Here is a 55521-nt window from a genome sequence, read left to right on the forward strand (position 1 = left end):
ACCCGGGCCGCTCAGGGTGTCGACCAGGCCCGCGGCCTTCACGGCGGCGACCAGGGTGGTGTGGTCCTTCGAATTGACCGCGTTCTCGACGATGGTCTTGTTGGCGTACATCGGCGCGCCGCCGACCATCGGGTTCTTGGCCTGCGCCGCCCCGGCAGCCGTGAGGGCGAGGGCGAGGGCGACGACCCGGGCCGCCGGGCCGCTGGTGAGTGTCTTGAGCATGCGTGGTTTCCTTCCCATCGGCCCTTCGGAGCTGGGCCTCGCCGCCCTCTACGAGGCCACCGCCCGGGAAGTTTCGCTCAGGTGATCCGCGCGGACGGCGCCCCACCGAGAGGGATGCCGCCCTGCGGTCCAGTCCGGTGCCCCGCGTCCTGAAACCTTGTCCGGATCGGATCCGTAAGGGCCGTTGACGCCCGACCGTGGGTGCATCGCGAAACCTCGGTGTCGCGAAGAGCGGACCTGTCTCAAAGTATTCGAACAGCAGAAAAATACCGAACTTCGGAACTTTGATGGAATGAATTCGCTTTCATGGGTAGTTCGGGCAAAAAGCCCGTCCTCATCGGGAGACATTATATGACGAATACGAAGTCCACCCTCATGGCGGCGATCCTGCTCGGCGGCCTCGCCTTCGCCGGCTCCGCCTCGGCTGCCCCGATGAGCCCGAGCGGGATTCAGACCGGCCAATCCGGCATCACCCAGGTCCGCATGATGCACGGCGACCGGATGATGATGAAGAAGCGGATGATGCATAAGCGGATGATGCGCCGTCACATGATGAAGAAGCGGATGATGAAGCGCATGTGAGGCCATCGCTTCCAGCGTCGAGGGGGGCTCCGTCCGGAGCCCTTCCTCCATCGAACGCTCTGCCTGATCGATGAGGTCGACGTCTTGACCCGGACCTACAGGCTCACGGCGGTGCCGTGCCCTTCGTATGCCGGATGCTTCCGCTGGGTCGTGTCGTCCTCGGACGGTCTTTTCTCCGAGCAGTCGATCTACCCCTATGCGACGAAAGCAGCCGCCATGATCGTGGGGCGGATCCGCATGGCCGATCTGTCCGCAGGCCGAACCCAATCGGAACGGCTTCGCCGGCGGCAGGATTGATCGTCGTCAGGTGCGCACCATCCTCGATGGCCGATGCGCGTCGAGGCACCGGCACCTCAGAACCGGGACGTGGCTCGGTCTCCCTGCCGGGACGGTCCTGGGACAGATATCCGCGGTGCGAGGCGCGCCGACGAGGGCGTTCCGACAATTGGTTAGGCCGGATTGGTTGAGGGCGATACGGTCGCGCGCTAGCTTCCTCTCGTCCGCCCCGAAACGGCGCGGACGCCGCCCGCACGCCATGCGGTCGATGCCCGGAGAGGAGGAGCCATGGACGCCCACGCGACGGCGGACCCCGGCGGAAGCCGATGGGGACCGCACAACACGGTGACGGTGGTCGATCCATCGCCCGTGAACTGGCTATCCATCACCTGGAACACGATGGAGGAAGCCAACCGGGTCGATCACGACGGGATCGGTCAACCGAGCCTCGCCGAGTCCTGGCGCTGGCTCGATGGCGAGACCCTCGAACTGACGATGCGCGAGGCCGTCTACCAGGATGGCGAGCCCTTCGACGCCAGGATGTTCAAGCTCGGCTTCGACAAGGTCCAGGAATGGACCAACCCGCACCCGCCCGGCGCCTTCCTGAACTTCGCCCGTGACGTCACCTGCGAGGCCGTGGACGACAAGACGGTCCGGATGCGCTTCCCGGGCGGCGATTCGGCCGCGGTGATGAAGCTGCGGGGCATGCACCTGCCCTCGACGCGCTTCTGGAACGAGTGGGGCTTCGTCGATCCGAAGACCGGGTCGGCCGAAGGCCATTGGTGAGTCATTGACGCGCCTGGTCCGTGGGGGACTGGCCCGTTCGTGCCTCGGCGTGTGGCGTCCCGCCTGGATCTGAACGCGGCCCCGTGGTCGGTCATGACGCCCTCGACCGCGATGCCGTGGCGTCGGAAGACGCGCGGCGCGTCCAACAGGAACGCGCGGGCGACCTCCGTCTTCATCAGCCGGTCGCGGTTGTGCGTGAACACCCTCGGGTGCCAAACGGCGGCGTCGATCTCCAGGCCGACGCCCTTCGGCAAGCTCCGGGTGAGGCCAGCGGAGCCGCAGGTTGATGGCGACCTGCTCCCTGAGCATGCGCCGGGAGCGCATCGATCTTCCAAACGCACCGATCTTCCAACCGCACGGAGCCGAACAGCTGGGCCGACCCCGCCTCCCGCCCGCGCATCGCTCAAACCCCGCGCCGACGGAGGGGATCGGCTCTCGAACCACGCCGGCATCGCCGTCTTCAGCAGCCTGCTACAGGTATCCCGCCTCGAACTCCGCGAGCTGACACAACCGTCGCGGCGCAAGGATCCGCAGGCGCCGTCTCCGCAGCGAGATCATCCCGTCCCGCCGCAGGGCCTGCAGCACGCGGTTCACATGAACGCTCGACAGACCGAGCGTATCGGCGAGATCCAACTGCGTCAGCGGCAGGTCGTACTGGCCGTCCGTGGCTTGGCCGATTGACCCCAGGCGCTCCAGCAACTCGCACAGGAGATGCGCCGTGCGCTCGAGGCCCGAGCGCATGCCGATACTGACCATCCACTCGCGAGACGTCGCCTCTTCCGCGAGCCTCGCGCGCTGCATGGCGAGCGTGATGACGGGATGCCGGCCGAGCAGGTCGAGGTAGGCTGCGCGCGGGACCTTGGCGACCTGGCAGTGGGTCAGGGCCTCGATCCCGTGGTCGAGCGGGTAGCCGTGGAGGGCGCCCCGGTCGCAGAGATCACCGGGGATCAGGTAGGCCACGATTTGGCGCCGGCCGGACGCGCGACGCTTATAACGGGCAGCAAAGCCGGCGAAGACGATGAGCGCGTGGTCGGCCACGCAGTCCTGCTCCACGAGGATGGTGTGCCGCTCTACCGGCCGGACATAGCCGATCAGGCCCTCAAGCGCCGTTCGATCCTGCTTCGTCAGCGAGGCGAGACTATCAAGCTTCCGTGCCAGAGGGCAGACCGCGCTGGCCTCCTCCTGCACCGGAGGCGGGCGCCGCGGCACGCGTGCGGACCTGGAGTTGATGGAATCCATCACGGTGATTGGGACGAATGTCTCCATCGACTTTCCTCCAGGATGGTCGCCCCATTCTCCCGTCGCCGCGGGGTGAGTACATCCGGCCCGTCCCTTAGGGTACCTCCCATCCGGGCCCTTTCGATCGCCCTTCTCCGGTCGGCCGTCGCTGGGGCAAGCCGCACCATGGACCTGCTTCGGTTGAGGGGAGCGGGCTTTGCTGTGCGGTGCCGCTCTCGAACTCGGCGGGGCTTGGAAAGCCGAGCGCCGAGTGACGGCAACGGGGCCTCTGGAAGCCGTCGCTGTAACGGGCCGGCGCGATGCGAGCCGCTCGACCACCGCGGTGTCAGAGCAATTCCCCTTGCCGGACATCGAGATCACGATGCCGTTTCCTCGTCAATGCGCTTCGTCGGATGATGGTTTTGTTGAACGCTCCAACCGGAAGCACTGCAGACGGGACCGCAACGCCCGTTCCTGCACCACCCCTGGCCCCTCCCCACCAGGAGGAGGGGAAATGCGTTGCGCGTCAGGTCTTTGCCGCTGGGCGGCCCTGGCGTGTAAATACGCGAGCCCGCACGCGAGAGCGGATTCGTCCCTCGTGCGGCACGGTCATCGACCACGGTGCATCCCGATCGGAATCATGCACCTAACGCAGCGCTCGTCCTCTGACACATCCTGTGCTGGATTGGGCGAGCGTCCCTGCAAGGCGACGGAGCGCCCAGGTCAAGGCGGCCCGATCGGGCGCGCCGTTCAGACATATGCGGACCGCGTCGGATCGGTTGCGTATCCCCACCTCGAACATCGAACACGGCGTGACGCCGACACCGGCCGCCTCGGCCGCGCGCGTGAAGGTCTCGGCCGACCAGCCGTTCGTCAATTTCATCCAGACGTTGAATGAATCCGGACGCGTGATCAGGCTGGGCTCCGGCAGGCACGCACCGACGATTCCCTGACGCGCGCCGATCTCGCGCCGCACCGATCCGATGACGCCGTCCATGATCGGCGACGCGACGAGGCGGGCGGCCCATTCGGCGGTCAGGGGCGAGGCCATCAGCGTCGTGGCCCGCAGGGCGACCCCGAGCGCAGGCGCGGCATGGCGCGGCATGCACAGCATCCCGATCCGCAGGCCCGGGCCGACGATCTTCGACAGGCTGGTGACGTAGACGGACCGCTCGGGGTCGAGGGCGGCGAAGGGCAGTTCGGGCGTCTCCGGCATGAAGCCCCAGACGTCGTCCTCGACGATCATCAGGTCGTGCCGCCGGGCGACCTCCAGGATCTCCCGGCGCCGCCCGGCCGGCATCGTCGCGGTCGTCGGGTTGTGCAGCGTCGGCGTGCAGAACAGGACCTTCGCCCCGGTGCGCCTGCAGGCGATGTCGAGGTACTCGGGCATGAGCCCCTGGCGGTCCATGCGCACGCCGAGGAGCGTTCTGCCCATCATGCCGGCGGCCGAACGCAGGCCATAGAAGGTCAGTTCTTCCGTGAGCACGGAGTCGCCGGGCTGGGAGAGGGCGGCCATCGCCAGCGCGAGCCCGTGCTGGCCGCCGCAGGTGATCATCACGTCGACGGCGGGTCGATCGAGCCCGAAGCGGGCGAGCCAGGCGGCCGCGGCTTGCCTGTGCGCCGGGAGCCCGGCATCGATCTGCCGCGCGAGAAGGGGACCGAGATCCATCGCCGCCGCCGCCTCCCGGACGATGTCGGCCACCGCCGGGTGCAGCGGAGCCCGGTCGGGGAAGTTGTGCGAGAGGTCCACGAACGTCTCGGGCGCGGAGTGGTCCCAGAGGGAGCGCGGGCCGTCCGCCCGCTCCGGGCGCGCGATGAACGTGCCCCGCCCGACCTCGCCGGACACGAGGCCGCTCTCCTGCATCGTGGCGTAGGCTTGCCCGACCGTTCCGAGATTGACGCCGAGGCGGCGCGCGAGGTCGCGCTGAGGCGGCAGACGGTCGCCGGGGCGGAGGTATCCGGTCTCCACCGCCGTCTCCACCGCCTGGACGATCGCCCTGTAGCGCGGTCCCGCGATGGCGGCCACCGCCGTCTCCCAGGCGATCGCATCCGTGCCTCTGCTGTCCACCATCCGGAACTCCGCACCGATTGTCTCGGCGATTGTCTGGGTCTGCGCTGCAAACAGGCGGGTGCGGGCGGCATTTGTCATGCCATTGTGCGCCTCGAAACCGCGCCGCCGGTGATCCGGCCGCCGCGTGGCTCATGGATTGTCCTGGCCCGGGCCTTGCTGATCCAGGTGGCGAGCGGCGCTCCAGGCCGCCCGAGCCGGATCGCGATCTTCGATGCCTCAGCCCGACGCCACCCTGTTCCACATGATCGCGGGCGCGCCGCCGCCGGTGGCGCCCTTCAGCCACGCCGTCGAGACCGGCGGCTTCGTGTTCGTCACCGGGCAGATGCCGGACAGCCCGGAGAGTCCCGGCGTGCTGCCCGAGGGCATCGCGGCGCAGACGCGCAACGTCATGAGCAATCTCGTGACCGTGCTGAAGGGTCTCGGCCTCGGACTTCCGGACGTCCTGATGGTGCGGGCCTACCTCACGCATTTCGCGGAGGATTATGCGGCCTTCAACGAGGCCTACCGGGCCCACTTCCCGGCCGATCGCCTGCCCGCGCGCACCTGCGTCGGCGTCACCGGTCTCGCCTACGAGGCCCGGGTCGAGATCGATTTCGTCGCCCGGCGGCCTCCGGGCGCCTGAGGGCCCGAGCTTGGGCATCATCCCCGGAGGCAGCCCCCGGCTCTCGCAAAAAAGATGATGCCAGAACAACGACTTGGAGCATCGGACCGGTTTCGTTTCCCGGGTCGATGCTCCCGACCCTTCATCGGAGGACACGGTGACCATGCCCACGCAGATCGACGTGCATCCGCGGCAGGCCGCAATCGTCCGGCGAGCTCCGGCGCGCCGCGCGCTGCTCGGCGCCGCCCTTTGTCTCGCCCTCGGGATCGGGCCGGCTCGGGACGTCCGCGCGGCCAGCCTCGACGAGATCAAGGCCCGCGGGACCATGAACGTGGCGACCGAGGACAGCTACAAGCCGTTCGAGTACGTCGAGAACGGCACGCCCATGGGCCTCGACCACGCGCTCCTGGCGGTCCTGCGCAAGGATGCCCCGTTCAAGATCGAGCAGCAGATCATCCCGTGGACCGGGCTCCTCGCCGGCGTGGCGGGGGGTAAATACGACGTGGCGCTCACCGCCGCCGTGATCACCCCGGATCGGGTCCAGAACCTGGACTTCACCATGCCGATCGCCGAGGCCACGCAGTACTATGCGGTGCGCACCGACGAGGCGCGGATCAAGGCGGTGCCCGATCTCGCCGGCAAGACGGTGGGCGTGCAGGCCGGCGGCGCCTCCTACGCCGCCCTCGCCGACCTGACCAAGACCCTGGAGGCGGGAGGGCTCAAGCTCGGGACCGTCGTCCAGTATCCGTCGTTCCCGGAGGCCTATCAGGATCTCGCCAACGGGCGCCTCGACTACGTGATCAACGGTGCCGTCAACCTCGCGAGCCTCGTGCGCGAGCAGCCCAAGCGCTTCCGCATGGGCACCGCGGTCGGCGCGCCGACCTACGCGGCCTGGGCGGTCGCCAAGGGCAACACGGCGCTGCTCGACTATCTCGACGGGTTCATGGCCAGGATCCGGGCCGACGGCACGCTCTACGCGCTCCAGGAGAAGTGGCTCGGCACGACCTTCAAGGCGATGCCCGACCAGCCGACCCGGTGACGGACGCGGACCCGTGACGTTCGACGACGTCCTGACGCTGCTCGCGGCCGCCTCGATCACCCTCGGCCTGTCGGTCGCGGGCATCGCCCTCGGCCTGCCGATCGGCCTCGGTCTGGCGCTGCTGCGGTCCGCCCGGCTGCCGGTGCTCGACCAAGCCATCGCCGCGCTGGTCAGCCTCGTCCGGGCCGCGCCGATCGTCACGCTCGCCCTGTTCGTCTTCTTCGTCCTGCCCGAGGCCGGGCTCGAGCTGGCCCCCATCCCGGCCGCCGTCGTCACCCTCACCCTGAACACGGCCGCCTTCGACTGCGAGATCTTCCGCGCCGGGCTGGCCGCGTTTCCCCGCGACCAGCTCGAGGCGGCGAGCGCCTACGGCCTGCGGCCCGCGACCCGGTTCAGACGCATCGTGCTGCCTCAGCTCTGGCGCGCAAGCCTCGGGCCCCTGGTCAGCGAGATGACGATCGTGCTCAAGGGGACGCCCGCGGTGGCGGTGATCGGCGTCGTCGAGATCACCCGGGCGGCCGGACGCATCGGCGCGCAGACCTACGAGCCGCTGCCGCCGTTCCTGGCCGCGACCGTGCTGTACACCGCCCTGATCGCCGTGCTGGTGCGCGGCCAGCGCTTCGCCGAGGCCAGGATCGCCCGGCGCTACGGCTACGCCGTCTCATGAGCGGGATCGCGACCGTCTGGAGCTACCGGGACGCCTTCCTGGCGGGTCTCGGCAACACGGCGGCCCTGGTGGGGCTGGCGCTGGTCCTGAGCCTGCCGCTCGCGGCCCTGGCGGCCGTCCTCCTCGTCGAGGCGTCCGCGCCGGTGCGCCGCCTCGGCCGGGAGGTGGTGGATCTGTTCCGCTGCGTGCCGTTCCTGCTCCTGGCCTACGTGATCTATTACGGGCTGCCGGAGATCGGCCTCCGGCTCGGGGCGTGGTGGGCCGGCCTCGTCGCCCTCGTCCTCTACAACGGCGCCTACTTCACAGAGATCCTCCGCGCCGCCGCCCTGTCGCTGCCCCGCGAGGCGGTCGAGGCGGGGCGCGCCTACGGGTTCTCGCGGGCGCAGCTCTACGGCCGGATCGTGCTGCCCCTCGTCGCCCTCGACGCCGGGCCGGTGATCGGCAACCAGATCGTCGTGATGATCAAGGACACGGCCCTGCTGATGGTCATCACCGTGCAGGAGCTGTCCTTCGTGGCGAACTTCGTCAACGCCCGGGCCTTCGCGCCGTTCGCCCCCTTCGCGACCGCGCTGCTGCTCTACTGGGTGCTGTGCCTCGTGGCGGAGGCGGGGGTGGGCCTCATCGCCCGGGAGCGGAGGCGCCGGTATGGCTGACAGGCCCGACAGGCTTCGCGGCCCGGGGGATCGTCCCGAGGGGCGGTTCCCGGCTTTCGGAGAGGGACGATGCGAATCGACAGTCTAGAGCATCGTCCCGGGTCCGGTTTCCGGGACGACGGGCGACGGGCCGCGCCGGACGCGTCCCCGGACGCTCCCGCGGTGTCGGCACGGCGGATCTGCAAGGCGTATGGCGGCACCGAGGTGCTGCGGGACATCGATCTCGACGTGGCACCGGGCGAGACCGTCTGCATCCTGGGCCCGAGCGGCTCGGGCAAGTCGACCTTCCTGCGCTGCCTCAACTGGCTGGAGGAGCCGAGTTCCGGCACGGTCCTGCTGGACGGCCAGCCGATCGGCCGGCTGCCGGGGCGGGACGGGCGGCCCCGTCCGATGAATGCGCGGGAACTCGCCGCGGCGCGGACCCGCGTCAGCATGGTGTTCCAGCACTTCGCGCTGTGGCCGCACCTCACGGCGCTCGGCAACGTGGTCGAGGCGCCGGTGCACGTGCTCGGCCGGCCCCGGTCGGAGGCGCTGGCCGAAGGCCGCCGCCTCTTGGAGCGCGTCGGCCTGGCCGAGCGCGCCGACGCCTACCCCCACACCCTGTCGGGGGGCCAGAAGCAGCGGGTGGCGATCAGCCGGGCGCTCGCGATGCGCCCGAAGCTGCTGCTGTTCGCCGAGCCGACCTCCGCGCTCGATCCCGAGATGGTGGGCGAGGTGCTCGCCGTGATGCGCGACCTCGCCCGCGGCGGCCAGACGATGATCGTCGTCACCCACGAGATGGCCTTCGCCCGGGAGGTGGCGGACCGCATCGTCTTCCTCGACGGTGGCCGCGTCGTCGAGACCGGTACGCCGGACGCCTTCTTCACCCGTCCGCATACCGAGCGGGCTCAACGCTTCCTGGCCCGCTATGCCCGCTGATCCGAACGCAGACCCCCGCGCCGCGGCGAACGCGCAGGCGCTGGCGCGCATTCTCGCGGCCGAGCCGGTGCTCGCCGGCATCACCACGGCGGGCGACGCGATGGGCCTCGCCGAAGGCGAACTCGGGCATGCCGGCGCGCCGTTTCCGTCGCCCGAGGCGATCCCGCACCTCGTCCTCAACGCCCTCGCGGGGGCCGCCGTCCACGAAGGCTGGGTCGGTACGGTTCCGGAGGCGCGGGCGTGGATCCGCGACGGCCGGATCCGGCTGCGCGCCAATCACGACCTCGGCACCGTCTCGCCGATGGCCGGGGTGGTGCGGCCCTCGCAGCGCGTGATGCGGGTCGAGAACCGCGCCGGGCCGGGGGTGACCTTCGCCACCCTCGCCGAGTCCGGGCGCCGGGCCCTGCGGTTCGGCGTCTACGACGCGGGTGCCGCCGAGGGGCTCGCCCATATCGATGACGTGGTCGCGCCGGCGCTCGACCGGGCGCTCCCGGAAGGCGGCCTGCCCGTCCTGCCGATGGTCGCCGACGGCGTCGCGCAGGGCGACGACGTGCATCAGCGCAACATCGGCGGCATGGCCGCGCTCGTGCGCGCCCTGCCGGACCTCGATCCGGCGGTGCGGTCCTGGCTGTTCGCCAACCCCCAGCACTTCCTCAACTACGCGATGGCGGCGGCCAAGCTCTGCCTCGACCAGGCCGACGGCGTCGCCGGGTCCAGTCTCGTCACGGCGCTGACCCGGAACGGGACGAGCTGCGCCATCCGGGTCGCCGGAACCGGGAAGCGCTGGTTCGAAGCCCCCGCGACCGTGCCGGTCGGCGGCTTCTTCCCGCCCTTCACGCTGGCCGACGCCCAGGCGGATCTCGGCGACAGCGCCATCGTGGAGGCCTACGGGCTCGGGGGCGCCATCGCGCACGCCGCGCCCGAGATCGCGCGGACGATGGGCCGCGCGTGGTCGGAAGCACAGGAGGACGGTCGGGCGATGCGCGCACTCTACCGCGGCCGGCACCCCCTCATCGCCCCGGCGCTCTGCGGCGCGGACGGGGTCGGGGTCGGCCTCGACGTCGCCCTGGTGGCGGCCGCCGGACGGCCGCCCCGGATCCATACCGGCATCGGCCACCAAGACGGTGCGACCGGATGGATCGGGGTCGGCGTCGCGCGCGCGCCGCTCGCCTGTTTCGAATCCGCGCTCGAAGCCCTGGGGACCGTCCGGTGACCGCTCCGGCGCCCCGGCTGCGCATCGCGATCGTCGGCGGGGGGTTCACCGGCGCGGTGCTGGCGATCCACGCGATCCGGGCATCCTCGGAACCGCTCGACATCGTCGTGCTGGAGCCCCGGGCCGAGCTCGGGCGGGGCGTCGCCTACGGGAGCGTGGACCGCAACCACCGCATCAACGTGCCGAGCGACCGCATGGACATCGCCCGGGAGGGCGCCGGCGCGGCGACCGCGTGGTTCCGCGCGCAGGGTGTGCTGCCCGATCCCGACAGCGACGACGGCACCGGCCGCTTCTACGTGCCCCGGGGCACCTACGGCGCCTATATCGGCGCCCAGCTCGCGCGGACCATGGCGGCGGCCGGGGATCGCGTGCGCCTGCGCCACCTGCGCACGATCGCCACGGCGGTCCGGCCGGAGAACGGGGGTTGGACCGTCCTCGCCGGGACGGGCGAGCGGCTCGCCGTCGACCGGGTCGCCCTGTGCTTCGGCCACGCGGTGCCGGCCCTGCCGTGCCCGCTCGGCCCGGGCGTGGCGGCCTGCCGGCGCTTCGTGCCCGATCCGTGGGCGCCCGACGCCCTTGCGGCCATCGGGCCGGAGGAGTCCGTCCTGGTCGTGGGCACGGGGCTGACCATGGCCGACGTGGTGTCGAGCTTGTGCGCCGGCGGTCATCTCGGCCCGATCACCGCGGTGTCGCGACGCGGGCTCCTGCCCAAGGCCCACCGCCGGTTCCTGACCAGCCTCGACGTGATCGGCGAGCACCAGCCCACGACAGCCCTGGGTTTGCTCCGGCTCGTCCGGCGGCAGATCGCTGCGGCGGACCCGGATCTGGGCTGGCATCCGGTCATCGATTCCCTTCGCGCCGTCCTTCACGACGTCTGGAATGGCCTGCCTCCCGCGGAGAGACGGCGCATCGTTCGTCGCCTGCTCCCGTTCTGGGAAGTCCACCGCTTCCGGATCGCGCCCCAGATCGAAGCCGCCCTCGCCGGGGCCCGGTCGGACGGCCGCCTCCTGGTCCGAACCGCCGCCGTGGCGGGCCTGTCGCTGGCCGCGGACGGCCGCCTGGAGGCGGAGCTGCGGAGCGGCCCCGCCTCGGAGCGCCATCGGTTCGACGCGGTCGTGCTCTGCACCGGGCCCGAGCGCGACGTCTCGCGCAATCCGCTCGTCGCCGCGATGCTCACCGACGGGACGATGCATCTCGACGCGGTCGGTCTCGGGATCGCCGTCGATCGCAGCAGCCGCGTGCTCGCCCCGTCGGGCGAACCCCGGCCCGGCCTCTACGCCTTCGGACCCATGACGCGGGGCAGCTTCGGCGAGATGACCGGTGCCCCCGACATCGCCCTGCACGTCGAGGCGGTGATGGCGGGCCTCCTCGAAGGCCGGACTTGAGACCGCAGGACACGCGCCGATGGATCAGACGAAGACCCACCACCACGTCCCCGACGCCGCTCCCCCGCCGCCGTCCTCGCGCTGGTCCCACGCGGTCGAGGCGGCCGGTTGGCTGCACGTGACCGGCCAGCTGCCGACGGATCCCGACGATCCCGGCGCGCCGCTCCGCCCGGGCATCGTCCCGCAAGCGGAGATGTGCTTCGCCAACCTCGGCCGTATCCTGGCGCATGCCGGATACGGTTTCGACGACGCGGTATTCGTGCGCATCTATCTGAAGGACTTCGAGCGGGATTTCGCGGACTTCAATGCCGTCTACGCCCAATACTTTCCCGACGACCGTCCTCTGCCCAGCCGCACGACGATCGGCGTGGCGGCGCTGGGCCGTAGCGCGCTCGTCGAGATCGATCTCGTCTGTTTCCGCGCGTGTCCGGTCCCGGGAAGTGGCGTGACGGATCGAGCCTGAGGCGGCCGGGGGCGCTTTCGTCCAAGCCTGCGGGACGGGCTCCCGGGCCTCCGGGCCGGCGCCTCGGCGCGTTGCCCCGGATGCCCCGCGGTTCGGACGGGCAGGTCCCGCAGGACTGCCCGCCGCCGCGGGCGGCCCGGTCGAGATCGGACCCTTCCGGGGCCGCCCGGCACCCGGCCCGACCCCGCCGTGCCGACGCCGGTCAGCGGACGGCCGTGGCCTTCACGAGCGGACACTCGCTCTCGGCGAGGGGCGGGTAGGCGTCCGCGGGCTTGATGGTGCTCAGCACCCGGTACACGTCCCAGGGCTCCTTCGACTCCGCGGGGCTCTTCACCTCGACGAGGTAGAAGTCGTGGACGAGCCGGCTGTCGGCCCGCAGCGTCGCGCCGTGCGCGTAGACGTCGTCGACCGGGTTCGCGCGCATCCACGCCAGCACCGTATCGGTGTCGTCCGTGCCGGTCGCCGCCACGCCCTTCAGGTAGTGGCTCACCGCCGAGTACATCGAGGCCTGGGCCTCGCTCGGCATGGCGCCGTGCCGCGTGTAGAACCGGCGGGCGAAGGCGCGGGTCTCGTCGTTGAGGTCCCAGTACCACGCCGTCACCGCGCGCAGCCCGGCGGCGACGTTCAAGCCCATGCTGTGCGTGTCGGTCAGGAAGAGCAGCCCGGCCACCGGCTTCTGGGGACCGCCGGTCATGCCGAACTCGGTCCACTGCTTCATCTCGGTGACGAGTTGCGAGCCCGTGCTGGCGAAGCCGATCGTGTCGGCGCCGGACGCCTGCGCCTGCAGCAGGTACGAGGTGTAGTCCGTCTCCGCCGTGGGGTGGAACGCCGCGCCCACGGATTTGCCCCCCGCGGCCGCGAGGAGCGTCTGCGAGACGGACACCATGTTGCGGCCGAAGGCGTAATCCGCCCCGATGAAGTACCAGCTCTTCTGGCCCTTCGGGACGAGGTCGCGGATGGGTCCGGCCACGAGATTGTAGGCGTCGTGGAGCCACGACAGCCCGGTGGGGACGCATTGCCTGCCGGTCACCTCGGTGGTGGCCACAGCCGAGTAGACGGCGATCCGGTTCTTCTCCTTGATGATCGACTGGATCGCCAGCGCCACGGCGGAGTTGCCGACATCGGCGATGAGGTCCACGCCGTCCACGTCGATCCACTTTCGCACGATCGTGGCGCCGATATCGGGCTTGTTCTGGTGGTCGGCCGCGATGACCTCGACCTTGATGCCCGGCGCGTGCCGCTCGAAGTCCTCCACCGCCATCCGGGTTGCGACCACCGATCCCTTGCCGGTCGGATCGGACAGGAAACCGGTCTGATCGTTGACGACGCCGATCCGGACCACACCGTCCGAGATCCCGGCGCCCGCCGCGGCGTGGCACCCGGCGGTCATGATCAGCAATCCGCCGAGCAGCGCCCGCAGATGAAGCTTCGACGTGCCCGGCATGCGTACGCTCTCCACGATGAAGGCCGAGGGGGATCTGCGTCCCGTCGGCCGAACCCGTTCCTGCGCGCGTGATCGCGCGCGGCCCGGCCCAGCGCCGTTGCAAGCGCCAGGCCGCTCACGGGCCGCCCGTGCGCCGCCGCTGCGTGCCGGGGCCGGCGTCCGCGAACCGGTCGGGTCGTGAGCCCGGCCGCGGGGTCGGGCCGTCCTCCGCGCGCCCCGGGGATGCCGGGTCCGACACGCTTGGTCGATGGGTCGCCACGTAGGTGAATCGGCGGCCGTCGGGGGCAGGGGCGGGCAGGCGCCGCAAGCCGTCGACGGCGTCCCGCACGCCCGCCGCCCAGCGGTCGCGGATCGAGGCGGGCGAGAAGTCGAAGCTCTTGGCGGCCAGCTGGTCCGCGCCGGCTTGATGGACGAGGTGCAGCAGCGTCACCGTCGGGCCGGTCGGATCGAGCCGTTGCCGCAGGTCGTAGGTGCGCGCGAGGCCTGCGATCGTCCGGCGCGGCGCGCTGGCGAAGATGAGGTCGTTGGCGCGCTCCAGCACCGCATCGAGGGATTTTGGGCGCGGCGCCCGCGGGCTGAACAGGTCCGACGCGATGCAGAGGAGATCCCGCTCGGGCTCGGTGGCGAAGACCGGGTCCAGGGGCAGGTTGTTGGTGTAGCCCGCGTCGCACAGGACCCGCCCGTCGATCTCCACCGGCGGGAAGGCGGGCGGAAGGGCGGTGCTGGCCAGGATGTGCTCGGGCCGGATCGCCTCGCGGGCGCTGTCGAAGTAGACTTCCTCGCCGCTCTCGATATCCACGCAGGCGACGGTCAGGCGCGTGTCGCCGCGGTTCAGCCGCTCGAAGTCGACGAGCCGGGTCAGGGTTCGGAGCAGCGGCGCGTTGTCGAACAGGGCGACGTCGTCGGGCATCCAGGGCAGGGCCGACCAGAGGCCGGGCAGGCGGTGACGGAAGATGTTCGGACGCCCCCACGCGAGGGCCAGGAGGGCGTGCAGGCCGTTGTAGACCTGGCGCGGCTTCAGGAGCGCGGTGGGGCTCGGTCCGGCGCCCAGCGTCGCCTCCTCCCAGAACTGGCCGAGCTTGGCGACCCGGTCCTCGGGCGCGTTGCCCGCGATGATGGCCGCGGTCACCGCGCCGATGGAGGCGCCGACGACCCAGCCTGGGCGATGGCCCCGGGCGTGCAGGGTCTCGTAGACGCCGGCGTGATAGGACCCGACGGCGTTTCCGCCCGCGAAGACCAGGGCGAGATCGCGTGTGTGTTCCGTCATCCGTGCTTTCGCGTTTGGCTGCTTTCCCGAGGCTCAACACCCGGTGTCACCGCGCGGGTCCGCCGCCCGGCTGCCGGGGGGCCCGGGTTTCTCCGACAGGGCGAGGCTGCCCGCGGCCGGGGCTTCGAAGTCGACGGGGGTCGGCGCGGTTCGGCGCAACCCGTCCGGATCCGACGCGGCGCGCCGCCGAGGCTTCTGGACCGGGATGCGCGGCGAGCGCGCCGGCGGCCGGGCAACCGCGCGCGCGATCCGATCGCGCATGGGAGCATGCCGCCGTCTCGGGACCGTATCCCCCGATCCGTCGAACTTCGCGGCGAACGCCGGAGAAACTAGGCGCTCAAGTTCAATCTGTAGCGGTAAACGTCTCCGCGAAATAACCCTTCGACGTATTCGATCATGACCGAATTCTGATTGTAGCTGTGCCGCTTGATCAGCAGACAGGGGAGGGGCGTCTCGAAGGCGAAAATCTCGCATTCCTCCGTCGTGGGCATGGTCGCCTCGACCGTTTGCTCGCACCGCACGAGCCGGCCGCCGTCATGCTGCGCCAGGAATCCGTAGACCGAACCCGACAGGTCGCCATTCTCGAGGGCGGGAACGGCCCTGATGTTATACCAGGCGATCTCGCGCGACATCGGTACGCCGTCGCCGGAGCGCACCCGCGTCAGCCGGAGGAACGGTGCCGTCGACGGCAGACCGAATATCGAGGCGATCGAGCGGTTCTCGGTGACGACCCGGTCCAGAACCCGCGAGGAGGGGATCTTCCCGAGTTCGCGCATCTCCTCGGTGAACCCCTTCAGGCGGTCCATACCGGGACGCACGGGCTCGGGATGACGGCGAACCAGGAAACCCGATCGCCCCCGCGGGACGAGCAGTTCGTCGTCGCACAGTTCCGCATAGGCCCGCTGAACCGTGACGCGGCTGACGCCGAGACGATCGGCCAGTTGCCGCTCCGCCGGCAGAACGACGCCGGGGGGGAGCGAGCCCGACAGGATCAAGTCGCGCAGCTGCTCCTCGATCTGTCGGTAGAGCGGCATCGCGGTATCGCCGCGCAGGCGCAGGACGGACAACACCGAGGGACGGTCACCGCCTGCGGAGTTGAGCCCAGCCTCGCCGTGGAGGGTCGGTTTTCCGGAGCGCACGTCTCATAAACCTCCGGTACACTTTCCCGACTCGAGCGAGACCCAGGTGCCTCATGCAGGTCTTCGTCGTCGGCAGCTTCGTGATCGCCTGCTCCGTCAAAGTAGCACGGTTGCCGCAAGCCGGAGAATCACTCGGCGGCTCGGCGTTTCTGGCCGAGCCCGGGGGGAAAGGCTTCAACCTTGCGCTTGCCGCGAGCCGGCTCGGCGTCACCGTCGACGGCATCTTCGCCATCGGGGACGACGTGTTCTCCCCGGTCGCCGTGTCGACCTTCGCCCAGGTCGGATTCGCGTCCGATATGCTCGTCCGTCGCCCCGGCTCGACCGGGGCCGGCGTCGCCTTCGTCGATCCCGCCGGCGAGAATTGTCTCGCCGTCTGTCTCGGGGCGAATTCGGCCCTCACGGCCGACGACATCGGCGGCTTCGCCCGCCGCCTCCGTCGCGCGGATCTCGTCGCTGCGACGTTCGAATCTCCGGACGCACCCATCCGTGCGGCATTCGCGCTGGCCCGGGAACATGGCCGGGCGACCCTTCTGAACCCATCGCCCGTGCGCGTGATCGACCCTTCGATCATGGCCAATACATCGATCCTGGTCGTCAACGCGGTCGAGGCGGCGGCCCTCGGCCTCGGCGACCCGAGCGTGATCGCCGACGCCAAGTCCCCAACGGACGCGATCGACACGCTTCTCGGCGACGGCCTCGAATTGCTCGTCGTCACGCTGGGGTCCCGCGGGGCGATCGCCTTCCGCCCGAACGCGCCGCCCTGTCACCAGCCGGCGTTCGTGGTCGCGGCGGTCGATACGGTCGGGGCGGGGGACGCCTTCACCGCCGGCCTGATCGCCGCCCTCCTCAAAGCCAGACCGCTTGCGGACGCTCTCAGGGAGGCCGCCGCGTGCGGCGCGCTCACCACCTGTCAGTTCGGTGCCCTGAGCAGCTTTCCGATCGAAGCTTCCCTCGAACGGTTCCTCGCAGAGCGTAGAGCCTTGGAACGACCCGATGGATCTGCTTTTTCTATCAACAATGCTTCGCGTGACTGCTGAACATCGATATCGAGGCAATGATACTCAGCAATTCGGCCTGCCGGCTCGTTCCGGTCTTATCGAAGATCGACGCGAGTTGGCTCCGGACGGTGCTGGTTCGAACGCCGACGCTCTCGGCGTAGGATTGCAGACGCAGCCCGCCTGCCAGCGCCCGCAGCAGTTTCGCCTCGGCCGGGGTGAGGTCAAACAGGAGATTCAGGAGGCCGTTGTCCGGCGCCGCCGGCGCACCGACCTGTCCCAGGATGAGGAGAACCGCGGACGCATCGAAAACATCGCCCGGATGTTTGTCGAAGCGGAAGACGTGGGCGATGAGGGCCCGGTCGCAGGGATTCATACGGACCGGAATGGACTGTACGAAGCGGTTGCCATTCGTGATGGTGTTGATCGCATCTTGCAGAAGCTTGCTGTTGATCAAGGTCTTGAGCGCGGCGCAATCGTCCTGGGCCAATGGCCGGGCCCCGGCTCTTTCCTGCAGAAGGGCGTTGGCGGCCAGGATCTGGCCGGAGGCGGTCAGAACCGCCGCCGAGAGCCCGATCTGATTCAGCGCGGCTGTCGTCAGGCGGGCCCGCTCGGAGCCGAATTGGGCGCCGAGCTGGCAGGCGCGAACCAGATGCGGTCTCACCGCATCGAGCTTCGGGACGATCTCGGCTTCGTGCGGACCCCTGTCGGCGCGCCGCTCGGCCGCAACGACCGCGACATCACCGGTGGGAAGTTGAATGATCGTACCGACACGCCAGCATGGCTTATCGAGGCGATGCGTGTCTTGGTTGCCGGACACGAAGATCTCATCGCTGTCGCGGACGAAGCCGGTATGCGCGCGCGGGCCCCAGCGCGCTTTGATCCCGCCATCCTCCACCGGAATCTGCGAGAACGGGAGTGTCGGCGGGCCCTCAAGCGTCGGGGATGCGATCCAACGGGACGGTCCGCTCGACGGGATGACCTTCAGCACGCTTCTGTCCGACGTCGCGTAATCGCCGACGCATCGGAGTACGTCCGGCCAGAGCTTCGGCGTGCCGGCGGCCTCGTAGATCCGTTCGATCAGCGCTTCCAGCACCAGCCCACCCCTGGATCGTCAGGATAAGACCAATATCAGTCCAAAACCGGCAGTTGCATCATCCATATGGATGACGCGACTCGTTGATGTGCGGGAGGCCATCCGCGGGCGGGCCGACGGCGCCCCGCGACTTGACCAGTCGAGACGCCCTCGGCGTATCGAGGGCGGGTCTTCCTGAGGCGCGTGATCCTGCCATCGAGGCTATGTTTCCCAATTTTTTATCCGGATCATCGTCACGAATGCCGGGGAATTCCGTGTTATTCAATAAATCATTCCGCCGCCGTCGATTGCAGACGGCGGCTCATTTGATCGAGATCATCGGATCCGGGCCTTGCACGTTCGTGGGCGTGCACGACAGCCCTTCCATCAGGAATGCTCTCTGTCCCGGTGGCTGGCATCGGTCCTCCGGCAGAACATCGCGGCGAACCTCGGGGTGAGCTGAGGACACGCTGGCCGAACTGCCGAAGGCGCCGATCGTCGTCGGGCGATCCGCCTGACCGCGGTGGCGTCGCGCAGGGCGGCCGCCGCCCGGCGGAGGCGTCGGACCTGCGCCGTTCGGCGTTGTCGCCCCGGGCCTCGGCGGCGTTCCGCCTCGCCCGTCGCAGCGCCGCTCAGCCCTCCGGCGGTCCGATGGTATCGGCCGCATGGGCCTCGCGCGCTCCGAGCGGCTTCGGTCGTCCCGTCGTGCTGTCGCGCGCCGTCTGACGTTCGATCTCGGCGTTCAGCTTGGCCCCGAGCAGCACGATGACGACCGAGAACCAGATCCACGTCATGAACCCGACGCCCGCGCCGAGCGAACCGTAGATCCTGTTGTAGCTGTCGAAGCTGGCCACGTACCAAGAGAACGAGACCGAGGCGCAGACCCAGGAGATGGCCGCGGCGACGCCGCCCCAGCTCACCCAGCGCCATTTGGCCTCCCGCCGGCTGGGCCCGTACCGATACGTCACGGCCAGGCCGAGGCTCACGAGGATGAGCAGTCCCGGCCAGCGCAGGAGGCGCAGCGTGACGTCGGTCAGGACGCCCAGGCCGAGCCGGTCGAGCGCGATCGGCAGGATGACGACCAAGCCGGTGGCCGTCAGGGCGAACAGGATCCCGCTGAGCGTGAACAGGAAGGTGGTGGCGTAGAGGCGCACCAGCGAACGCTTCTCGCGCTCCCGGTAGATCACGTTGAGCGCGTCGAAGAGGGCGCTCACGCCCGAGTTCGCACTCCAGAGGGCGATCAAGACGCTCACCAGCGAGGCCGTGCTGAGCGCGCCGGTGCTCTGCCGGGCGACGCGTATGAGCTGGTCGGACAGGAGGTCGAGGACGCCGCTCGGCAGCACGCCCGCGAGGAGGCTCACGTGCTGGCTGATGGCGTGCGGGTCGGAGAACAGACTGTAGACCGACACGATGGTCGCCAGGGCTGGGAAGGTCGCCAGCAGGGTGAAGAAGGCGACGCCCCCGGCCGTGGCGAGGACGCGGTCGCGGGGGAAGGAATACAGGACCCTCCAGAGGATGTCCCTCCAGCCCAAGGCTGGGATCTGGGCGGGATCCTCCGCGCTTCGCCCGCGACCGCGTTCGCGCGCGCGGCTCTGGGCGCGGGTGAGGCTGCCCGGGTCAGGCCGGCGCGTGCCGACGGAGCGCCAGTCGTCGCCCTCGTCCTCGTCGCGGTTCTCGTCCGGGTTCACGCGGGATCCTGCGCAACTTTGCGGTTGCGCGCACTATGCGTTGTCCTGGCGCGGCGCCAACCGGGTCGGCCGTTTCGCCGCATCGAAGCCGGCCTTCGGCTTCGCGCCCCTCGCCGCCGCGCGGGCGAGCCCGGCGGCATCTCGGACGCGGCCGCGCGCCGGGGACCGCAGCGCCCCCGGCAGGTTCCCGCCCGTCACAGGCTCGGGTGCAGGCCGCGGACCGGGCTGACGCCCTCCAGCAGCGCGGCGGCGTGCAGGATCGTCGCCTCGGCCTGCCAGCTGCCCACCAACTGCACGTTGATCGGCAGCCCCTCGCGGCTCGTCCCGAAGCGCATCGACAGACCCGGCAGGCCCGTCACGTTCAACGGGACGGTGGCGCCCTGCAGGTAGGTCAGGTCCACGGTCTCCCCGTTGACGACGAGGTCGCCGATGCCGTGCCTGTGCGCCGGGACGGGCAGCACCGGGGTCAGCAGAACGTCGAAGTCCCGGAAGTAGGCGGCATAGCCGTCGCGGAGCCGCTCCGCCGCCTGCTCGGCCGCCACGTAGTCCGCCATGGAGGTGTCGGGCAGCGCCAGCATGGTCCTGGCCATCCTGTAGAGCTCGTCGTCGCGGCGGCCCGCGACCGCCTCCCGGAACGCCGGCTTCATCTCCATGACGTGGAGCTTGTTGAACACGTCCAGGGCGAAGTCGCGCTCCAGCGCCGGGATGCGCACCTGCTCCACGTGGGCTCCGACGCCCGCGAGCGCCTCGGCCGCCGCCTTGACGGTCGCGGCGACCTCGGTGTCGATCGGCCCGAAGCCCGGGCCGACCATCCAGCCGACCCGGAGCGTGCGGTCCGGCGCCGCGCCCATGCCGGCGTCGAACGGGACCGCGCTCGACGCGAAGGCGTCCAGGCCGTCGGGACCGGCGAGCTGCGAGAAGGCGAGCGCGAGGTCGCGGATGCTGCGCGCCATCGGGCCGACATGCCAGAAACGGCGCGGTGCCCGCGGCCAGATGCCGGTCATCGGCACCCGGCCGTGGGTCGCCTTGAGCGAGACGATGCCGGTCTGCGCAGCCGGGCCGCGCACCGAGATGGCGAGGTCGGTGCCGAGGCCCAGCGGCGACATGCCCGCCGCGATGGCCGCCGACTCGCCGCCGCTCGACCCGCCCGGCGTGCGGTCGAGGTCCCAGGGGTTGTTCGACCGTCCGGAGAGCAGGTTGTCGCTCTCGATCCAGTAGGAGAACTCGGGGAGGTTGGTCTTGGCGAGCAGGATGCCGCCGGCCCGCTTCATGCGGGCGACGCTGGTTGCGTCGGCGTCCGGTACCCGACCCTTGAAGATGGGCGAGCCGCGCTGGGTCGGAACGCCCGCCGTGTCGATGGAATCCTTCACCGTGAAGGGCACGCCGTGCAGGGGGCCGAGTTCCCCGCCCGCCATGACCGCGGCCTCGGCGTGCTGCGCGGCGGCGAGCGCCCCCTCCGCGACGGTGACGATGGCGTTCACCCTGGGATCGACGGCCTGGATCCGGTCGAGGTGCGCCCGGACGACCTCGACGGGGGAGAGTTGTCTGGTTCGGATCAGCTCGGCCAGTCCGGTCGCGTCCGAGAAGACGATGTCGTGGGTCATGTCGATTCCCTACCTGTCGTTAGGCAGGCTCGAATTAGGTCTGGCTTCCGGCGGCGTCAACCCCTAACTAACGACTGGTAGGTTGAGGGCGCGGGCAGGGAGGTTGAGGTGAGCGCGAACGCCAAGGAGACGATCCTGGAGGCCGCCAGGAAGACCGTGCAGGCGCACGGCTACGGTGGCTTGAGCTATCGCGATCTCGCCGCCGATGTCGGCATCAAGGCCGCCAGCATCTACCACCACTTCGCCAGCAAGGCCGATCTCGGCGCAGCCGTGGCGCGGCGCTACTGGGAGGACACGGCGGCCGAGTTGGAGGCGATGCTGGCCGAGACCTCCGACCCGGTCCGCTGCCTGCGGCTCTATCCCGACACCTTCCGCCGATCGCTCGTGGATGGAAACAGGCTCTGCCTGTGCAGCTTCATGTCGGCGGAGCATGCCAACCTGCCGGAGGGCGTGCGGCGGGAGGCCCAGGGCTTCGCCGACGTCAACATCGCGTGGCTCGGCAAGGTGCTGGCCCTGGCGGGGCTGGTCGAGCCCCGGGACAGCGAGGCGCGGGCGCGGGCGATCTTCGCCGCGGTCTCCGGCGCCCAGCTGTACGCCCGGAGCCGCTCGGACGTCGGGCAGTTCGACGCCCTGATCGAGAGCTATCGCGCCTCGGGCCTTCTGCCGGCATGAGGACGCGCGCTCGGCCGTGATGCCGAACGCGCCCGGGGGGGGCGTCTTCCCGGTGCGTAACCCGCCGGCGTCAGGCGTTGGCGAGGCGCTGGAGCAGGCGCTCGGCCGCGGGTTCCGACGAGGCCGGATTCTGGCCGGTGATGAGCAGGCCGTCCGCGACCACGTACGGCTGCCAGTCACCTGCCTTCGAGAACCGGCCCCCGTTCCGCCTGAGCTCGTCCTCGACCAGGAACGGGACCACCGCGGTGAGGCCCACCGCCTCCTCCTCACTGTTGGAGAAGCCGGTGACATCCTTGCCCTCGACCAGCGGCCTGCCCTTGGGTGTCTTCGCGTGGCGCAGCACGCCGGGGGCATGACAGACGAGGGTCACGGGCTTGCCGGCCTGGAGCGTGGCCTCGATCAGCCGCACCGAGGCGGGGTCCTCGGCCAGGTCCCACAGCGGCCCGTGGCCGCCGGGATAGAACACCGCGTCGAAGCCGTCATGGCTCACGCCGGCGAGCCGGACCGTGTCCGCCAGGAGCGCGTTGGCTTCGGCATCGGCCTCGAAGCGGCGGGTGAAGTCCGTCTGGAAATCCGGCTCGCTGCTCTTGGGATCGAGCGGCGGCCGGCCGCCCTTGGGCGAGGCCAGGACGATCTCGGCGCCCGCGTCCTTGAACACGTAATAGGGCGCGGCGAGCTCCTCCAGCCAGAAGCCGGTCTTCCGGCCGGTGTCACCGAGCTTGTCGTGAGAGGTCAGCACCATCAGGATCTTCATCGTCGTTCTCCGAGATCGGGGGAGTAGGGCGGCCGGTCGAACGGGACATCGTTCCGACCGGTCCGCAGGGTCGGTCGCCGCCGCGTCAGTCGCGGTGCGACGACACCTCGCCGGCGACGGGATCCGCGGTCGCCGCGCGGGCCGGCCGGGCCTCGGTCCGCCCGGCGGCGGCGTCGGCACGGCGGATCACCTCCGGTCCGGCCATGCGGACCGCACCGATCACCTCCAGGGTGATGCGCTCCTCGGCGGAGGCCCCGGAGCCGCCGAACAGCGCGGCTCCGAGCCCGGCGAGCAGGCCATAGGGTACAACGGTGTGGACGGGTCGAAGGATCATCGGCTTTCTCCCGATTGGTGGTACAAGTAGACTGGTCGTCTCGGATCGCGGCACGCCGTTATGGACGTCGCTTCGGCCCGCGCGGTCAGGCGGGTTGCGGGTTGAGGACGCGCCGGGTCGTGGTCATCGCGGCGGCGAACGGCGCGTCGCTGCGTTCGATCTTCGCCATGAGGCTCGCACCGAGCCACACGTGGTAGAGGGCCTCGGCAGCCTCGCGCGGCGCCCCCGCGATCCTCAGCGTGCCCTCGGCCACGCCCGCCGCGATGGCGCCGGTGACACGGTCGAGGATCCCCGCGGTGCCGCGTTTGAGCGCCAGACGCATCGGCTCGGACAGGTCCGAGACTTCGGCGGCCAGCTTCACCGCAAGGCACTTGCGCTGGTAGTCGATGCTGCCCTGCGTCGCCTGCCACTGGCGCCAATAGTTCATCAGGCGCTCGGCATGGCTCAGGCCCGGCTCGGCGAAGGTGGTGTCGATGGCGGCCAGGTAGTCCTCGAAGTAGTCCGCCAGCAACGCCTCGCCGAAGGCCTCCTTCGAGCCGAAATAGTGGTAGAACGACCCCTTCGGCACGCCGGCCGCGACCAGGATCTCGTTCAGGCCGACACCCGAGAATCCCTTCACGCCCACGATCCGGTGGGCGGTGTCGAGGATGCCCCGCCGGACGTCGAGGGTGCCGCTCGTCTGTGCCATGACACCCATCTAGGCCCGATTAGACCGGTCGTCTAGAGGGAGGGGATCAAATTTTCGCCGGCTCGCGGGTGCTCGCGCCGCCACCGCCGAGGGCGCGACGCGTGGCTCCCGATGGCGTCGGGATATGGCCCTTGGGATCCGGCATCGCGCGACGACCGAGCCTGCCCGCAGATCTCAAGGCCGGATACGCCCAACCCCCTTGGGTGCCGAGGCGTGGCTCTCCGACTGTCCGGTCCGGGCGGCGGCCGCAGCGCGGCACCCCCGGTGACGGCTCGCGCCCCCGAGCCGTCGAGGACGTCTGCGTGCCGGCCGTCCGGGCGCCCTGGAACGACCGAATCCGGCTGTCGGCGTCCGATCTCGAGCCGTCCGACCCCGTCGGAGCGTCCGCCGTCAGAACCGGGCGATGATCTGCGCCCGGATCGTGCGCGGTGCGCCCGTGGTGATGTTGTTGTTGTTGTCGGCCGTGGCGATGTAGCGCCGGTCGAACAGGTTTTCGATATTGACCTGCGCGCGGACAGATTCGCTTATCTGATAGAAGAAACCCAGGTCGATCCGGGTGTATCCCGGCAGACGGACCGTATCGTCCGAGGCGGCGAAGGTGTGGGCGTAGTTCAGGATGCCGATACCGACGGCGAATTCGCGCGTGACATCGAACTTGTTCCAGAGCGTGAAGGCGTTGAACGGCACCAGCCCGACCGTGTTGCCGGCCACGATCGTGGCCGAGGTGGCGCTGGCGATGCGCGCGTCGGTGAAGGCGTAGCCGCCCGCGATCTGCCACCAATCGGTGACGTACCCGTTGGCCCCGATCTCGAAGCCCTGCGTGTTGGTCTTCCCCGACAGGATGAAGAAGCCGGGGTTGTTGGGATCGGCCAGACGCTGGTTGTACCGGTCCAGGTTGTAGGCCGCGGCCGTGACCTGGAAGCGCGGGTTGACGTCGTACTTGATGCCGACCTCGGTGTTCTCGAACTGCTCCGGCTTGGCGATGACCAAGCCCGGCGTGAAGTTGCCGATCTGGTCGCCCGAGGAGGGCAGGTAGGACACGCTGTAGCTCGCGTAGAGGGCGAGGTTCGGCAGCGGCTTCACCACAAGGCCGGCCCGCGGCGAGATCGGATCGTCCACGCGGGTGTTGGTCAGCAGCGTGCGCCGATCCGTGGAGGCGAAATCGAAGTGATCGTAGCGCAGGCCGCCGACGAGCTGCAGCCAGTCGGTGATGTCGACCTGGTCCTGGGCGTAGACCGCCGCGAGGCCGAGGCTGTAGCGCGCGTTCGAGTCCGTCGTGCCGTTGTTGCGCAGGAACGTCGGCGCGAAGGTCAGCGGGTTGAGCGGGTTGACCACGACGCTGCTCGCGAGGCTGTTGCCGAAGAACAGGGACTGCCGGTAGGCCAGCCCCTCCTGATAGCCGAGCTCGAAGCCGCCGAGGAGCGTGTGCTTGATGGCGCCTGTCAGGAACGTGTAGGTGAAGTCGTTCTGGCTGAAATAGTTCGTCCGCGGCGTGTCGTTGCGGTATCCGGTGATCGTCACGGCGGTCCCGGCCGCGTTCACGGCGCTGCCCGGAAGGGTGTTGACGTAGTAGCGGTCGTAATCCGCGAACCGCAGCTGGCTGTGCATCGCGACGCCCGAGTCGAACTGGTGGTCGAGCTGCGCGGTGGCGATGTTGGCATCGACCTTGGTGAAATTCACGTTCGGATTGCCGAAGAAGGTCCGGATGTTGTCACGATACCGGTACGGGCGACCGAATTGTGAGGGTATGCCCCGGTCGGGAAAGCGGTCGTCGTGAAAATACTCGTATGACAGCTTCAGGGTCGTCTGCGGGCCGATCAGGATGGTGGCGGTCGGGTTGACCCCGTAGCGGGTCAGGTCGCCGAATTGCCGGTAGGTGCCGGAATCCTCGAAGACGCCGTTGAGGCGGAAGAACACGCTGTCGCTGATCCGGTCGCCGACGTCGACGGCCACGCGCTTGTCGCCGAACTGGCCGCCGCCGGCCACGATCTCCCGCACCCGGTAGCCGTCTGCCTCCTTGAGGACGCGGTTGATGACGCCGCCGCCGCCGCCGCGGCCGAAGATGAGCGAATCCGGTCCCTTCAGAACCTCGATGCGTTGGATGTTGTACAGATCGCGGAAGTACTGGACGTCATCGCGGATGCCGTTGACGTAGAAATCCGCGCTGGTGTTCTGGCCGCGGATGAGCACCTGATCGCGGTTGCTCTCGCCCTGTGCGGGGATCAGGCCCGGCACGAAGCGCAGCTGCTCCGTCAGATTCTGGTAGTTCTGATCCAGAAACTGCTCCCGCGGGACGACGGTGATGGATTGCGGGATGTCGAGCACCGGCGTGTTCGTCTTGGTCGCGCTGCGCGTCTGCTTGGTCAGATACCCGACCGTGACGCCCCCCTGCGGCTCCGGGCGCTGACCCGCGCTCTCGACGGTGAGCTGGTCCAGCGTCACGGCCTCGGCGATGTCGGCCGTGGCGGCGGCGACCTGTGCCTGTGCGGTCGTGGTCGAGACCGTGCCGGTCAGCAGAAGCCCGAAGAGCTGGGGCTTGAAGGTCCTGCGCATCATTTACTCCGCGGCCTCGCACGGAAGCCGATCTGTACCGGAATTCCATCGAATTCGGATACCGAGCTACTGGAGAGACACGCGTTCTATCAAGGATTGATCCCGGATTGTTCGACGGCCATTTCGATAATCGTTCTTAAAACGATTCCAGAACTTGGCGTATGTCTTTGCTGCGCGCCGTTCTCCTCGGATGACCTCGAACTGGGATATTTACAATCTGGAAATATCTTGTCCGCGATGTTGCAAACGAGCAACATGCTGGGGCCCGCGCGGAGGACCAGGGGCGGCGGGTTCCTTTGCGTGCCCGGCGCAATCCCAAAACCGGGCGCGGGATGCACCGGATGCGCCCCGAATCCCAGCGCCGCGCGTTCTGGCAAACGTCGGCCCGCTTCCCAGCCGAGACCGACTCGGCTGCCCCAACCGCATATCGGAGGAGACGCCATGACGACGGACAATGCGAACCGCATCCGTATTGATCAAACAGATGAGACTGATAGGCTATACTGATGACGTAAATGCCGGGCGATCAGTCTGTCACGCCGATTTCCCGAGGCCATCCGATCGGAAGCCGCTTGAGGCCGTGGGCGGGAGATCGGCGACAGGTCCGGTTATCCGGGTTCGAAATCCGTGGCGCGGGTGTACTTCCGGTGCCGGTGCGGCCGGTCCCGATGGCGGCTCAAGCGGTCCGGGGACCCTCGAGGTGACGCGCGTTCCGCTTGATTACCTGGGGCGGCTGACCGAAGGCCCGCAGGAAGGCTCTCCGCATCCGCTCCCGGTCGGCGAAGCCCGTCTCCTGGGCGACCGTGTCCAGCGAATGCCGACCGTCCTCCAGCATCGTCCGGGCGGCGTCCAGGCGGAGGTTCTCCACCGCCTTCGCGGGTGACTGGCCGGTCTCCTCCCGGAACACGCGGCTGAACTGGCGCGGGCTCAGGTGGGCAGCCTCGGCCAGTTCCTCGACCGACAGTTCGCTCCGCAGGTTGCTCCTGGCATGGGCCAGCACCTTCTGGACCCGGTCGGATCGCGGCTGAAGCTCCAGCAGGGCGGAGAACTGCGATTGGCCACCCGTCCTGCGGTGATAGACAACGAGCTTGCGGGCAATGCCCTTCGCCATCTCAGGCCCGAGGTCGTCCTCGACCAACGCCAGCGTGAGGTCGATCCCCGCGGTCATGCCGGCCGACGTCCACACGTTGCCGTCCGCGACGAAGATGCGGTCGTCATCGACCTTGATGGACGGGTGGAGCCGCTGCAGGTCGCGGGCGTGGGCCCAGTGGGTCGCCGCCCGCCGGCCGTCGAGCAGGCCCGCCTCGGCCAGGAGAAATGCCCCGGTGCAGGTCGCGGCGACCCGGCGCGCGGTGGCGGCCGCCTCGCGCAACCGCTCGATCAGGCCGGGAGCCGACGGGGCGACCGTGATCGACCCCACGACGATGACCGTGTCGAAGCGTCGGTCTGCGAAGGGCTCGGTCTCCATGACGACCCCGATGGAGGTCCTAATCGGCCCGCCCCCTTCGGACAGGAACGACACGTCGTAGAAGGCGTGGCCGACCTCCAGGTTGGCGAACTCGAATGCCGTCAGGGGCGCGAGGTTCATGACCTGGAACCCGGGGAACAGGACGACCCCAATGGAAGGCACGGCGGAGCCCCGCGTCGAATGTCCGGAAAAGGTGGATCTTCGACATATGGGATATGAGGGCGGGCGTCTAGGTTGCATCGCTACGGGCGTGGGCACCCCCCGCGCAGGCCCGTCGCCCAGGAACCCGACCGCCATGACCGCGCAATTCACCATCCCCACCGTCGGCGAGGAAGCCGGGGCCTACACGCGCCGTTGGCTCCCCTCCGGCGAGATCGCCACCGTGACCCTGCGGGACGGGACCCGCATCCGGTACGTCCGGGGGGGCCGTGGACCGGACCTCGTGCTGACCCACACCGTGCGCACGCAGCTCGACCTGTTCCAGCGCGTGATCCCGCTGCTGGCACCGCACTTCACGGTCTACGCCCTCGACCTGCCGGGCTTCGGTTGGTCGGACCTGAAGCCGGACCTCCCGAAGGACGAGCCCACCCTCCGGGCGGCCCTGAGGGAGTTCATCGCCATCCTCGGCATCGAGCGCCCGATCCTCGCGGGCGAGTCCATCGGGGCGACGCTGTCGCTCTCGCTGGCCGCGGAGCTCGGTGACAGGGTCGAGCGGGTCTTCGCCTTCAACACCTACGATTACCTCCCGGGGTTGGAGCGGTCGAACCTCCTGGCCTCCGTCATCATCAAGAGCGTGCGGGCGCCGGTCGTCGGCCCGGTCTTCGCGGCGCTGGAGAACCGGGCCATCACCGGCGGCATCATGAGCGGGGGCTTCCACGATCCGCGCAGCCTGCCCTCCGACCTGCTCGACGAGTACGCCCGGGTCGGCGGCCGGGCCGGCTACAGCAAGGCGGCGAGGAGCCTGCTCAAGGCGCTCCCGAGCTTCGTCGCTGCCCGGACCCGCTATAGGTCGATCACCGCGCCGGTCACGCTCGTCTGGGGCGACAAGGATTGGGCAAACCCGCGGGACCGCGCCGGCGTCGAGACTGCCGTCCCCGCGCCGGAGGTCATCACCCTCGAACGGACGGGACACTTCAGCGCCCTGGAGCGCCCTCAGGCCTGGGCCGACATCATCCTCGCGGCGACGGCGACGAAGGCCTCGGCGATCCGCTGACGACCCGCGGTCTTAACCCACCCTGAGCACGCGGCGACCGGCCGGGGCACGGCAACGACCAGGCGTCATGATCGGCGCCGCGGCTCATCGACCCGAAGAACCAAGGAATCGACCCCATGACCGATCAGGTTTCCTCGACCCAAATCACGGTCGAGCACGTGACGCTCCGCTCGACCAAGTCCTTCGAGGCGGTACGGTCTGGCCTGGAAGCTGCGGTGCCGCCCCTCGACCACGCCTATGCCGGGCTCCTGCTGGACGGACAGGTGGACGCGGCCCGCGACCTCCTCGAACGGCAGGCGCCGCTCTCGATCTTCGGTGCCCGGGACCATGGCGGCCTGCTCCGAACAGCCGGGCTGAGCCGCAAGGCCATCCAGTACGACATCGGCAACCCGCTCACGGCTGCGCGGATGACCCGGCACGTCCTCTCGGCCGCTCTGTACGCGCCGATCCGGGTGGTCCTGCGCGAAGATGCCGAGGGTGGCGTCGCGTTCGAGTACGACCGCCCGGCCTCCACCTTCGGGCAGTTCGGAAATCCCGAGGTCGACGCCGTCGCGGCCGACCTGGATGATCAGCTCCGGAGCGTACTCGCCAGGACGGCCGCGTGATCTCCCGGCCCTCGCCGGCGTCGACCTGGACCGGGTCGTGGCCTTGGACGCGCTCCTGACGGAGAGCCGCATGACGCGCGCCGCCGCGAAGGTCGGCATCACGCAATCCGCCTGGGCAGCCGCCTGGCTCGCCTCCGCGAGCGTCCGGGCGACCGACGCCTTGGACGCAGGCCGGACGGCCTGCCTCTGCCGCCGCGGGCTGTCGCCGGGATCGAGCCGGTCCGCGCCGCCTGCGCCGGTCCCGGCAGCGTCGCGGTGCGTCTCCTCCCCCGCCCGCTAATGCAGCCGTAAGCCCCCAGTCTTCACCTTGTCGGGGATCACCTGTGCGGTCTCGTTCCGTTGCGGGATCCGGAAGCTGAGCGTCGCAGCCCCCGACACATTCGCGATCGTGATCGCGCCCGGGCGCTGCTTGAGCCCGAGGCTGGCGACCTGGGGATCATCGAGGGTCCACTGCGACGGGATCTCGATCGTGAGGTCGCGCAGGGCGCGTTTCGACGCGATGCGAACCGTCACCTTGTCCCCGTCGCGGGACGCATCGAGGTCGACGCCGTCCCTGGCAGCCCACCAGGAGCCGAACTCTTCCACGCTCCCGAACCAAGCCGAGCCCTGGAGCGCCTTCGTGAAGCCCCGGACGAATTCGAGCTTGTGCCCGAGGATGTTGGGGTGGACGAGGATCGGATAGATCCCGCCGTCGCGGGCGATCTTGCGCGCCACGTCCAGGGATTGCTGGAGGCGCAGGCCCATCAGGGGCGCGCGTTCGTCCTCCACCGTGAGCGGGAACTCGAAGATCTCGGTCTCGGCCTCGGCGCCGCGGCCGTAGGTCAGGCGCGCGGGCAGGTGCGAGAGCGCGTTGCCCGCCGTCACCGACGAGCTGTAGCGGAAGCCGGTGGCTTCGAGCGCCTGCGGCAGGGCCGGCGGGTTCGAGAGGTGCCCGGGGCGGAAGCTCGTCACCACCACCGGCGGCGCGAGGGCCTCGATCAGAAACTTGCTGACCCGCAGCTCGCCGAGGACGCTGCCGTCGCGCGCCTCGTCGCGGCTGACGACGATCGGTTGGTAGGTGGGATATCGCTCCGCACCGCTGCCGATCGTAAAGTCCTTGAAGACATTCGAGTGCGCGACGGTATGGCTGCCGAGCTCCATGCCGAGCGCGCGCAACCGCCTGAGATGAGCGGCCGACTCGTCGCTCAGGATGATCTCGTCGTTGTAGTCGCGCACGTATTTGGTCTGGATGAAAAAGGTGCCGCGCGCGCCGAAATCCCGCAGCAGTTCCGCGTAGGCCACGGCGTTGGGCAGGGACCGGGTGAAGTCGACGTCGAACGTCATCATCACGGCCAGGGACTTGCCATCCGGCACCCGTCCGAGGCTCACGGCCAGGGGCTCGCCCTCCCGCCAGACCTGCCGGAGGAACCGGAGCACGAGGTCGTTCTGCGGGGTGTAGGCGTTGACGTAGTCCCGCTCGATGTCGCTGCCGCGGGCATTCTGGCCGATGAGCAGCAGGAAGCCCGGATCGAAGCCGAGGGCGTAGGCGGTTCCGCCTCCGGGAAAGCGGCGCCGGGTGATCGCCGCCGAGCCATCGTCGAACGCGGCGACCGCCTCGGAGGCCTGGCTGTAGCCGTGCGTGCCCATTTGGGCCTCGGCGCTCCGCCCCGCGTCGCCGAAGCGGACGATCTTCTCCTCAGGTTCGTCGAACCCGAGCCAGGTCTGGGTGGCCGCCGGGAAGGTCATGGCAAACCGCTTGCGCGACGGGAGCACGTCGCCGAAGCCGAAGACGTCCTTGAGGCCCCCGCCCAGGACGTTGGACGCCACGAGCGTTCCCCCGCTCTTCGGATAAGCGGCCAGGGCCCGCAGGTCCTCGGGCTTCAGCACCAGACCTGAGACGAAGGGGTAGACCAGCACAACCTTGTGACGCACGGCTTCCGAGACGTCGCGCGTCATCGTGAAAGGGACGCCGAGACTCTTCAGGCCATGGACCAGGCCGAGCCAGGCCGAGGCCTCGTCGGTCAGAAGAATGGCGAGGCGGGCGCTGTCGCCACCCTGGTAGGTCCGCCAATCGGCGGGGCTCGGCGGTTTCACCGTCGTGGTCGCGGACGGACCCGAAAGCCCGGAAAAGATGAAGATCCGCGATCGATAGTGCAGCACGCCCAGCACGATGGGGACGAGGAAGACGAGGACGAGGAGGCCCATCCCGAGCTTGCGCCCGAGGTTGCCCTGCTGATCCGAAGCTCGGTCGCCCATGGCCTGCCATCATGTCCGTCGCGGCGAGGGTAGGCGCATCCGATCAATGCAGGGTTAAGCTTGGCCACCGAACGGTGCGGTGCGTCCGGCATCCCCTGTGGCATTCCCGCCCATCGGGCGCCGCACAGGGCGGGTCGACGCCGGGCCCTTAAGCCGGCGCCAAGGTCCGCGCGTCCATCTTCGGCGAACCCGCGGGATCGGGTTGGGCTTCGGGGTGGATGGCAATTATGGATCGTCGAGGGAGCCTCGCGGCCGGCTTCGCTATCGGAGTGATCGGTCCGTTGCTGCTGCAGCCGGGAGGCATCGCCATGGCCAGGGATGCCGGGGGGCAGACCGTCGACGCGTCCGGCACGGTCCATCGGGCATTGCTCTGCGGCGACGCCGACCGGCGGCTGACCATCGCCCCCGCGCAGCCCGGGGCCGGCGGCGCGAACGGGTGCGGGAGCATCGCCCTGCCGGTGCCACCGCGCGACGTCCGCTGGGTCGGCGCCCTCACGCGCCCGGATCCGCCGGGCCCCGACCGCCTCGTCCTCTCCGGTTCGGGGCAGGGTGAAGGGTTCCAGCCGATCGGGGCCGCCTTCGAGGAGCGGCCGGGACCGCCGCCGCGCCCGAACGCCCTCGCCCTCGACCAGCCCCTGATCCCGGCCCTCTCCGGCCGGCTCTTCGGGACCGAAGAACGGGCCACGCTCGTCCGTACGGATTCGGAGATCACGCTGCACTGCAGGGGCGGCGACAGGCCCGCCGGGCTCGTCCTCGATCCCGGCCGGATGCGCCTTCCCGATGGGGCGGCGTTCACCCTGCGCTGGCAGGTCTCGGGCGATCGCGGATTCTCGGCGGCCCATGCCGGACCGGATGCCGACGGGGATAGCGTGCCGCTCGCCACGGAGGGGACCTTCGACCAACGCCCATCGACACGGGCGTCGGCCCGGGAAGCGCCGCGGTTCGTGCTGAGCTGTCCGCCCCATGCCGGCAGCCTGACGCTCCACGATCTGCGCCTCGCGCTGCCGGCGTCGGACCGGGCCCGCCAACGGAGGCCCCGGTCGGCCTGGGCGTGGCGGTCGAACCGCTGGCGCGAAGCGCCGGAGCGGCTCGTCGCCGAGGCCCTGGCCCTCGGGACGGATCGCCTGTTCGTCACCGTCGAGATCCAGGACGGCGCCATCGCCGAGGAGGCGCGCTTCTCGGAGTTCGTCGGGCTCGCAAGGGCGTCGGGCATCGCCGTCGCGGTGGTGGAGGGCGACCCGGGCATGGCCCTGGAGGAAGGGCGCAGGACCGCCCTTGGCCGCCTCGGTGCCCTCGCCGCGTACCAGCGCCGGAGCGCCGACGACCGGCGGCTGGCCGGCGTGCAATACGATATCGAACCCTACCTCCTGCCCGGGTTCCAGGCCGATCCCGACCTCATTCTGCGCCACTGGGCCGCGACCCTCGACGGCCTGTCGGCCGCCGCGCCGCCGCTCGCCCTCGACCTCGTCCTGCCGTTCTGGTTGCCGCTCCACGGCTCGGCCGGCCTCGTCCTGCCGACCATCCGCCGTGTGGCGGAGCGGATCACCGTGATGGCCTATCGCACGACGCCGGGGGAGATCCTGGCCGCGGCGGAGCCGATGCTGGCCTGGACCACGAGCGCCGGACTCCCCCTCCACGTGGCGTTGGAGGCGGGCCCCGTGGCCGACGAGACCACGCGGATCTATCGCCGCGCAGAGACGGGCGACCTCCTCCTCGTGCCGCAGGCCGACGGCGGCGCTCTGGCGCTCCTGCTGACCGCGGCGACCACCCTGCACCCGGCCGATCGGCTCTACACGCAGCAGCGGGAGACCGTGTTTCCAGGTTCGCGCGTCAGCTTCCTCGGAGATCGGCGTCGCCTCGACGACTCTGTCGCGCAGGTCTCGCGGCTTTGTGCGGCTTGGCCGAGCTTCTCGGGGATCGCCCTGCACGGGCTCATCGACTGACGTCCGGCCCGGTCCCGGCCCACCTGCGGTCTCGGTCCCTTCACCCCGGATTAACCAAAATCGGACCACCGTGAGGCGGTGTTGATCGTTTCTCGAAGCCGCCAGGCGTCGCCTCCGCCTCAGGGTGGCGCGAGCCCGGGGATCAGCGAGTTTGTCGCGTGGGTCGCCAGTCATTGCCTCCTCCCCTCCGGGCGATGCGACCCCTCCTCGTCCTCGCCCTCGTCGGCCTCCCGGGGGGGCTGGTCAGCGTCCCGGCGCACGCGCAGACGCCGGATGAGGTCACCGCCGAGCGCCTCCTGCGCGAGGGCACCGCCGCCCGCCAGAACGGACGCGTGGACGATGCGATCACCGCCCTCGATCGCGCCGTCGCGCTCAGGCCCGCGGACGGCGACACCCGGTTGCAACTCGGCCTCTCCCTGTTCGCCAAGGGCCGCTTCGATGAGGCGGGGGGCGCGTTCCGGAAGATCCTCGCCGCGACGCCCGAATACGACGACGCCCGCGTCGGGCTGATCCGGGTGCTCCTCGCCACCAAGGACCTGGACGGCGCCGCGCGCGAACTCGCCGCGCTGAAGCAGCGCGCGCCCGGCGATCCCGAGGTGAAGACCCTCGAAGCCCAGGTCGAGGCCGGACGTCAGCCGAAGGCACCGGCGGTGCCGGCGTTGCGGTCGAGCACGGCGGTTGCCCCGAGCCCCGACGGCGCGACCACGGAGGCGCGGCGCCTCTTCGTCGCCGGTCAAGCCGCACGCAAAGCCGGCCGGTTCGATCAGGCGATCACGCAACTCGCCAAGGTCGTCGCCCTGGATCCCCGCGACGTCGACGCGCAGGTCGAGCTCGGCCTCGCGCTGATCCCCCGTCAGCGCTTCGCCCAGGCCCGGGAGGCCTTCACCAAGGTCCTCGCGCAAACCCCGACCTACGGCGACGCCCGGCTCGGCCTCGCCCGCATCGCCTTCTACGAGAAGCGGCCCGCCGAGGCCGCCCGCGAGATCGGAATCCTTCTCGCCCGCGAGCCCGGGAACCGCGAGGCCCGGGCGCTGCGGGCTCAGATCGTCCGCGCCGCCGCCGACCTCGAGGCGGCGGCCGAGAAGGCGCGGCTGGACCGCGAGCAGCGACGGATCGCTCTGGCGAAGGCGCAGGCTCAGGCCGCGGAACAGCGCAGCGCCGAGCGGGCCAAGGCGCTGCGCAAGGCGGGCAAGTTTCCGGCGGCCGAGGCGATCTACCGGACCCTCCTGCGGGCGCATCCCCGCGATGCCGACCTGCTCGTCTCGGCGGGCTCGATGGCGGCCTTCCAGGGCAAGGCGCACTTCGCCGACGCCCGCCGGGATTTCGAGGCCGCGACGGCCATCGACCCGCGCTCCGACGACGCGGTCCTGGGTCTCGCCCGGGTCGATCTCTACGAGGCCAAGCTCGCGGACGCCGAAGCGCGCACGGCCTCCGTGCTCGCCCGCCAGCCTGAGAATACCGAGGCGCAGGCGCTCTCGGCCCGCGTCATCCTCGCCCGCGGCGAGCCCTCCGAGGCCGAGGCGATCTTCCGGCAGCTCCGCACCCGCCTGCCCGAGGACACCGACATTCTCCTGGGGCTCGGCGACTCCCTCCGGGGCACCTTGCAGGACGACGCGGCGCGCTCGGTCTATCGCGATGCCGCCGCGGTGGATCCGGCTTCGGCCGAGATCCAGGCGCGCGTCGCCCAGGCCATCCGCCCGCGCTGGCGGCTCGACCTCGACGGCTCCCTGAGCAGCCTGACCCGGAACGGCAGCGATTGGCAGGAGGGCAGCGTCCGTCTCGGATACGCCCTCAGCGACCGCACGGTGATCACCGGCGGCGTCGAGGTGACGAACCGCTTCAAGAAGATCAACACGCTGATCGACGCCCGCATCGACCATCGCTGGTCCGATACGTGGACCAGCTACCTGCGCCTCGGGGGGGCGCCGGACGCCGTCTACCGGCCGATCGTCTTCGCCGAGGCCGGCGGCACCTTCCGGGTGTCCCAGGGCAGCGGTCTATTCGGTGCGACCCTGCTGACGCTGGATTCGGGTTACGCCAAGTACAGCGCCACCGAGGTCGAGACGGCCAGCCCGGGGATCCAACAGTATTTCCTCGACGGCCATCTGTGGATCTCCGGCAAGGTCATCGGCACGCTCGCCGATTCCCGGGTGACCGAACGGGCCCTCGACGGACTCGCCTTCGTGCGCGACCGCCTCGACAAGTTCGGCGGGTATTCCGTGCGCATCGACGGCACGCCCACCGACCGTCTGACCCTGTTCGTCGGCTGGGCGGACGCGCCGGACACCTCCGACGGCCGGGTCATCCCCACCCGCGCGCTCTACGGCGGCGGCATCTATGCCCTGAGCGACACGCTCAGCCTGAAACTCTCGGCCGCCCACGAGGACCGCGTCAAATCCTACGATCGCACCAGCGTGAATGTCGGCCTGACCACGCGCTTCTGATGACCCCCAGCGTCGCCTTCCGCGCCGATGGGGCGATCCGACGGGAGCGGGCTCCTTACGAAGGCGCAAGGTATCGGTGCCAGGGTCGCCGCGTCGCTCCCGCCGCTGGACCCGCCCCGTGTTCCTGACCCGCATCTGGGAGATCTCCGTCGGGCTCGCAGGTCTCTCGATAGCGACGATGACGGTTCTCATCATCGCGCGCATGCGGAGCGTCGGCCGCCTGCGCGACGAGACGCAGCGGCGGGACGCGCTCCTTGCCGCGATGCTCGAATGGATCGAGTCCGCCGATCCCGGGCACGCTCAGGCCATCACCAGGGCCCTGGTGCAGGACCAGATGCTCGCGACGAATCTCCTGATCGAGGTCTTCGAGATCGTGCGGGGCGAGGGGCAGCAGCGTCTGGCGGCCCTGGCGGAGGCTGCCGGCATCGGCGACCGCCTCCGTCGCGACCTGGCGTCCGGCACGGTTCGCAATCGGCTCGCGGCCACCGAAGGGCTCGCGTGGTTCCCCTCGGCCGCCACCTCGGAGGCCCTGAGCCGGGCCGTCCTCGATCCGAACGACGACGTCAGCTTCACGGCCGCGACGACCTTGTCGGCTCTGGGCAGCGACCTGATGTTCGACGAGGCGCTGATCGCGCGGCTCGCCCGCGTGAACAGCTCCCGGCGCATCGAACTCGTGCTCGCCCAATTCGCGCAGACCCGGCCCGACGCCCTGCTCGATCTGGTGGTGGACCCGACCCGCAGCCTCCGCATCCGCACGGCCGGGCTGGACGCGCTCACGCAGACCGGGATCGAGGGTATCGTCGAACTGCTCCTGTCCCTGCAGGATTCGCCCTGCACCGACATGCGCGTCGCGGTGGCGCGCAATCTCGGCAGCCTCGGCCATCCCGACGGCCACGGCACCATCGCGCGCTACCTGTCCGACGAGCGCTGGGAGGTCCGCTGCAAGGCGGCGGAAGCGGTCGGGCGCCTGGCCCTGCTCGATCTCGGGCCGCGGCTCTGCGATCTCCTGCTGGACGAGAACTGGTGGGTGCGCCACCGCGCCGGCGAAGCCTTGGCCAAGCTCGGCGAGTTCGGGCTCAGCGCCCTGCAGGAGATCGTGGCGCTCGCGGGGCATACCGCCCTCGGCCACACGGCGGAGCACGTCCTCGCCGAGGTCGACGCGGTCAAGAGGAGCGCCTGATGGACTGGGCCGGCTCCGCGCCCGATATGGGCACGATCGTCGCATCGACCCTCGAGATCGTCCTCCTGGTGGTGATCGGCACCGGCCTGCTGCAGAACGCGCTGTACGTCGCCCAGCTTGCCCTCGCCCTGCAGGAACTGGCGACGCAGCGGCCCGAGAAGCGCGCGAGCCTCCTCTGGCGACGGTACGCCGATATCAGCCCGCCGATCTCGCTGCTGGTTCCGGCCTTCAACGAGCAATTGTCGATCGTCGACTCGCTCCGCTCCATGCTGGCGCTGAACTATCCGAGTTTCGAGGTGATCGCCGTCAACGACGGATCCAAGGACGGAACCCTTCAGGCGATGATCGACGGCTTCGGCCTGAAGCCGATCCTGCGTCACTACGCGGAGGTCGTCCCGCACGAGCCCATCCGCGGGCTCTACGGCTCGCCGCAGCATCCGCGCCTGCTGGTGGTCGACAAGGGCAACGGCGGCAAGTCCGATGCGCTGAATGCCGGGATCAACCTGTCCCGGTTTCCGATCTTCTGCGCCGTGGATGCGGATTCGATCCTGGAAAGCGACGCGCTGCTGCGGGCGGTGCAGCCCTTCATCGACGATCCGGTGCGGACGGTGGCGGTCGGCGGGACGATCCGCATCGCCAACGGCTGCCGGATCGAGCGGGGCCGGATGCTGGCCTTCGGGCTGCCGCGCAACCTCCTCGCCCTGTTCCAGACCATCGAGTACCTCCGCGCCTTCCTGATGGCGCGGTTGGCCTGGAGCCGCCTGCGGACCCTGACGATCATCTCCGGCGCCTTCGGCCTGTTCAAACGGCAGACCGCCATCGAGGTCGGCGGCTACAGCCACGGGACCGTCGGCGAGGACATGGAACTCGTCGTCAAGCTGCACCGCCACCTGCGTGATCGCCGGCAGGACTACCAGATCGTCTTCGTGCCCGAGCCCGTCTGCTGGACGGAGGCGCCGGAATCCTGGCGGGTGCTCGGGCGCCAACGCAGCCGCTGGCAGCGCGGGGCCCTGGAGACCTTCTTCCGCCATCGCGACATGCTCTTCCGCCCCCGCTACGGCCGCATCGGCCTCCTCGGCTTCGGCCATGTGCTCGTCGTCGACGTGCTCGGGCCCCCGATCGAGGTGCTCGGCTACGTCCTCGTGCCGATGCTGTGGATGCTCGACCTTCTCTCGATGGATTACCTCCTCGCCTTCCTCGCGCTCACCTTCGTGTTCGGGATCTTCGTGAGCGTCGCGTCGCTCATCCTGGAAGAGATCGAGCTTCAGCGCGTGCCGCGCGTGATGGACCTCCTGCTGCTCACGGGGATCGCGGTCCTCGAGAACTTCGGCTACCGCCAGATCTCCAATCTGTGGCGGCTGCGCGGCATGTGGCAGTTCCTCCGCGGGGCACAGGGCTGGGGCGTCATGAGCCGCGTCGGATTCCGCAGCACCTGATGCGGCGCGCCGGCCCTCGCCTGCGGAACGGTCGCGCATCCCGGACGAACGCGTTTCGAAGGTTCGTTAAGGACTACGATCATCGCGAGCAAGCCGATCTCCGACATCTTAATCGTAAGATCGGCTGACTCTGACGAGCAATAGATCCGGGCACGACGCCGGAGGAGAGTTTATCTTAATTTAACGCACCGGTCCCTATTTTCTACCACTGGTTGGCCACCTCGTTGCGACGCAACGATAAGGGCTGGGATCGGATGCCTCAACGCTCACTCGACTCTTCGGTCCCGGGCCCTGAAGGATCCCAGGAAAACCCGGCGATCGATCGGCTGGAGCGGATCTGCGGGATCGCCGCGGAGATGTTCCGACCGTGCGTCGTCCGGCTGATCTTCCATGATCCCGCGTTGTCCCACCTGGAAATCCGCGCCGGGGCGATTCATCCGGAGACGAAGGTCGAGCGCGAGATCTGCAGGCGTCTCCGGCGGGGCGGGGCGTCGGAGCGCTGGCGGACGCTGCGTTCCCGGTTGCAGCCCGAGGGAGCCGGAACCGTGCTCCTGACCTGCGCCCCCGTCGTCCTGCCCGCCGATGCACCGGTCGGCAGCCTCTGCCTGTTCGATACGGCGGATCGGACGGTCTCGGCAGACGCGGCGCGGCGCCTTGCCGACCTTGCGGCCTTGATTTCCGAATGGCCGGGCTTGCGATCCGGCGCCGCGACGGACCGGGCCGTCGCGGCGGGCGGCGGTGCCGATGAGGTGATCGCGGCGGCTCGGGCGACGGGTAAGGTCGCGTTCGGCAAGACCCCGTCGGGTCTCCGGACTCGTCCGGTGGCCAAGGTCGTTCAGCCTGAGCCGCTTCGGTCGACGCCGTCGCATGTCGGCGGACCGGCCCGTGCGACCGAGACCATGATCCCGCAAGGAGACGTCTGCGACCGGGTGCGGGGTTCCAGCGACGTTCGCGACCTGTGCCCGCTGGAAGCGCGCGAGCGTCAGATTGACCACATGGCTCAGCACGACGGACTGACGGGCCTGATGAACCGGGATCGGTTCCACGCCTGCCTGACCGAGCGGCTCGACCGCCTCGAGCGCGACGGCGTGCCCTTCGCGATGCTCTACCTCGATCTCGACCGGCTCTCGGTCATCAATGAAACCCTCGGCCACCGCGCCGGCGACGCCGTACTGGTCGGGGTGGCCGATCGTCTGAGGGCGGCGTTGCGCGAGGAGGACATCGTCGGACGGATCGGCGGCGACGAGTTCGCGATCCTTCAGATCGGCGCCGCCAGCCAGCCCGCGAGTTCGGCGGCCCTTGCACAACGGCTGATCGAAGCGCTGACCGGCCCGACGCTGGTCCTGGGCAAGCCCGTCGAGATCGAGCTCAGCATCGGGGTGGTGGTGGTGCCCACGGACGGGCGCGACAGCCAGGTCCTCATGAAGCGCGCGGCCCTCGCCCTGAGCCGCGCCAAGGCCGACGGCCGCAACACGCGGCGGTTCTACGAACCCGCCATGGACGCGGCGGCGGAAGCCCGGCGCAACCTCGAGATCGATCTGCGCGGGGCCCTCTCCCGGGGGGAGTTCGAGGTCTACTATCAGCCGCTCGTGGATGCCCGGACCGGGCGCCCGACCGGCGCCGAGGCCCTCGTCCGCTGGCGACATCAATGCAAAGGCCTCGTCTCCCCCGCCCACTTCATCGCCCTCGCCGAGGAGACCGGCCTGATCGTTCCGCTCGGCGAATGGGTGTTGCGAAGGGCCTGCCGCGATGCCGCCGACTGGCCCGTAGACATGCGGATCGCGGTCAATATCTCGGCGGTCCAGTTCCGGCAGGCCCGGTTCGTCGAGGTGGTGATGCATGCCCTGGCGGAAACCGGCCTCGCGCCGGAACGCCTCGAGCTTGAGATCACCGAAACCGTGCTGATGAAAAGCCTGCCGCAGGTGGTCGAGGCGCTGCACCTGCTGCGCCGGCTCGGGGTCCGGATCTCCCTCGACGATTTCGGGACGGGCTACTCGAGTCTTTCGTATCTCCGGACATTCCCGTTCGACAAGCTCAAGATCGATCAGTCCTTCGTGCAGGACCTCGCCGATCCGGCTACGGTCTCGATCATGCGGGCGATCACCGCGCTGGGGCACGGCCTCGGCATGACCATCACCGCGGAAGGCGTCGAGACGGAGGAGCAGCGCGCGGCCGTCCGGGACCTCGGCTGTACCAACCTCCAGGGATATCTCTTTGGCCGGCCCCTCGCCAAGACCGATTTCGAACGGGAGCACCTCTCCGGGCGCGCCTAGCGCGCGGACGGATCCGTCCACGCTCGCTCGCCGGGCCGGCACCGAGTCGCGGGCCTTCCGCCGCCGGGATGGTGCCCGACGGGCCGAACCCGTCCGGGCGCGATCCCTCCGCCGAACGCGACGATGAGGGCCGCTTGTCCGCCGCGCAGGAGGTCGGCTTCCATGCAACGAGGCGGGACGACGTGATGTCAAAGCTCTTCGCGAAACAGCCCCTCCGGCAACGCGCGATCCTCGCCCTGTATGTCGGCACGGTCGCGGTCACGCTCATCGCGGTGGCGGCGGCGCATTTCGCCGACGCGCAGGCGTTGGCGGATGGGCGCGACGCGGCCGTGCTTCTCGATCTCGTGCGCGAGCAGCAGGGTCTGGCCCAACGCATCGCCTCGCTCGCGGCCCCCGCCGCCGAGGGAGACGTGGCCTCGGAGTTCCAGCGCGGGCAGGTGGTCAGTCGCTTCGCCCGAACGCACGAAGCCCTGCGCCAGGCCGATCCGTCCCTCCGGGTCTCGGCATCCTCCGCCGCGGCGTTCCGGGCGCTCTATGCGGACGGCGAGCGTTCTCTCGCAGCGGACGTGCAGGGGTTCCTGGAGCGGATCCGGGCTGCCGATGGCGGACCGTCGAAGGACCGGACCCGCGGCGACGCCCAGGTCATCGCCGAATTCGCCGGTGAGACCTTCCCGAACCGCCTCGACGCCCTCACCAAGACCTATCTCCGCGCCGCCGCGGCGCGGGTGGACGCCCTCAGCGCCATCGGGAGCGGCCTCAGCCTCCTCGCCCTGCTGGCGCTCGCGGTCCAGGGTCTGGCCCTCGCATGGCCGATGTGGCGCCGGTTCGGCCAGTATGATGCGGCGTTCGCGGCCATCGGCGTCACGGACCCGGTCACCGGAGCGCTCACGGCGCAGAGCTTCACCACGCGGGCGTTGGGTGAGATCCGGCGCGCGCGGCGCTATCGCAGGCCGGTCTCCGTGATGACCATCGCGCCGGCGTTCCCGCCGGAGATGCTCGACACACGGGCGCTGCAAACCCTGCATGTCCGCCTCTCCGAGACTCTGAGGCCGAGCGATTTCGTCGGGATCCTCGAAGGGGGCGTGATCTCGGTGATGCTGCCGGAGACCGATCTCTATGCTGCGGAACTCGCCGGCCACCGCATCGTCCGCGAGTTCGAGAGCCGTCCGATCTCGGTGGACGGCCGAGCCGTGGCCGTCGACGTGAGGATCGGGACGGCCCAGGTCCGCGCCGACGAAGGCTCCCCCGAGGAGCCGCTGGCGCGGGCGACGGCCGCCTTGCGCGCGGCGCGTGCGGGAACGGGAGAGCGGGTCGCGGTCAGCCCCCTGCGCGAGCTGCGGCCTGGGCCGGCTTGACGCGCTCCCGCGGCCGGTCCGATGCCGGCGCTCGGCCTCGGAGGTGGATCAGACGGCGATGCGGAGAGGCTCCGCGATCGGCTCGACGCGAAGGCCATCCGAGAAGGCCCGGCATCCGGCGATCGCGCGTGCGGCCTCGGCCTGGCAGCGCCGAAGCGGCACCACGAGATCGTCGCCGGCCCGGTATCGCGTCTCGACCGCCCGGCAGGCGTTGGACAGGGCGGTGAGACCGAGCATGCCGGCCTGTGAGATCAGCGTGTGATTGTCGGCCATCAGGCGATCCGTGCCGTCGAGGACGCTCCCGGCCGGGTAGATCGCGGCGATCCGCACCTGGAGCTCGTCGAGCCACGCGAGGACCTGAGCCGGACCGGCAAGGCCGATCAGGTCGTCGAGGATCCCCGTGTCGAGCGTGGCATCCGGGGCGTCCGGTCCGGCCTCGGCGCGGACCGGTTCGGAAACGGTGCCGGATTGGCAGCACCGCTCGATCGCCTCGAGGAGATCGACCTGGCGGAATGGCTTGCCGACATGTCCGTCCATCCCCGCGGCACGCAGGGCTTTGACTTGGTCCGACAGCACGTTGGCGGTGAGGGCGATGATCGGGATGGAGGCGCGGGGCGCGGGGAGGGCGCGGATCTCGGCCGTGGCGGCCAGCCCGTCCATGATCGGCATCTGAACGTCCATGAGAACGGCATCGTAGTCGCCGGTCTGCACGGCCCTGACCGCGGAAGCGCCGTCTCCGACGATGTCGACCCTGTGGCCCGACGATTCCAGGATGATGCGCACGATCTCCTGATTGGCGGGCAGGTCCTCGGCCAGGAGGAGGCGGCGTGGCTGCACCGAGGCCCGCGTCACCGGTTCGGGGCCGACCAGGGCCGCGGCATCGGCGAGGTTGAGTGACAGCGTGAAGGCGAAGGTCGAGCCCTTCCAGGGCTCGCTCGACACGACGATCTCGCTGCCCATGAGATTGGCGAGGCGCTGCGAAATCGCGAGCCCGAGCCCGGTGCCCCCGAACTCCCGGCGGATCGACCCGTCGACCTGGCTGAAGCGCTTGAAGAGGCGGTCGATCTTCTCCGGGGCGATGCCGATCCCGGTATCGGTCACCGAGATCGCGATGCGCTCACCGGTTTCGGTTCGGTCGAGACATGCCAGCGTCAAGGTGACCGATCCGTCCCGGGTGAACTTCACCGCATTGTTGATGAGATTGAGGAAGATCTGGCGCAGGCGATCCTCGTCGCCCACGTGACAGGACGCGAGCCCCGGGTCGATCGCAACGGCGAGTTCCAGCCCCTTCTCCTCCGCCAGGGGGGCGACGATCATGCGAACGTTGTCGGCGAGCCTCCGGATCGAGAAGGGACGGGGCTCCAGCTCGATGGCGCCGGACTCGATCTTGGAGAAATCCAGGACGTCGTTGACGACCGTCAGGAGCGCATTGCCGGAACTCTGGATCATGCTGACCTGGCGCGCGAGATCGGGCGGCAGATCGTTGCGCTGGAGGATGATGCCGGTGAACCCGATCACGGCGTTGAGCGGCGTGCGGATCTCGTGGCTCATCGAGGCGAGAAACGCGCTCTTGGCTTCGCTGGCGGCCCGCGCCGTGTCCGTCAGCCGCTGCGCCTCGACGGTCGCGGCGCGCTCCACCTCGGCCCGCTCGTGTTCGATCGTCCGGTCGCGGACGATGTAGAGGACGCGCTCGATATGGTTGTGGCCGTCATGCATGAAGCTCACGAGCACGCTGAGCCATTGCCCCTTGCCGAGCTCGGACGGGCAGAAGATCTCGATCTCGACGACAGACTCCTCGCAGGCCCGCCGCAAGGCGGCGTGAAGATCCTTCACGCTCCCGCGGGGAAACAGCGAGAACAGGGGCCGGTCGATCAGGGCGGCGGGCCCGGGCGCGTCGTGGATCCAGTGGGCCGTGCGGCTCGCGAACTCGATCCGTCCCTCGGGGCCCGCCACGAGGATGACGTCGGGACTGTTCTCCATGATCTTCTGCGTGAGGACGGAGGCCTCGCGCAGGGCGGCGGTCCGCTCTTCCACGCGATGTTCCAGGGCCCGGTTGCTCGCTTCCAGCGCCCGATCCCGCGCCGTCAGGTCGGAAATCAGCCGTTCGAGGGAGGAGCTGAGCGCGTTCGTCTCGCGGTAGCCCCCGGACGGAACGGCGGTGCTCCGGTCGCCGTGACGATGGCGTTGGGCAAACGCCACCAGGGCGAGGAGCGGGCTCGTCGTCTTGCGGGCGATCACCAAGCCCAGGATACCGAACGGAACCGCGAGGCCGATGCCCCAGAGCAGGATGGCCTGGCTGACCTGTGACACCGGTGCGAGCGCTGCGCGGGTGGGCTGGCGGATCACGATCGTCCAGTCCATGCCCGCGTAATCCGTCGATCCGACGGACCGGCTCGCCGCGATGAGGAAGGATTGGTCGTCCCCGAAGGACACCACCGGGGCGGCGCCGGTCCGCGCCGCGGTGGCGCGCGCGATGGCGTCCACCACCTCCGGCGGAAGCTGCCGGCCCATGATGTCCGGGGGGCCCAGCAACACCTCGCCGTCCTTGCGCAGGATCAGGCCCTCGATGCCGTTTCGGCGCTCCCGCAACCGGTCGAAGATCGAGCGTTCGATCTGGCGGGCCCAGCTCCAGCTCATATGCCCGCCGAGGACCCCGACGAGCCGGCCCTGCGTGTCGTGGACGGCGCTCGAGACATCGACGAACCGCAGCGGCTCGCCGTTCGGCAACGGCGCCAGCTTCTGTGCCAGGAGGACAGCTTCGTGGACGTCGCCCGCGTAGGGCTTCGAGAGCGCCTCGCGAAACCACGGCCGTTCCGACACGCTCTTGCCTTCGAGCACGCCGCCGGAACTCGCCATGACCACGCCGTTCGCGTCGGTGAGTCCGAGCCAGGCATATTCCACGTGGTCCGCCCGGACCGTGTCGATCCATTCGCGCCACGTCGCCGGCGTCGCCGAGACGCTCCGGCCCATCGTCGCGAGGGTGCGCACGAGCACCAGATTGTCATGCATGACGGCATCGAGCCGGTCGCGGAGATTGTCGGCGTAGCTGGACAGCTCCTGCCCGATCTGGTCGCGAAGCTGGGCGGCCGCAATGCGCTCGGCGGTCAGGCTGACGCTGAAGGTCAAGGCCACCGCGAGCACGCCGAACACCGAGGCGAGCAGCACCTGCAAGCTGATTGAGCGCTGTCGCACGCGGTTCATCCTGAGACTGTCGCGCGCGATCAGACCCGACAATCCTTAGCGTTGTCCTCCATTTGCGAGCCCAACCCCGGTCCACCCACGCCTCGAGCCCGTGAAAAGTCCGGAGAACGGCCGGCGGCTCTCACATTCGGAAGCTTTGGAGTCGTCCAGAAGACCGGTTGGCGACCAGCGGCGACCGCTCCGACCGGTCAAGCCGGCCATCCACGGAGCCAAATTTTTAACCCCAACGATAAATATTCCCGGCTGATTTAGTGCGGCTTACAGGTCGGATCGTGCATATCGGCCAACTGCTGATGGGATGGCCAGCACGCTCTTCCTGTATACGCTCCGGAGATGGATATGCGCGCCGCACCTCTTATCGTTGTTGCTGATGACGACACGATTACCCGTTCGATCATCAACCTCAAATTGAAGAGCCGCGGATACGACGTGATCACCGCCTCCGACGGCAGTGACGCGCTCCGGGCGATCCAGGCGGAGGCACCGGATCTCGTCGTCCTCGATGCGATGATGCCGGGCATCGACGGTTTCGAGCTGTTGCGGCAGATCAAGGCGACGCCCGAGACGGCCGGCACCTTGGTGGTGATGTTGACGTCCAGGAAGCTGGAACAGGACATCGTCGGCGCACTGAATGCCGGCGCAAGCGACTACCTTGTGAAACCTTTCATCCCCGAGGAGCTCGCAGCGCGGATCTCCCGCTTGATACCCATCAACAGAGCTCAGTGAGGCGAGGGGATTCCATCTATCCGAGCGGGCCTCTCTCCCGGCGACTGGCAAACCCCCGCCCTGGAATTTTTCACAGCCCTCTATCCGCGGCGTCGCAGCATCGAGCGGCTGATGGAGACCGAGGGGGCCCGCGCCTCCCGGCCGGGGTTGTTGGCGCTCAAGCCGGTCAAGGGGCTGTTGTCGAGTGACCACGTCTCGGTGAAGGGCACGCGGATCGAAGCCAGGGCGTCGATGAAGAGCTTCCGGCCCAGGGACGGCTCGGGCGAGCCCCCGGGTCCGGGCCGCAACGGCGAACGCGACTTCCGCAAGGAGACGCGCTCGAACCAGACCCGTGCCTCGACCACGGACGCGCGGCTCTTCCGCAAGGGGATGGGCGCGAGAGCCGGCCGTGCCTCATGGTCACGCGCTGATGGAGAACCGCCACGGCCTGGTGGTGGCGACCCTCACCCACGCCACCGGCACCGCCGAGTGGGAGGCGGCCCTGCCGATGCTGGAGCGCCGGGCGCGCCGGCACCGGATCACGCTTGGGGCGGACAAGGCCTACGACGTCGAGGCGTTCGTGGGAGCGTTGCGGACGCGGCGGGTGAGCCCGCACATCGCCGTCAACGGGGCGGTGTCGAGGACCGGCCGGGTGCGCAAGACCGCCATCGATGGCCGCACGACGCGATACGCGGGCTACGCGACCAGCCTACGCTGCCGCAACCGGATCGAGGAGGCCTTTGGCTGGATCAAAGCTCAGGCCGGGCTGACGAAGGTCAAGCTCAGGACAGGCCAGGGTCGAAGCGCTATTCGCGGATCAATCGGGGATACTGTGATCGCTCGGCCTGCCCCATAGTCGAAGCTGCCCAAAGCTGATGCCGGCCTGCCGCGAAAGGATTTTTCCGGACTGAGATGGGCGACGTGAGTCGAACGCTTCGTATGACAAACTGCAGATCGGATATCGAATTTGTGAGTTCAGATATGCGCGCCTAAACTCGATATCGCATTCGCAGATTACCTAATAAATAGCAATTATTTGTGTCGGCATTATTGAGTGACAAGTCTAAGATTTGTAAAGGGCATTGATATTTTAAATCTACAATGAACATCTATGGTGCGTAATACGTAAAGACAAAATCATTGTCTTTCGATACGCGGGCGTGACACGGTGCGCAGGTTTTCATCAGGTCCTCGCTCGGATTGGGCCTGCCATTCTCGAATTGGCCGTATCCCCAGCCACCCGTCTCCACGTATTTCTTGGAGTCTTTGACGCTAAATTGAACATTGGTCGGTGAACCAGGAACGAAGGACTGGCTTTGTCCAAAAATCGCATTGTTCTCAGGTGAAGGCACATACTCCCAAGCCAGTCGCGCGATGATCGCGCCATCCGGGAAAGGGCGCGTTCCGTCTCGATAGGCCTGTATCGCGATATCATTTCCGAGTACGGCGCGGATGTCGTTGAGGCTGCCAGCTTCGTGAGCCACACTGATCATCTGCCACTCGCGATACCCGGCAGGAAGTCTGATGCCGAAGACCGGCGAAGCATTGTCGTCAGCCCCTCCGACCGCGAAGGGAGTGAAGGCGCCGATGCAGGCGCCCACGACGCGGGCCCCCAACCGGATAGATGCCGTCCTCATGGCGCCCTCCTGCCTCGGACTCAAGTACAGAACCATTCCTTCATCGAAACGGGTCCGTGGCAATTGCCAACCGGTCCGTTCCAGCGGCGTCGGCAGGGCCGCCGCGCTTCAACCGAGAACCCGCCACGCGGGTTCGTCGCGTCGGTTCCGGCAGCCCCCGGACTCAGCGGCCGCCGATACTGCGATCGAGGAAATCGGCAATCAGCGGCGCCATGACGTCGAGCTTGTCCTCGAGCGCGAAGTGCCCGGTATCGAGCAGATGCAGTTCGGCGTCGGGCAGGTCTCGCAGATACGGATGCGCGCCGTCGGCCGGGAAGATCGTGTCGTTCCGGCCCCAGACGATCAGCGTCGGCGGCGTGCGCTCGCGAAAGAAGGCCTGGAATTGCGGGTAGAGCGGTACGTTGGTGCCGTAATCGCGGAAGAGGTCGAGCTGAATATCCTTGTTGCCCGGCCTGTCGAGGAGCACTTGGTCGTGCAGCCAGTTATCCGGATCGATCCGGGAAACGTCGGCCACGCCGTCGACATACTGAAATTTCGTCGTTTCCGGTGAGACGAGGAACTCGAGGGCATCCCGTCGCTCGGGGGTGTCGTCGCGCCAGTAGGCCTTGATGGGATCCCAGAACGCCTTCAGCCCCTCCTCGTACGCATTCCCGTTCTGGACGATCAGCGCGCTGACGCGCTCGGGATGCTTGAGGGCGAGCCGGTAGCCGACCGGAGCACCGTAATCCATCACGTACATCGCGTAACGGTCCGCGCCCAACTGGGAGAGCAGGCCGTCGATCAGTTCGGCGTAATGCGCGAACGTGTACGCGAACACCCGGTGATCGGGCGCGTCGCTGCCGCCGAAGCCGGGATAGTCGGGTGCGATGACGCGGTAGCGGTCGGCCAGGAGCGGGATTAGGTTGCGGAACATGTGCGACGAGGTCGGGAAGCCGTGCAACAGCAAGACGACCGGGGCCCACGGCGGGCCCGCCTCCCGGTAGAAAATTCCCACCTCCTCGACTTTGGCGGTGCGGTAATGGATCACCGGAATGCTGGCGGGATCAATCATGCAGCCCCCTTCGCATTGAATCGTTCGGTCGAAGTTACCGTATTGTGATCGGAACCAGAATGCCTAAGCTGCGCAATCCTTGATTTCGCGGGGCGAAGCAATGATCGACCGTCTCGACGCGATGCGGGTGTTCGTCGTCGCTCTGGACGAGGGGAGCCTCGCCTCCGCCGGTCGACGGCTGAATCGCTCGCCGGCCGCCGTGACCCGGGCCGTCGCCGCTTTGGAGAACCATGTCGGCGTGCGGCTGCTGCATCGGACGACACGACGGTTGCAGTTGACCGAGGCGGGCGAGCGGTACGCCGCCGTCTGCCGCCGGGTGCTGACGGACTTGGACGAAGCCGACCTCGCCGTCGCCGGGAACCGGGCTGCCCCTCGGGGCGTCCTCACCGTCACCGCGCCCGTGATGTTTGGGACACGCGTTCTACGCCCGGTCGTGGGCGCGTTCCTGAGAGCGTATCCAGCGATGCAGGTCCGCTACCTGCTGCTCAATCGGATGACGAACCTCGTCGATGAAGGCATCGATGTCGCGCTCCGGATTGCCCCATTGCAGGAGTCCAACCAGATCGCGGTACGCATCGGCGCGGTGCGCCGCGTCCTGTGTGCATCACCGACGTATCTGGCTGGCCGACCGCCGATCGAGTGCCTGTCCGATCTGGCCCATCACGCCTGCATCGGGATCGAGCCGACAAGCCCGAACGATATCTGGAGCTTCCCGCCCGCACCCGGCGGCAGGATCGCCCGCACGGTCCGCGTCAAGCCGCGCCTGATGGTCAACACCGACGAGGCCGCCGTCAGCGCGGCGGTCGACGGCGAAGGCATCGTCCGGATCTTCTCCTACAAGATCCAGCGTGAAGTCGCGGTCGGCAGCTTAGTCGTCCTGCTTCCCGCGGACGAGCCGCCGCCGGTGCCCGTGCACCTCGTCACATTGCCCGACCGCCTGTCTCTTGCCAAAGTGCGAGCTTTCATCGATTTCGCCGCTGCCCGGCTCCGGGCTAATCTCGACGACATCGCGGCACGCCCCGAAGACCGACGCTGCGACGGAGACCCGCGCGACGCCGACATCCCGCATCTCCGAGAGATGCCTCGCCAGGATGCCGCTGACCCTCTGTTCAGGTCGCCATGACGGATCGGCGGGCGGATCCGACGCCCGCCCACGGCGTCATCGCCTCACCTGCGGGTCGTCCTGCGTGACGCGGCTGCGCAGTGTGAAGACGCCGCTGCCGGATAGGATGGCACTCCGGGCGAGGAGACGGCCGCTCTGCCAGTTGGATAGCCCGAGTTCGGGCTGGTTCAGGGCGTACTGACCGTCGACCCAGCGGGTAAACCCGTCGCCCACGAAGGGCGCGTTCACCGTTTCGTAGAAGCGGCGATGCGCCTCGGGATCCCGGCTGATCAGTGATGCGGCGAAACGCGGGCTGTGGCGATTGAACAGCGATATCGCATGGTCGAGATCATCCACGATCTTCAGGCTGACCTCGGGCGTGTCCTCCCATTCCCACTCGTGGCCGAGGTCAACCTCCGACTGAATCTCCGTGAGGGGCTCCGTGCGCTCACCCTCGGCGCGCCTGACCCGGACGGTGGCGGTGCGCCAGCCGTGCGGCAGAACGGACTCGTCGCCCGCCACCACGTGCAGCCTGCATCCGAATCCGCGTGCCCGGCCGGCGGATTCCAGTGCCGCCAGGAAAACCGGCACCAGATCAGTCGCCCGGGCGCGGTGGATGCAGCACACGTTCAGGGTGTTGCAGACCTTCCGGTCCAAGGACGCTCCGACCGCCGCGGCGAAGCGCTCCGGATCCGCGTCGCGGTCGGCAACCATCCAGGCCCCGCCGGTTCCGTGCAGACTGACCGCCGTGCCGGCCTGCCGGGCGACGCTTCCGAGCTGGGCGACGGCCTGCCCTGACCCCCGCGCCACCGCCAGCGAGAGGCGACGGTCCGCGAAGAGCGCCCAGCCGGTCGACCGTTCAGGGCTCTCGACAAGCGAGATGGCCCCCGGCGGAAGGCCGGCCTCATCGAGGGCAGGGGCGAGGGCGTGCTGCATGATCGCCTGTGCGGTGCCGAGCGCGTCGCTGCCGATGCGGAAGACGGCGGTGTTGCCGCCGCGCAAGACGCCCGCGGCATCGGCGAGCACGTTTGGGCGTCCCTCGAACACGAAGCCCACCACGCCAAGTGGCGCTGCCACCTGCTCGACCGTCCAGCCCGGATGGGCGATACGTTCGACGACGCGACCTCGCAGCGTCTCGCTGTCACGCCACGCCCGAAGGCCCGCGATCATGTCCTGCCGCATCCGGTCCGTGGCGACGAGGCGGGTCGTCGAGCGGCCACCGGACTGCGCACGAGCGACATCCTGCCGGTTCGCCTCCGCGATCGCCCCCCAGGCCGAGCGGTCTTCGAGGTGCGTGGCGAAAAGATCGAAGAACTGGTCGATGGCCCGGTCCGGTACGGCCGCCATCGCCAGGAAGGCCGCGTGGGCGCGGTCCACCGCGACGGCGGCCAGAGCGATCTGCGCCGCGGGTATATGCAGGAGGTCTCCGGTCTCCTGCAGAACCAGCAGATGATCCCCGGGCTGGAAGGCCTTCGCGATCTCCGGCGTAATCATCGTTACGCGGTCACCGCCGAATGGCACAGGCGTTCCCGCTACAAGGCGCGTGATGGTGGTGCTCATGGGCGCGGGGCATAGGACAAACTCGGTGCGAAGACCAAGCCGTGGCGCCGCCGAACGACGTCACCTGTTTGAACGGTGGGTGCAGGCGCGGCGCGCCGGGTGTCATGCATCTAGCCTGCCATCGAACGTGCCGGCACGGGCGCATGAGGGTCGAGGTGCTGCCCGCCGATCTGAACTACATGGCGAAGCTGTATCGCCTCCGGCTACGAAGCTCCCATGGAGCGAGAGCCGAGTTCAACCCTCCGCAGCCGCTTAGAAACCGAGACGCTCGCCAAGATCGGCCGGTCCCGCAGCCGAGCCGGGCTTGGTCGGCAGAGGGCACAACACCTCAGGTCTGACTATACAATCCGCCCTTCGGCAAGCTCGGCCGCCAACGAGTCTTCAACCGCATCCACCCACCGTGGTAACTTGACGGACTTCAGAATGCATCTGCAGATGTAAATCTTTTATGCCTCTATTGCCGATACAAATCATTCCAACATATCGGCCATTGCTATCGCGTCTGGCAGTCACCTCTACCCTTCCATCACTCGTCGAGGACGCGGTCGATCCCTGCGGTGAACGCGATGCCAGCGGGGTAGCCCCTGAGTTTGATGCCGCATTCCTCATCGCCTGCAGCGTGAGCCACCTCCTGATCGCCGCCACCGCGCTCCATCCCTGAAGAGACCTTCCGCAGCTCGATCAGGACGGCGCGAACGACTTCACGGGCGAGCGATCCTGGCGCGAGGTCCTGACCGAACTCGGAGATGAGCGACTCCGCCACATCGCACAGTTGTTTCATGTGATCGTTCATCGAATGTCCCTCCAAACCCCACGAGTGCTCCTATGACATTGCTCCGACTCCGACAGATTTGCCGCCCGACTGGTCGTCAGCATTGCTCGTGACCGCTGGCCGCCGTGCCGGCAACTCAGCCAACAAGAACGGCTGCTATCCATTCAACTCGGCCAACCGCTTCGTGCCGACAACAACAGGCGCGTGGGGCCGCTGGCCCGCCTCCCAGCGACAGCGGGTGCAATGGGGCGGACGTCATGAGGAAGGCCGCCACCGGCCGTGGCTCAACGCCTAGAGGCAAACCTTCGGCTCCACGCGCACCCAAGCGTCAACTCATGCTCTCACGAAGGCGAGCACGTCCGCGTTGAGCACGTCCGCGTTGATTGTCAGCATGCCGTGGCCATAGCCGGGATAAGTCTTCAGCGTGCCCTTGCGCAGCAGCTTGATCGACTTCGGCGCCGCCGCGACGATCGGCACGATCTGATCGTCCTCGCCGTGCAGCACCAGCGTCGGCACGCCGATCGACTTCAAATCCTCGGTCTGGTCGGTCTCTGAGAACGCCTTGATGCCTTCGTAGTGCGCCAGGGCAGAGCCCATCATGGCTTGCCGCCACCAGTTCCGGACCACACCCTGCTGGACCTGCGCGCCATCGCGGTTGAAGCCGTAGAACGGGCCCGAAGGGACGTCGAGGAAGAAACCGGCGCGGTTGTTTGCCAGCGCTTGGCGGAAGCCGTCGAACACCTCGATCGGCTGTCCTTCCGGATTAGCTGCGGTCTTCAGCATCAATGGCGGCACGGCGCTCACCAGCACCGCCTTGGCCACGCGACCCTGGGGCTCGCCGTATCGCGCGACGTAGCGTGTGGCCTCGCCGCCGCCGGTGGAGTGGCCGATATGGATGGCGTTCCTAAGATCGAGATGCGCGACTACGGCGGCGGCGTCGGCCGCGTAGTGGTCCATGTCGTGCCCGACCGAAACCTGCGCCGAGCGGCCGTGGCCGCGGCGGTCGTGGGCGACGACACGGTAGCCGTGCTTGAGAAAGAACAACATCTGCGTGTCCCAGTCGTCTGACGAGAGCGGCCAGCCGTGGTGGAACATGATCGGCTGCGCATCCCTCGGACCCCAGTCCTTGAAATAGATCTCGGCGCCATCCTGGGTAATGATCGTGGCCATAAAGTTTCTCCCTAATACAAGATGACGGATCAAACCCCCTCATAGACCAGACGGGTGAAAAGCGCTGGGCTGATGACGGACCGGTACCACTTCGCGTCGTGCGCCGCGGTCGGGCGGGCAGCGACAATGGCGTCTAAGGATAAGCCTCGCCTCTTCAAGGCGGCGACGTTCGCACGCACGTCCACCAACATGTCATGGAAGTCGTGCAGCTGTGTGCGGGTACCGACTGGCGCCCCATGGCCAGGGATGACGATAGTCTGATCCGTCGTCGCGGCTATGTTCGCTTCGGCTGCGGCGATCGTCCCGTCGATGTGGCCACCCGTGGAGTAATCGATGAACGGGTAGATGCCGTTCCAGAACGTGTCGCCGGTGTGCAGAATGTCGGCCTCGACGAAGCGGACGGAGATGTCGCTGTCTGTGTGGGCGGCGCCGTAATGCTCCAGCGTCAGCGTGCTGCCGTTCAGCTTGGTCTCGTGCTCGGACGAAAACACCTGCCTCGGCAGCGCATTGGGCGGTGCCGCGGGGAAGTCGTGGTCCCAGTCGTCCACGTGCTGCGCGGCCGCGAGATGCGTGCGGGTGTTCTTGTGAGCGAGTATCTCCGCACCTTCCGCATTCAGCCAGGCGTTGCCGTCCGCATGGTCGAAGTGCCAGTGCGTGTTGATGAGATGGGTGATCGGCGCGTCGCCGAGGTCGTTCAGCGCCGTCAGCATCTGAGGGCGCGACACGCCGATCCCGGCGTCCACTAGCAGCTTCCCGTCCGGCCCGGTCAGAACCGCGACGTTGCCGCCGGACCCCTCCAGTACGGCGACATTGCCTCGCAATCTGTGGATCTTGATCGGCGACCGGGCGGCATCGGCCATCATCAAGTCGACGATGCCCCGGGCCTGCGCGAATGCGGAGCGGGGCGAGAGCCAGCCGCTCGCCGAGGGCAGCGCAGAGGCGGACAGACAGCAGAGGCAGAAGCCGCGGCGTGACAGGGAAAACGCCCCACTGGCGGCGCCGGACGCAGGTTCACGGGCGGTCATGGTCTGTGCTCCGAAGGTCAGGTTCTCGGGGAGGGCCTCACATCAGGCGGTCGTTCCGCTCCGGAGAGCTTCCACACCGCCTCGCATCGCCGAAGCGAGGGCCGCCCATGGGCGACGCTTGTGGGTCCTAGGTCCGGGATGCGGTCGCGAGGGGAACGCCCATGCCGGCACGTTCCACCGAGGTCCGAGCCGTGTGTTCGAGTACGGCGCGGGCCCCGTCGGCAACCACGAGCCAAGCTCCAGCCATCAGAACGATGTCCTTCAGCACGAGGCGACCCCCGCCCGACAGGTAGGGGAAGCCGTGCTGCGCATCGCCCAGCGCCGCCACCCAGGCTTCGGGTGTCGTCACCAGGAACGACAGCGTGACGACCGGCGTCAGAAAGGCGAGCACCGCGCCCACGAGACCCCAGCGGCGCGAGACGAGCCCGACGAGGACCAGAAGGCCGATGGCGATCTCGACGCTCCCGAGGCCGTTCGAGAACGCGTAGGTGTCGTTCGCTGCCTGCCAAGCGCGCTCGGCGAGCTTGAGTTCGCCCTCGTGAGTGAGATGCTGCGCGTACTGGTCGGGGTGTCTGTAGAAGAACGACATCAGCGGGCTGTTGGCCACGAACGGGGTGATGCTGTCGGCCTCGTAGGGAGCGAACTTCAACCCCCCGATCCAGATGAAGATTGTAGCGGTGGCGACGCGTACGGCGTCTAGGCCGATGCGGTTGGATCTTTGCCCCGAAACGATCCCGAGGACCTGACGGATCTGCGTGTTCATGACGAGGCTCCTTGGTTCAAAAGGTCCGATGCTTGCCAAATTGGCGGTGTTCGACCCTCATGGACGCGGGTCGGAC

The 55521-nt window shown here is 68.9% G+C and carries 44 protein-coding genes and 3 pseudogenes; 23 read left to right on the forward strand and 24 right to left on the reverse strand.

Annotated elements, in window-relative coordinates; genetic code table 11:
* A pseudogene (locus MKL01_RS03795) lies at positions 1 to 222 on the reverse strand (fasciclin domain-containing protein); the annotation flags it as partial.
* Between the two features lie 351 nt (positions 223 to 573).
* On the opposite strand from MKL01_RS03795, the gene MKL01_RS03800 reads away from it, so the two are divergent.
* Positions 574 to 804: a hypothetical protein gene (locus tag MKL01_RS03800; RefSeq protein ID WP_243903902.1), complete on the forward strand. Its 231-nt coding sequence runs from the start codon at positions 574 to 576 to the stop codon at positions 802 to 804.
* Positions 805 to 1368: 564 nt separating this feature from the next.
* Positions 1369 to 1866 carry an ABC transporter substrate-binding protein gene (locus tag MKL01_RS03805; RefSeq protein ID WP_243903903.1) on the forward strand — a complete coding sequence of 166 codons (498 nt, stop codon included), beginning with the start codon at positions 1369 to 1371 and terminating at the stop codon, positions 1864 to 1866.
* 471 nt (positions 1867 to 2337) lie between these two features.
* Here MKL01_RS03805 and MKL01_RS03815 read toward each other — a convergent pair whose 3' ends face one another.
* The 3 genes and pseudogenes from MKL01_RS03815 to MKL01_RS03825 form a co-directional block, all read right to left on the reverse strand.
* Positions 2338 to 3054 (reverse strand): Crp/Fnr family transcriptional regulator, encoded by a 717-nt coding sequence (locus MKL01_RS03815; protein ID WP_243903904.1) that lies wholly within the window; start codon positions 3052 to 3054, stop codon positions 2338 to 2340.
* Between the two features lie 238 nt (positions 3055 to 3292).
* Positions 3293 to 3480 (reverse strand): annotated as a pseudogene (locus MKL01_RS03820) (IS3 family transposase); the annotation flags it as partial.
* Between the two features lie 250 nt (positions 3481 to 3730).
* Positions 3731 to 5155: a PLP-dependent aminotransferase family protein gene (locus MKL01_RS03825; protein WP_243903905.1), complete on the reverse strand. Its 1425-nt coding sequence runs from the start codon at positions 5153 to 5155 to the stop codon at positions 3731 to 3733.
* 211 nt (positions 5156 to 5366) lie between these two features.
* Here MKL01_RS03825 and MKL01_RS03830 point away from each other — a divergent pair, with 211 nt between their 5' ends.
* From MKL01_RS03830 to MKL01_RS03865, 8 genes are all read left to right on the forward strand, one after another.
* Entirely contained in the window at positions 5367 to 5777 is a 411-nt protein-coding gene (locus MKL01_RS03830) for a RidA family protein (protein ID WP_243903906.1), read from the forward strand.
* Positions 5778 to 5919: 142 nt separating this feature from the next.
* Positions 5920 to 6795, forward strand: a complete 876-nt coding sequence (locus MKL01_RS03835; protein ID WP_243903942.1) for a transporter substrate-binding domain-containing protein — start codon at positions 5920 to 5922, stop codon at positions 6793 to 6795.
* 13 nt (positions 6796 to 6808) lie between these two features.
* On the forward strand, positions 6809 to 7462 hold the full coding sequence (locus tag MKL01_RS03840; RefSeq protein ID WP_243903907.1) for an amino acid ABC transporter permease: 654 nt from the start codon (positions 6809 to 6811) through the stop codon (positions 7460 to 7462).
* Entirely contained in the window at positions 7459 to 8115 is a 657-nt protein-coding gene (locus MKL01_RS03845; protein WP_243903908.1) for an amino acid ABC transporter permease, read from the forward strand. The genes MKL01_RS03840 and MKL01_RS03845 overlap by 4 nt, the downstream gene beginning before the upstream one ends.
* Positions 8116 to 8184: 69 nt before the next feature.
* A complete protein-coding gene (locus MKL01_RS03850; protein WP_243903909.1) occupies positions 8185 to 9033 on the forward strand; it encodes an amino acid ABC transporter ATP-binding protein in 849 nt (282 codons plus the stop codon).
* Positions 9023 to 10246 carry a DUF1116 domain-containing protein gene (locus tag MKL01_RS03855; protein WP_243903910.1) on the forward strand — a complete coding sequence of 408 codons (1224 nt, stop codon included), beginning with the start codon at positions 9023 to 9025 and terminating at the stop codon, positions 10244 to 10246. Before MKL01_RS03850 ends, MKL01_RS03855 begins: the two co-directional genes overlap by 11 nt.
* On the forward strand, positions 10243 to 11631 hold the full coding sequence (locus MKL01_RS03860; protein ID WP_243903911.1) for an FAD/NAD(P)-binding protein: 1389 nt from the start codon (positions 10243 to 10245) through the stop codon (positions 11629 to 11631). Before MKL01_RS03855 ends, MKL01_RS03860 begins: the two co-directional genes overlap by 4 nt.
* 19 nt (positions 11632 to 11650) lie before the next feature.
* Positions 11651 to 12094 carry a RidA family protein gene (locus tag MKL01_RS03865; RefSeq protein WP_243903912.1) on the forward strand — a complete coding sequence of 148 codons (444 nt, stop codon included), beginning with the start codon at positions 11651 to 11653 and terminating at the stop codon, positions 12092 to 12094.
* A gap of 202 nt (positions 12095 to 12296) precedes the next feature.
* On the opposite strand, the gene MKL01_RS03870 is transcribed toward MKL01_RS03865, so the two are convergent.
* The 3 genes from MKL01_RS03870 to MKL01_RS03880 form a co-directional block, all read right to left on the reverse strand.
* Positions 12297 to 13538 carry an ABC transporter substrate-binding protein gene (locus MKL01_RS03870; protein WP_243903913.1) on the reverse strand — a complete coding sequence of 414 codons (1242 nt, stop codon included), beginning with the start codon at positions 13536 to 13538 and terminating at the stop codon, positions 12297 to 12299.
* A gap of 115 nt (positions 13539 to 13653) precedes the next feature.
* Positions 13654 to 14805 carry a patatin-like phospholipase family protein gene (locus MKL01_RS03875; protein ID WP_243903914.1) on the reverse strand — a complete coding sequence of 384 codons (1152 nt, stop codon included), beginning with the start codon at positions 14803 to 14805 and terminating at the stop codon, positions 13654 to 13656.
* Positions 14806 to 15134: 329 nt separating this feature from the next.
* Positions 15135 to 15839 carry a GntR family transcriptional regulator gene (locus MKL01_RS03880; RefSeq protein ID WP_243903943.1) on the reverse strand — a complete coding sequence of 235 codons (705 nt, stop codon included), beginning with the start codon at positions 15837 to 15839 and terminating at the stop codon, positions 15135 to 15137.
* Between the two features lie 158 nt (positions 15840 to 15997).
* On the opposite strand from MKL01_RS03880, the gene MKL01_RS03885 reads away from it, so the two are divergent.
* The gene (locus MKL01_RS03885; protein ID WP_243903915.1) at positions 15998 to 16981 is read left to right on the forward strand and encodes a ribokinase; all 984 of its coding nucleotides are present in this window, start codon (positions 15998 to 16000) and stop codon (positions 16979 to 16981) included.
* On the opposite strand, the gene MKL01_RS03890 is transcribed toward MKL01_RS03885, so the two are convergent.
* From MKL01_RS03890 to MKL01_RS03900, 3 genes are all read right to left on the reverse strand, one after another.
* A complete protein-coding gene (locus MKL01_RS03890; RefSeq protein WP_243903916.1) occupies positions 16956 to 18035 on the reverse strand; it encodes a helix-turn-helix transcriptional regulator in 1080 nt (359 codons plus the stop codon). The two genes, MKL01_RS03885 and MKL01_RS03890, sit on opposite strands and share 26 nt — an antisense overlap.
* 611 nt (positions 18036 to 18646) lie before the next feature.
* The gene (locus MKL01_RS03895; protein WP_243903917.1) at positions 18647 to 19702 is read right to left on the reverse strand and encodes a YihY/virulence factor BrkB family protein; all 1056 of its coding nucleotides are present in this window, start codon (positions 19700 to 19702) and stop codon (positions 18647 to 18649) included.
* 194 nt (positions 19703 to 19896) lie between these two features.
* A complete protein-coding gene (locus MKL01_RS03900) occupies positions 19897 to 21306 on the reverse strand; it encodes an amidase (RefSeq protein ID WP_243903918.1) in 1410 nt (469 codons plus the stop codon).
* 108 nt (positions 21307 to 21414) lie between these two features.
* On the opposite strand from MKL01_RS03900, the gene MKL01_RS03905 reads away from it, so the two are divergent.
* Complete coding sequence (locus MKL01_RS03905; RefSeq protein ID WP_243903919.1) at positions 21415 to 21978, forward strand: TetR/AcrR family transcriptional regulator; 564 nt, start codon at positions 21415 to 21417, stop codon at positions 21976 to 21978.
* Positions 21979 to 22048: 70 nt separating this feature from the next.
* Here MKL01_RS03905 and MKL01_RS03910 read toward each other — a convergent pair whose 3' ends face one another.
* From MKL01_RS03910 to MKL01_RS03930, 5 genes are all read right to left on the reverse strand, one after another.
* Entirely contained in the window at positions 22049 to 22732 is a 684-nt protein-coding gene (locus MKL01_RS03910) for a type 1 glutamine amidotransferase domain-containing protein (protein ID WP_243903920.1), read from the reverse strand.
* 85 nt (positions 22733 to 22817) lie between these two features.
* Positions 22818 to 23066, reverse strand: coding sequence for a hypothetical protein (locus tag MKL01_RS03915; RefSeq protein ID WP_243903921.1), 249 nt, complete (start codon positions 23064 to 23066; stop codon positions 22818 to 22820).
* A gap of 85 nt (positions 23067 to 23151) precedes the next feature.
* Positions 23152 to 23754 carry a TetR/AcrR family transcriptional regulator gene (locus MKL01_RS03920; protein ID WP_243903922.1) on the reverse strand — a complete coding sequence of 201 codons (603 nt, stop codon included), beginning with the start codon at positions 23752 to 23754 and terminating at the stop codon, positions 23152 to 23154.
* A gap of 390 nt (positions 23755 to 24144) precedes the next feature.
* Positions 24145 to 26307 carry a TonB-dependent receptor gene (locus tag MKL01_RS03925; RefSeq protein ID WP_243903944.1) on the reverse strand — a complete coding sequence of 721 codons (2163 nt, stop codon included), beginning with the start codon at positions 26305 to 26307 and terminating at the stop codon, positions 24145 to 24147.
* 676 nt (positions 26308 to 26983) lie between these two features.
* Positions 26984 to 27937, reverse strand: coding sequence for a GlxA family transcriptional regulator (locus MKL01_RS03930; protein WP_243903923.1), 954 nt, complete (start codon positions 27935 to 27937; stop codon positions 26984 to 26986).
* 133 nt (positions 27938 to 28070) lie between these two features.
* Between MKL01_RS03930 and MKL01_RS03935 the strand changes: the two genes are divergently transcribed.
* Both MKL01_RS03935 and MKL01_RS03940 read left to right on the forward strand, forming a co-directional pair.
* A complete protein-coding gene (locus MKL01_RS03935) occupies positions 28071 to 28988 on the forward strand; it encodes an alpha/beta fold hydrolase (RefSeq protein WP_243903924.1) in 918 nt (305 codons plus the stop codon).
* A 116-nt stretch (positions 28989 to 29104) separates the two neighbouring features.
* Positions 29105 to 29593, forward strand: a complete 489-nt coding sequence (locus MKL01_RS03940; protein WP_243903925.1) for a DUF302 domain-containing protein — start codon at positions 29105 to 29107, stop codon at positions 29591 to 29593.
* A gap of 276 nt (positions 29594 to 29869) precedes the next feature.
* On the opposite strand, the gene MKL01_RS03945 is transcribed toward MKL01_RS03940, so the two are convergent.
* On the reverse strand, positions 29870 to 31828 hold the full coding sequence (locus tag MKL01_RS03945) for a polysaccharide deacetylase family protein (RefSeq protein ID WP_243903926.1): 1959 nt from the start codon (positions 31826 to 31828) through the stop codon (positions 29870 to 29872).
* A 308-nt stretch (positions 31829 to 32136) separates the two neighbouring features.
* Between MKL01_RS03945 and MKL01_RS03950 the strand changes: the two genes are divergently transcribed.
* From MKL01_RS03950 to MKL01_RS03975, 6 genes are all read left to right on the forward strand, one after another.
* Positions 32137 to 33771, forward strand: coding sequence for a hypothetical protein (locus MKL01_RS03950; protein WP_243903927.1), 1635 nt, complete (start codon positions 32137 to 32139; stop codon positions 33769 to 33771).
* A 173-nt stretch (positions 33772 to 33944) separates the two neighbouring features.
* Entirely contained in the window at positions 33945 to 36215 is a 2271-nt protein-coding gene (locus MKL01_RS03955) for a tetratricopeptide repeat protein (RefSeq protein WP_243903928.1), read from the forward strand.
* Positions 36216 to 36393: 178 nt separating this feature from the next.
* Positions 36394 to 37395: a HEAT repeat domain-containing protein gene (locus MKL01_RS03960; RefSeq protein ID WP_243903929.1), complete on the forward strand. Its 1002-nt coding sequence runs from the start codon at positions 36394 to 36396 to the stop codon at positions 37393 to 37395.
* Positions 37395 to 38831 carry a glycosyltransferase family 2 protein gene (locus tag MKL01_RS03965; RefSeq protein ID WP_243903930.1) on the forward strand — a complete coding sequence of 479 codons (1437 nt, stop codon included), beginning with the start codon at positions 37395 to 37397 and terminating at the stop codon, positions 38829 to 38831. The genes MKL01_RS03960 and MKL01_RS03965 overlap by 1 nt, the downstream gene beginning before the upstream one ends.
* 401 nt (positions 38832 to 39232) lie before the next feature.
* Positions 39233 to 41104: a putative bifunctional diguanylate cyclase/phosphodiesterase gene (locus MKL01_RS03970; RefSeq protein WP_243903931.1), complete on the forward strand. Its 1872-nt coding sequence runs from the start codon at positions 39233 to 39235 to the stop codon at positions 41102 to 41104.
* A 185-nt stretch (positions 41105 to 41289) separates the two neighbouring features.
* A complete protein-coding gene (locus MKL01_RS03975) occupies positions 41290 to 42459 on the forward strand; it encodes a GGDEF domain-containing protein (protein ID WP_243903932.1) in 1170 nt (389 codons plus the stop codon).
* A 48-nt stretch (positions 42460 to 42507) separates the two neighbouring features.
* Here MKL01_RS03975 and MKL01_RS35920 read toward each other — a convergent pair whose 3' ends face one another.
* Positions 42508 to 45651 (reverse strand): ATP-binding protein, encoded by a 3144-nt coding sequence (locus MKL01_RS35920; protein ID WP_243903933.1) that lies wholly within the window; start codon positions 45649 to 45651, stop codon positions 42508 to 42510.
* 348 nt (positions 45652 to 45999) lie between these two features.
* Between MKL01_RS35920 and MKL01_RS03985 the strand changes: the two genes are divergently transcribed.
* On the forward strand, positions 46000 to 46386 hold the full coding sequence (locus MKL01_RS03985; RefSeq protein ID WP_243903934.1) for a response regulator transcription factor: 387 nt from the start codon (positions 46000 to 46002) through the stop codon (positions 46384 to 46386).
* A gap of 102 nt (positions 46387 to 46488) precedes the next feature.
* Positions 46489 to 47177, forward strand: a pseudogene (locus tag MKL01_RS03990) (transposase); the annotation flags it as partial.
* A 297-nt stretch (positions 47178 to 47474) separates the two neighbouring features.
* On the opposite strand, the gene MKL01_RS03995 reads toward MKL01_RS03990, so the two are convergent.
* The gene (locus tag MKL01_RS03995) at positions 47475 to 48002 is read right to left on the reverse strand and encodes a cytochrome P460 family protein (RefSeq protein ID WP_243903935.1); all 528 of its coding nucleotides are present in this window, start codon (positions 48000 to 48002) and stop codon (positions 47475 to 47477) included.
* Positions 48003 to 48165: 163 nt separating this feature from the next.
* On the reverse strand, positions 48166 to 49053 hold the full coding sequence (locus tag MKL01_RS04000; protein WP_243903936.1) for an alpha/beta fold hydrolase: 888 nt from the start codon (positions 49051 to 49053) through the stop codon (positions 48166 to 48168).
* Positions 49054 to 49153: 100 nt separating this feature from the next.
* Between MKL01_RS04000 and MKL01_RS04005 the strand changes: the two genes are divergently transcribed.
* Positions 49154 to 50176 (forward strand): LysR family transcriptional regulator, encoded by a 1023-nt coding sequence (locus MKL01_RS04005; RefSeq protein ID WP_243903937.1) that lies wholly within the window; start codon positions 49154 to 49156, stop codon positions 50174 to 50176.
* Positions 50177 to 50212: 36 nt separating this feature from the next.
* On the opposite strand, the gene MKL01_RS04010 is transcribed toward MKL01_RS04005, so the two are convergent.
* The 5 genes from MKL01_RS04010 to rclC form a co-directional block, all read right to left on the reverse strand.
* Positions 50213 to 51649 carry an aldehyde dehydrogenase family protein gene (locus MKL01_RS04010; RefSeq protein WP_243903938.1) on the reverse strand — a complete coding sequence of 479 codons (1437 nt, stop codon included), beginning with the start codon at positions 51647 to 51649 and terminating at the stop codon, positions 50213 to 50215.
* A 592-nt stretch (positions 51650 to 52241) separates the two neighbouring features.
* On the reverse strand, positions 52242 to 52508 hold the full coding sequence (locus MKL01_RS04015; protein ID WP_243903939.1) for a hypothetical protein: 267 nt from the start codon (positions 52506 to 52508) through the stop codon (positions 52242 to 52244).
* 312 nt (positions 52509 to 52820) lie between these two features.
* The gene (locus MKL01_RS04020) at positions 52821 to 53657 is read right to left on the reverse strand and encodes an alpha/beta fold hydrolase (protein WP_243903940.1); all 837 of its coding nucleotides are present in this window, start codon (positions 53655 to 53657) and stop codon (positions 52821 to 52823) included.
* Positions 53658 to 53686: 29 nt separating this feature from the next.
* Complete coding sequence (locus MKL01_RS04025) at positions 53687 to 54682, reverse strand: MBL fold metallo-hydrolase (protein WP_243903941.1); 996 nt, start codon at positions 54680 to 54682, stop codon at positions 53687 to 53689.
* A gap of 127 nt (positions 54683 to 54809) precedes the next feature.
* Positions 54810 to 55445, reverse strand: coding sequence for a reactive chlorine resistance membrane protein RclC (rclC, locus tag MKL01_RS04030; protein ID WP_279604388.1), 636 nt, complete (start codon positions 55443 to 55445; stop codon positions 54810 to 54812).
* Positions 55446 to 55521: the final 76 nt, after the last annotated feature.

The organism is Methylobacterium sp. J-070 (genome assembly GCF_022829385.1).
Lineage (GTDB): Bacteria > Pseudomonadota > Alphaproteobacteria > Rhizobiales > Beijerinckiaceae > Methylobacterium.

Coding starts and splice junctions, on each gene's coding strand:
- MKL01_RS03800 (WP_243903902.1), top strand. CDS start 574: ATGACGAATACGAAGTCCACCCTCATGGCGGCGATCCTGCTCGGCGGC.
- MKL01_RS03805 (WP_243903903.1), top strand. CDS start 1,369: ATGGACGCCCACGCGACGGCGGACCCCGGCGGAAGCCGATGGGGACCG.
- MKL01_RS03825 (WP_243903905.1), bottom strand. CDS start 5,155: ATGGTGGACAGCAGAGGCACGGATGCGATCGCCTGGGAGACGGCGGTG.
- MKL01_RS03830 (WP_243903906.1), top strand. CDS start 5,367: ATGCCTCAGCCCGACGCCACCCTGTTCCACATGATCGCGGGCGCGCCG.
- MKL01_RS03835 (WP_243903942.1), top strand. CDS start 5,920: ATGCCCACGCAGATCGACGTGCATCCGCGGCAGGCCGCAATCGTCCGG.
- MKL01_RS03845 (WP_243903908.1), top strand. CDS start 7,459: ATGAGCGGGATCGCGACCGTCTGGAGCTACCGGGACGCCTTCCTGGCG.
- MKL01_RS03850 (WP_243903909.1), top strand. CDS start 8,185: ATGCGAATCGACAGTCTAGAGCATCGTCCCGGGTCCGGTTTCCGGGAC.
- MKL01_RS03855 (WP_243903910.1), top strand. CDS start 9,023: ATGCCCGCTGATCCGAACGCAGACCCCCGCGCCGCGGCGAACGCGCAG.
- MKL01_RS03865 (WP_243903912.1), top strand. CDS start 11,651: ATGGATCAGACGAAGACCCACCACCACGTCCCCGACGCCGCTCCCCCG.
- MKL01_RS03870 (WP_243903913.1), bottom strand. CDS start 13,538: ATGCCGGGCACGTCGAAGCTTCATCTGCGGGCGCTGCTCGGCGGATTG.
- MKL01_RS03875 (WP_243903914.1), bottom strand. CDS start 14,805: ATGACGGAACACACACGCGATCTCGCCCTGGTCTTCGCGGGCGGAAAC.
- MKL01_RS03880 (WP_243903943.1), bottom strand. CDS start 15,839: ATGCCGCTCTACCGACAGATCGAGGAGCAGCTGCGCGACTTGATCCTG.
- MKL01_RS03885 (WP_243903915.1), top strand. CDS start 15,998: ATGCAGGTCTTCGTCGTCGGCAGCTTCGTGATCGCCTGCTCCGTCAAA.
- MKL01_RS03900 (WP_243903918.1), bottom strand. CDS start 21,306: ATGACCCACGACATCGTCTTCTCGGACGCGACCGGACTGGCCGAGCTG.
- MKL01_RS03910 (WP_243903920.1), bottom strand. CDS start 22,732: ATGAAGATCCTGATGGTGCTGACCTCTCACGACAAGCTCGGTGACACC.
- MKL01_RS03915 (WP_243903921.1), bottom strand. CDS start 23,066: ATGATCCTTCGACCCGTCCACACCGTTGTACCCTATGGCCTGCTCGCC.
- MKL01_RS03920 (WP_243903922.1), bottom strand. CDS start 23,754: ATGGCACAGACGAGCGGCACCCTCGACGTCCGGCGGGGCATCCTCGAC.
- MKL01_RS03925 (WP_243903944.1), bottom strand. CDS start 26,307: ATGCGCAGGACCTTCAAGCCCCAGCTCTTCGGGCTTCTGCTGACCGGC.
- MKL01_RS03935 (WP_243903924.1), top strand. CDS start 28,071: ATGACCGCGCAATTCACCATCCCCACCGTCGGCGAGGAAGCCGGGGCC.
- MKL01_RS03940 (WP_243903925.1), top strand. CDS start 29,105: ATGACCGATCAGGTTTCCTCGACCCAAATCACGGTCGAGCACGTGACG.
- MKL01_RS03945 (WP_243903926.1), bottom strand. CDS start 31,828: ATGGGCGACCGAGCTTCGGATCAGCAGGGCAACCTCGGGCGCAAGCTC.
- MKL01_RS03950 (WP_243903927.1), top strand. CDS start 32,137: ATGGCCAGGGATGCCGGGGGGCAGACCGTCGACGCGTCCGGCACGGTC.
- MKL01_RS03960 (WP_243903929.1), top strand. CDS start 36,394: ATGACGGTTCTCATCATCGCGCGCATGCGGAGCGTCGGCCGCCTGCGC.
- MKL01_RS03965 (WP_243903930.1), top strand. CDS start 37,395: ATGGACTGGGCCGGCTCCGCGCCCGATATGGGCACGATCGTCGCATCG.
- MKL01_RS03975 (WP_243903932.1), top strand. CDS start 41,290: ATGTCAAAGCTCTTCGCGAAACAGCCCCTCCGGCAACGCGCGATCCTC.
- MKL01_RS03985 (WP_243903934.1), top strand. CDS start 46,000: ATGCGCGCCGCACCTCTTATCGTTGTTGCTGATGACGACACGATTACC.
- MKL01_RS03995 (WP_243903935.1), bottom strand. CDS start 48,002: ATGAGGACGGCATCTATCCGGTTGGGGGCCCGCGTCGTGGGCGCCTGC.
- MKL01_RS04000 (WP_243903936.1), bottom strand. CDS start 49,053: ATGATTGATCCCGCCAGCATTCCGGTGATCCATTACCGCACCGCCAAA.
- MKL01_RS04005 (WP_243903937.1), top strand. CDS start 49,154: ATGATCGACCGTCTCGACGCGATGCGGGTGTTCGTCGTCGCTCTGGAC.
- MKL01_RS04010 (WP_243903938.1), bottom strand. CDS start 51,649: ATGATTACGCCGGAGATCGCGAAGGCCTTCCAGCCCGGGGATCATCTG.
- MKL01_RS04015 (WP_243903939.1), bottom strand. CDS start 52,508: ATGAACGATCACATGAAACAACTGTGCGATGTGGCGGAGTCGCTCATC.
- MKL01_RS04020 (WP_243903940.1), bottom strand. CDS start 53,657: ATGGCCACGATCATTACCCAGGATGGCGCCGAGATCTATTTCAAGGAC.
- MKL01_RS04025 (WP_243903941.1), bottom strand. CDS start 54,682: ATGACCGCCCGTGAACCTGCGTCCGGCGCCGCCAGTGGGGCGTTTTCC.
- rclC (WP_279604388.1), bottom strand. CDS start 55,445: ATGAACACGCAGATCCGTCAGGTCCTCGGGATCGTTTCGGGGCAAAGA.